Source organism: Pseudoalteromonas sp. DL2-H2.2 (genome assembly GCF_021532535.1).
Taxonomy (GTDB): Bacteria; Pseudomonadota; Gammaproteobacteria; order Enterobacterales; family Alteromonadaceae; genus Pseudoalteromonas; species Pseudoalteromonas rubra_A.
On record NZ_JAKGBD010000002.1, the window covers coordinates 1 to 57,671 of the forward strand.

At 49.2% G+C, this 57,671-nt stretch carries 52 protein-coding genes and 1 tRNA gene (1 of these 53 running past the window's edge); 12 read left to right on the top strand and 41 right to left on the bottom strand.

What is annotated here, in order from left to right; all coding sequences use genetic code 11:
* Positions 1-260: 260 nt before the first annotated feature.
* The 3 genes from L1285_RS02565 to L1285_RS02575 all read right to left on the bottom strand — a co-directional run bounded on the left by L1285_RS02565 (position 261) and on the right by L1285_RS02575 (position 6,060).
* The gene (locus tag L1285_RS02565) at positions 261-890 is read right to left on the bottom strand and encodes a cold-shock protein (protein WP_235410889.1); all 630 of its coding nucleotides are present in this window, start codon (positions 888-890) and stop codon (positions 261-263) included.
* A gap of 962 nt (positions 891-1,852) precedes the next feature.
* Entirely contained in the window at positions 1,853-4,942 is a 3,090-nt protein-coding gene (locus L1285_RS02570) for an efflux RND transporter permease subunit (RefSeq protein ID WP_235410890.1), read from the bottom strand.
* A complete protein-coding gene (locus tag L1285_RS02575; protein WP_235410891.1) occupies positions 4,939-6,060 on the bottom strand; it encodes an efflux RND transporter periplasmic adaptor subunit in 1,122 nt (373 codons plus the stop codon). Before L1285_RS02575 ends, L1285_RS02570 begins: the two co-directional genes overlap by 4 nt.
* Positions 6,061-6,503: 443 nt before the next feature.
* Here L1285_RS02575 and L1285_RS02580 point away from each other — a divergent pair, with 443 nt between their 5' ends.
* Positions 6,504-6,998: a MarR family winged helix-turn-helix transcriptional regulator gene (locus L1285_RS02580; protein ID WP_235410892.1), complete on the top strand. Its 495-nt coding sequence runs from the start codon at positions 6,504-6,506 to the stop codon at positions 6,996-6,998.
* Between the two features lie 133 nt (positions 6,999-7,131).
* Here the strand turns inward: L1285_RS02580 and L1285_RS02585 are convergent, their stop codons facing one another.
* From L1285_RS02585 to L1285_RS02615, 7 genes are all read right to left on the bottom strand, one after another.
* Positions 7,132-8,709, bottom strand: a complete 1,578-nt coding sequence (locus L1285_RS02585; RefSeq protein WP_235410893.1) for a S8 family serine peptidase — start codon at positions 8,707-8,709, stop codon at positions 7,132-7,134.
* A 606-nt stretch (positions 8,710-9,315) separates the two neighbouring features.
* Positions 9,316-10,710 carry a S41 family peptidase gene (locus L1285_RS02590; protein ID WP_235410894.1) on the bottom strand — a complete coding sequence of 465 codons (1,395 nt, stop codon included), beginning with the start codon at positions 10,708-10,710 and terminating at the stop codon, positions 9,316-9,318.
* A 496-nt stretch (positions 10,711-11,206) separates the two neighbouring features.
* Positions 11,207-12,076: an AraC family transcriptional regulator gene (locus L1285_RS23820; protein ID WP_235410895.1), complete on the bottom strand. Its 870-nt coding sequence runs from the start codon at positions 12,074-12,076 to the stop codon at positions 11,207-11,209.
* 387 nt (positions 12,077-12,463) lie between these two features.
* Complete coding sequence (locus tag L1285_RS02600; protein WP_235410896.1) at positions 12,464-12,709, bottom strand: hypothetical protein; 246 nt, start codon at positions 12,707-12,709, stop codon at positions 12,464-12,466.
* Positions 12,710-12,802: 93 nt separating this feature from the next.
* Positions 12,803-13,054, bottom strand: a complete 252-nt coding sequence (locus L1285_RS02605) for a hypothetical protein (RefSeq protein WP_235410897.1) — start codon at positions 13,052-13,054, stop codon at positions 12,803-12,805.
* A gap of 229 nt (positions 13,055-13,283) precedes the next feature.
* The gene (locus L1285_RS02610) at positions 13,284-14,117 is read right to left on the bottom strand and encodes a CheR family methyltransferase (protein ID WP_235410898.1); all 834 of its coding nucleotides are present in this window, start codon (positions 14,115-14,117) and stop codon (positions 13,284-13,286) included.
* A 17-nt stretch (positions 14,118-14,134) separates the two neighbouring features.
* Positions 14,135-15,067: a chemotaxis protein CheV gene (locus L1285_RS02615; RefSeq protein WP_010386777.1), complete on the bottom strand. Its 933-nt coding sequence runs from the start codon at positions 15,065-15,067 to the stop codon at positions 14,135-14,137.
* 139 nt (positions 15,068-15,206) lie between these two features.
* Between L1285_RS02615 and flgA the strand changes: the two genes are divergently transcribed.
* From flgA to flgN, 3 genes are all read left to right on the top strand, one after another.
* Positions 15,207-15,920, top strand: coding sequence for a flagellar basal body P-ring formation chaperone FlgA (flgA, locus tag L1285_RS02620; RefSeq protein ID WP_046003499.1), 714 nt, complete (start codon positions 15,207-15,209; stop codon positions 15,918-15,920).
* 71 nt (positions 15,921-15,991) lie between these two features.
* Entirely contained in the window at positions 15,992-16,315 is a 324-nt protein-coding gene (gene flgM, locus L1285_RS02625; RefSeq protein WP_235410899.1) for a flagellar biosynthesis anti-sigma factor FlgM, read from the top strand.
* A gap of 7 nt (positions 16,316-16,322) precedes the next feature.
* On the top strand, positions 16,323-16,751 hold the full coding sequence (gene flgN, locus L1285_RS02630; protein WP_235410900.1) for a flagellar export chaperone FlgN: 429 nt from the start codon (positions 16,323-16,325) through the stop codon (positions 16,749-16,751).
* Between the two features lie 15 nt (positions 16,752-16,766).
* On the opposite strand, the gene L1285_RS02635 is transcribed toward flgN, so the two are convergent.
* The 3 genes from L1285_RS02635 to L1285_RS02645 all read right to left on the bottom strand — a co-directional run bounded on the left by L1285_RS02635 (position 16,767) and on the right by L1285_RS02645 (position 18,227).
* On the bottom strand, positions 16,767-17,111 hold the full coding sequence (locus L1285_RS02635) for a hypothetical protein (RefSeq protein ID WP_052713011.1): 345 nt from the start codon (positions 17,109-17,111) through the stop codon (positions 16,767-16,769).
* A complete protein-coding gene (locus L1285_RS02640; RefSeq protein ID WP_235410901.1) occupies positions 17,111-17,602 on the bottom strand; it encodes an ImmA/IrrE family metallo-endopeptidase in 492 nt (163 codons plus the stop codon). Before L1285_RS02640 ends, L1285_RS02635 begins: the two co-directional genes overlap by 1 nt.
* Before the next feature lie 130 nt (positions 17,603-17,732).
* Positions 17,733-18,227 (bottom strand): LPP20 family lipoprotein, encoded by a 495-nt coding sequence (locus tag L1285_RS02645; protein ID WP_235410902.1) that lies wholly within the window; start codon positions 18,225-18,227, stop codon positions 17,733-17,735.
* A 134-nt stretch (positions 18,228-18,361) separates the two neighbouring features.
* Here L1285_RS02645 and L1285_RS02650 point away from each other — a divergent pair, with 134 nt between their 5' ends.
* Positions 18,362-19,552 (top strand): flagellar assembly protein T N-terminal domain-containing protein, encoded by a 1,191-nt coding sequence (locus tag L1285_RS02650; RefSeq protein WP_235410903.1) that lies wholly within the window; start codon positions 18,362-18,364, stop codon positions 19,550-19,552.
* A 129-nt stretch (positions 19,553-19,681) separates the two neighbouring features.
* Here L1285_RS02650 and L1285_RS02655 read toward each other — a convergent pair.
* The 15 genes from L1285_RS02655 to rppH all read right to left on the bottom strand — a co-directional run bounded on the left by L1285_RS02655 (position 19,682) and on the right by rppH (position 33,952).
* A tRNA-Arg gene (locus tag L1285_RS02655) sits at positions 19,682-19,756 on the bottom strand.
* Positions 19,757-19,885: 129 nt separating this feature from the next.
* Positions 19,886-20,545 carry a FlgO family outer membrane protein gene (locus L1285_RS02660; RefSeq protein ID WP_046003493.1) on the bottom strand — a complete coding sequence of 220 codons (660 nt, stop codon included), beginning with the start codon at positions 20,543-20,545 and terminating at the stop codon, positions 19,886-19,888.
* 2 nt (positions 20,546-20,547) lie between these two features.
* Entirely contained in the window at positions 20,548-21,201 is a 654-nt protein-coding gene (locus tag L1285_RS02665; protein ID WP_235410904.1) for a FlgO family outer membrane protein, read from the bottom strand.
* A gap of 11 nt (positions 21,202-21,212) precedes the next feature.
* Positions 21,213-21,809: a FlgO family outer membrane protein gene (locus L1285_RS02670; protein WP_235410905.1), complete on the bottom strand. Its 597-nt coding sequence runs from the start codon at positions 21,807-21,809 to the stop codon at positions 21,213-21,215.
* A gap of 67 nt (positions 21,810-21,876) precedes the next feature.
* Entirely contained in the window at positions 21,877-22,566 is a 690-nt protein-coding gene (locus tag L1285_RS02675; protein ID WP_235410906.1) for an SPOR domain-containing protein, read from the bottom strand.
* A 12-nt stretch (positions 22,567-22,578) separates the two neighbouring features.
* A complete protein-coding gene (locus L1285_RS02680) occupies positions 22,579-25,554 on the bottom strand; it encodes a carboxypeptidase-like regulatory domain-containing protein (protein ID WP_235410907.1) in 2,976 nt (991 codons plus the stop codon).
* Between the two features lie 14 nt (positions 25,555-25,568).
* Positions 25,569-26,381 (bottom strand): fimbrial biogenesis chaperone, encoded by an 813-nt coding sequence (locus L1285_RS02685; protein WP_235410908.1) that lies wholly within the window; start codon positions 26,379-26,381, stop codon positions 25,569-25,571.
* 51 nt (positions 26,382-26,432) lie between these two features.
* Positions 26,433-26,888 carry a DUF4402 domain-containing protein gene (locus L1285_RS02690; protein WP_235410909.1) on the bottom strand — a complete coding sequence of 152 codons (456 nt, stop codon included), beginning with the start codon at positions 26,886-26,888 and terminating at the stop codon, positions 26,433-26,435.
* 35 nt (positions 26,889-26,923) lie between these two features.
* Positions 26,924-27,496, bottom strand: coding sequence for a DUF4402 domain-containing protein (locus tag L1285_RS02695; protein ID WP_235410910.1), 573 nt, complete (start codon positions 27,494-27,496; stop codon positions 26,924-26,926).
* 235 nt (positions 27,497-27,731) lie between these two features.
* Entirely contained in the window at positions 27,732-28,286 is a 555-nt protein-coding gene (locus L1285_RS02700) for a hypothetical protein (RefSeq protein WP_235410911.1), read from the bottom strand.
* A gap of 116 nt (positions 28,287-28,402) precedes the next feature.
* Entirely contained in the window at positions 28,403-29,236 is an 834-nt protein-coding gene (locus L1285_RS02705) for a thymidylate synthase (RefSeq protein ID WP_235410912.1), read from the bottom strand.
* A 149-nt stretch (positions 29,237-29,385) separates the two neighbouring features.
* Positions 29,386-30,180, bottom strand: coding sequence for a prolipoprotein diacylglyceryl transferase (lgt, locus tag L1285_RS02710; protein WP_046003485.1), 795 nt, complete (start codon positions 30,178-30,180; stop codon positions 29,386-29,388).
* A 9-nt stretch (positions 30,181-30,189) separates the two neighbouring features.
* Positions 30,190-31,002: a sulfite exporter TauE/SafE family protein gene (locus L1285_RS02715; protein WP_235410913.1), complete on the bottom strand. Its 813-nt coding sequence runs from the start codon at positions 31,000-31,002 to the stop codon at positions 30,190-30,192.
* 66 nt (positions 31,003-31,068) lie between these two features.
* The gene (gene ptsP / locus L1285_RS02720) at positions 31,069-33,348 is read right to left on the bottom strand and encodes a phosphoenolpyruvate--protein phosphotransferase (RefSeq protein WP_235410914.1); all 2,280 of its coding nucleotides are present in this window, start codon (positions 33,346-33,348) and stop codon (positions 31,069-31,071) included.
* Between the two features lie 85 nt (positions 33,349-33,433).
* Positions 33,434-33,952: an RNA pyrophosphohydrolase gene (gene rppH, locus L1285_RS02725; protein WP_010386751.1), complete on the bottom strand. Its 519-nt coding sequence runs from the start codon at positions 33,950-33,952 to the stop codon at positions 33,434-33,436.
* 431 nt (positions 33,953-34,383) lie between these two features.
* Between rppH and mutH the strand changes: the two genes are divergently transcribed.
* Positions 34,384-35,058, top strand: coding sequence for a DNA mismatch repair endonuclease MutH (gene mutH / locus L1285_RS02730; RefSeq protein ID WP_209051136.1), 675 nt, complete (start codon positions 34,384-34,386; stop codon positions 35,056-35,058).
* A 69-nt stretch (positions 35,059-35,127) separates the two neighbouring features.
* On the opposite strand, the gene eno is transcribed toward mutH, so the two are convergent.
* From eno to rlmD, 5 genes are all read right to left on the bottom strand, one after another.
* Complete coding sequence (gene eno / locus L1285_RS02735; RefSeq protein WP_046003480.1) at positions 35,128-36,420, bottom strand: phosphopyruvate hydratase; 1,293 nt, start codon at positions 36,418-36,420, stop codon at positions 35,128-35,130.
* 154 nt (positions 36,421-36,574) lie between these two features.
* Positions 36,575-38,209 (bottom strand): CTP synthase, encoded by a 1,635-nt coding sequence (locus L1285_RS02740; protein WP_046003479.1) that lies wholly within the window; start codon positions 38,207-38,209, stop codon positions 36,575-36,577.
* Between the two features lie 103 nt (positions 38,210-38,312).
* Entirely contained in the window at positions 38,313-39,113 is an 801-nt protein-coding gene (gene mazG / locus L1285_RS02745) for a nucleoside triphosphate pyrophosphohydrolase (RefSeq protein ID WP_235410915.1), read from the bottom strand.
* Positions 39,114-39,115: 2 nt separating this feature from the next.
* Entirely contained in the window at positions 39,116-41,272 is a 2,157-nt protein-coding gene (gene relA / locus L1285_RS02750) for a GTP diphosphokinase (RefSeq protein ID WP_235410916.1), read from the bottom strand.
* 4 nt (positions 41,273-41,276) lie between these two features.
* Positions 41,277-42,602: a 23S rRNA (uracil(1939)-C(5))-methyltransferase RlmD gene (gene rlmD / locus L1285_RS02755; protein WP_235410917.1), complete on the bottom strand. Its 1,326-nt coding sequence runs from the start codon at positions 42,600-42,602 to the stop codon at positions 41,277-41,279.
* Between the two features lie 82 nt (positions 42,603-42,684).
* On the opposite strand from rlmD, the gene barA reads away from it, so the two are divergent.
* On the top strand, positions 42,685-45,465 hold the full coding sequence (gene barA, locus L1285_RS02760; RefSeq protein ID WP_235410918.1) for a two-component sensor histidine kinase BarA: 2,781 nt from the start codon (positions 42,685-42,687) through the stop codon (positions 45,463-45,465).
* Positions 45,466-45,558: 93 nt separating this feature from the next.
* On the opposite strand, the gene L1285_RS02765 is transcribed toward barA, so the two are convergent.
* From L1285_RS02765 to pspA, 8 genes are all read right to left on the bottom strand, one after another.
* Positions 45,559-45,903, bottom strand: a complete 345-nt coding sequence (locus L1285_RS02765) for a 4a-hydroxytetrahydrobiopterin dehydratase (RefSeq protein ID WP_010386740.1) — start codon at positions 45,901-45,903, stop codon at positions 45,559-45,561.
* A gap of 10 nt (positions 45,904-45,913) precedes the next feature.
* Entirely contained in the window at positions 45,914-46,711 is a 798-nt protein-coding gene (gene phhA / locus L1285_RS02770; protein ID WP_125721182.1) for a phenylalanine 4-monooxygenase, read from the bottom strand.
* Between the two features lie 213 nt (positions 46,712-46,924).
* Positions 46,925-48,103, bottom strand: a complete 1,179-nt coding sequence (locus L1285_RS02775) for a trans-sulfuration enzyme family protein (RefSeq protein ID WP_235410919.1) — start codon at positions 48,101-48,103, stop codon at positions 46,925-46,927.
* A 200-nt stretch (positions 48,104-48,303) separates the two neighbouring features.
* A complete protein-coding gene (locus L1285_RS02780) occupies positions 48,304-49,380 on the bottom strand; it encodes a TIGR01620 family protein (RefSeq protein WP_235410920.1) in 1,077 nt (358 codons plus the stop codon).
* A complete protein-coding gene (locus L1285_RS02785; protein WP_235410921.1) occupies positions 49,377-50,783 on the bottom strand; it encodes a YcjX family protein in 1,407 nt (468 codons plus the stop codon). Before L1285_RS02785 ends, L1285_RS02780 begins: the two co-directional genes overlap by 4 nt.
* A gap of 85 nt (positions 50,784-50,868) precedes the next feature.
* Entirely contained in the window at positions 50,869-51,285 is a 417-nt protein-coding gene (pspC, locus tag L1285_RS02790; RefSeq protein WP_235410922.1) for an envelope stress response membrane protein PspC, read from the bottom strand.
* Entirely contained in the window at positions 51,282-51,515 is a 234-nt protein-coding gene (pspB, locus tag L1285_RS02795) for an envelope stress response membrane protein PspB (protein WP_010386732.1), read from the bottom strand. The genes pspC and pspB overlap by 4 nt, the downstream gene beginning before the upstream one ends.
* A 75-nt stretch (positions 51,516-51,590) precedes the next feature.
* Entirely contained in the window at positions 51,591-52,250 is a 660-nt protein-coding gene (pspA, locus tag L1285_RS02800) for a phage shock protein PspA (protein ID WP_046003469.1), read from the bottom strand.
* A gap of 181 nt (positions 52,251-52,431) precedes the next feature.
* On the opposite strand from pspA, the gene pspF reads away from it, so the two are divergent.
* The 5 genes from pspF to L1285_RS02825 all read left to right on the top strand — a co-directional run.
* Positions 52,432-53,496, top strand: a complete 1,065-nt coding sequence (pspF, locus tag L1285_RS02805; RefSeq protein ID WP_235410923.1) for a phage shock protein operon transcriptional activator — start codon at positions 52,432-52,434, stop codon at positions 53,494-53,496.
* An 83-nt stretch (positions 53,497-53,579) separates the two neighbouring features.
* Positions 53,580-55,178: an ABC transporter substrate-binding protein gene (locus tag L1285_RS02810; protein WP_442960474.1), complete on the top strand. Its 1,599-nt coding sequence runs from the start codon at positions 53,580-53,582 to the stop codon at positions 55,176-55,178.
* 2 nt (positions 55,179-55,180) lie between these two features.
* Positions 55,181-56,215, top strand: a complete 1,035-nt coding sequence (locus tag L1285_RS02815) for an ABC transporter permease (protein ID WP_235410924.1) — start codon at positions 55,181-55,183, stop codon at positions 56,213-56,215.
* Positions 56,202-57,095 carry an ABC transporter permease subunit gene (locus L1285_RS02820; protein WP_046003466.1) on the top strand — a complete coding sequence of 298 codons (894 nt, stop codon included), beginning with the start codon at positions 56,202-56,204 and terminating at the stop codon, positions 57,093-57,095. Before L1285_RS02815 ends, L1285_RS02820 begins: the two co-directional genes overlap by 14 nt.
* Positions 57,095-57,671, top strand: partial view of a peptide ABC transporter ATP-binding protein gene (locus L1285_RS02825; RefSeq protein WP_046003465.1) — the 5' portion only. 431 nt of this gene lie beyond the right edge of the window; 577 of the gene's 1,008 nt are visible here — the first part of the coding sequence; its start codon is at positions 57,095-57,097; its stop codon lies beyond the right edge, outside the window. The genes L1285_RS02820 and L1285_RS02825 overlap by 1 nt, the downstream gene beginning before the upstream one ends.

Below are 57,671 nucleotides of genomic sequence, written 5' to 3' on the forward strand. Positions count from 1 at the left end.
AATTGTGAGCGCTTATTAGGTTAGTATTGCATTTTCCCTGGGGTCAGTGATGACTGTCTATCTCTGGCAGCACTTAACCGTGCCAAAAATATCAAATAACTACTGCTTCGACTGAAAATGCTCATCCGTAAAGCCCGATCTCTGAAACTTTTCGCTTCTTTATTTGCAGTAGCGCTTGTATTCATTTTTTATGGACCCGCAATAAGAACAAATAAGGCAGGGTGTCTTTCTTAATTGTTTATTCTTAATTGTTTATTTTATTAGAGGGACTCTTTACGCACCGCCTTATCAAGTTGCTTTTTTACCATATGAGATATTCGAGGTGATTTTTCAAGAAGAACTACAATCGATGGGGACACTTGATAGTACAATTTAATAAGTACTCTACCTAAGAAATTGGTTTTAAGTACATTGTCTCTGTAATGTCTATAAAACAATACTTCAGGAGCATCAAAGTCACCATAAACCGACGTAGCAATGAAACAACCTGAAAAATCCTTTACAGTAGCACCACATAAAGGACACAACGACTTTCGAGGCTTGGGGTCACCAAATGCACCTCGATCATGTATCAGCTTGGGAAATACTTTTTTCTGACATGAAGGGCAAACCACCCTGTCATCTCGTCGTTCTGAGTTTTCTGATGACTTAATTATTTTTAGCTTCGCTGCATATGGCCCTTTCTTTCCGTTACGTGATTCAAACTCTACTAAATCTCCATTGTTCGGTAAATCTGCACCAACGACCTCCCTTACTCCGAGGAAATGCTCTGTTCCATTATCGGCAACAACAAAACCAAAACCCTTTTCTTTAGAAAAAAACTTTATTTTTCCCTTCACTGAAACTCCACTCTTTAACTTTAATTGTCTTTCTAACGCTTTAGTATTCATGCGTACGCAGTACGCATAATCGCTTGTTGAACTAGACTGCTACCTGTACGCCGTATCCGGTTGGTATGGTTTATGCTATGGGAATTGCTTTTGATGAGAGACTTTTGTTTTGAACCGTTTATGGTTTAAACCGTTACAAACTGACTCATTCCCTGCCTGAACAACGTTATTTGTGCGTATTATTAGACCCACTTTTATCCTATTTGGCAAGGAGTTGTGATTTCAACACTACATGACTTACTCCCCCCTTGCATACTGCATTGGCAGAGTCGTTCCCCCCATATTCATTTGCCAGGCAAGTAAATCGGGTCGCTATGCCGTTCGGTTTGTCTCACCTTCTAATAGGTTTGCTTCTGAGTAGAACTTAAGCAGATCCCGGCTCGCACGCGTCCGGGATGACGGAGCTGTTTGTCGGGTTTGTCTTCATTGAACAACTGCTGCGTGGTGTTCAGATAGACTCCGGCTCGCACGCGTCCGGGATGACGGAGTTGTTGGTCAGGCTTGTCTTCGTTGATGAACTACTGCGTGGTGTTCAAGTAGCTCCCGGCTCGCATGCATTCGGGATGACGGAGTGTTTGTTAGGTTTATCCTCATTGATGAACTACTGCGGGGGTTCAAGTAGATCCCGGCTCGCACGCGTCCGGGATGACGGAGTGGTTTGTCGGGTTTGTCTCCGTTGAAGCACTGCTGCATGGTGCTTAAGTAGATCCCGGCTCGCCTACATCCAGGATGACGGAGCTGTTGGTCAGGTTTGTTTTCATTGAGGAACTACTGCATGGTATTTAAGTAGATCCCGGCTCGCACGCGTCCGGGATGACGGAGTGGTTGCCCGTTTTGGTTGCACCCTGAGCGAGTGTTTGCATAGTCAACCAACGCAAAAAAGCGCCAGGCGATGCTGGCGCTTTGCTGCAACTTGGAGCCTTAGAAGTTCGAATGCTGCGGCATATTAGATGGTTTACTTATTAGCTCATGGCAAGCGTTGGCGCTGCATTCACAGTCTCCTGGGTTTGAGCATTACGTGCCTCACGACGCGTTGCGAGCTTAACGTAGAAAGCCGGTAATACGAATAAGGTAAATAAGGTGCCTACCATCATGCCAGCAACCAGGATGATACCGATACTGTTGCGTGCCTCAGCACCGGCGCCTGTTACCAGCATCAGTGGGAAGTGGCCAAGCACGGTTGCTGCGGTGGTCATCAGGATAGGACGTAAGCGGGTGGCTGCTGATTCAACCACAGCATCCAGCTTATTGCACCCTTCCTCTTGTAAATGATTGGCAAACTCCACAATCAAGATACCGTTTTTCGCAATCAGGCCTATCAAAGTAATTAAACCAATCTGCGAGTAAATATTCATCGTGGTCAGCTCAAAGTAAGACAGTGCCAGTGCGCCCATCATGGCCAGTGGTACGCTGCCCAGCAAGACCACCAGCGGATCTCTGAAACTATTGAACTGAATGCTCAGTAGCAGATAAACAATCACCAAAGACACCGCCATAACACCCAGCAGGCTGTTGCCTTGCTGTCTGATCTGTCTTGATTCACCGGCATAATCAATCATGTAAGAAGGAGGCAGTACTTCTTTAGCGGCTTCTTCGAGCGCCGTTAAAGCCGCTTCTTTGGTTGAGCTTGGCAGCACACCACCGAAGATACGAAACGCATTTTGTTGACCAAAGCTGCTCAGCTGACGCGGTACTGTGGTCCAGTTGATCTCGGCAATGGCAGACAAAGGAACCCGAGTGCCGTCGTGCGCTTTGATTTGCAGGCTCAGTAATTTCGACGGATCCGTTTTAATCTGGCTGTCGACCACAGGGATGACCTGGTAGGCCTTACCTCGGGCGTCAAAGCGGTTCACATAGTTGTTAGAGAGCAAAATACCCAGCTGACGACTGACATGGGCAAGATCCATCCCTAAATCCGCGATTTGTTCGCGTTTCAGGGTTACCTCAATTTGTGGTAAGTCAATTTTCAGGTCCGTGTCGGCATACAAAAAATGGCCACTGCCAAAGGCTTTGCCTATCAGCTGATCGGCATACTGTTTCATTTCTTCATAACTGGCTGAGGATTTGACCACCATTTCCACATCAAACTGGCCCGCTGTGGGTAAAGGCGAAGGCAGAATGGGCAGCGGGTTGATACCCGGTAGTTGTGCCAGGCGCCCATACACCTCAGGGATCAATGACATTGTGGTATAGTCACGCTTGGATGCGCTGATGAACTCTACCCCACCAAATGCACTGTTGGTGAAGATGTTTTGCCACATCTGCGTGGTGCCCGGCATGTCCAGTAAGGTATCAACCACACCATGCATGTTGTCTTCGTTATAAGTCAGTGATGACTCAGGCGGAGACTGTACCAGTACAAAAATCTGGCTTTGATCTTCAACCGGGGCTAACTCTTTTTTCGAGCCGGTGAAAAACGGTACGACCATCAGGCTTAACACCATGGCGCCCAGCAAGATTTGATTGCGCCAGTTTAATGAAGCACTCAGCAGCGCTTTATACTTTCTACGTAACCAGTCGAATCCGGCGTTTACTTTGCGTGTCAGCTTAGTTTCTTTACCCCCCGGCGGCGTCACATACGCACTCATGATGGGCGATAAGGTCACAGCAACAAATCCGGAAATCACCACGGCAATCGCCAGTGTAAAGGCAAACTCTTTAAATAACACGCCGGTCAGTCCGGACAGGAAGCCAATTGGCAGGTATACCATCGCCAGTGTCAGCGTCATCGACACAATGGGCACAAACAGTTGCCTTGAGCTTTGCAGTGCAGCCTGTAACTTAGGCTTACCTTCGCGGATGTAGCGTGAGACGTTTTCGACCACCACTATGGCATCGTCCACCACCAGGCCAACTGATAACACAATGGCCAGTACCGTCAGCAGGTTCATAGAGAAACCGACCACATACATGGCAGCAACCGCACCCAGAATGGAGATTGGAATGGTCACCAGCGGTACAGCGGCACTTCTGAATGAGCCCATCATGAACAGCACCACAGCGCCCACCAACACAACGGTTTCAACCAGCGTTTTGAAAATTTCATTCAGTGCATCACGCATATATAAAGTGCCGTCGTAGGCATAGTTAATGCGAATACCATCAGGCAGGGTTTCATTGATTTCATCGGTCATCGCATATAAGGCATCACCAATGGCAATTTCATTCGCACCAGGCAGCGGCCAGACCGAAATATATACCGTATCTTGCTGACTTAAACGGGCACTGATGGTGGGCTGCTCAGAGCCCAGCCTGACCGTTGCAACATCACGCAGATAAATGGTTTCGTTGTTTGCCTGTCTGATCACCATGCGCTTGAAATCATTCAAATCTTTCAGCTGGGTGTTGGCCACCAGGTCAATGCGTTGCTTGCTGGTCTCGGTAAAGCCCAGGGTGGCAATGGTGTTGTTTGCAGCCAGTGCGCTGTAAACTTCGTCGGCGCTCAGGCCAAACGCATCCAGTTTCGCTGAGTCCAGGTCTACTCGCAGTGCCGGAGTACGGCTACCCTCTATCGCCACACGCTGCACCCCTTCAATGCCATTAAGCACGGGTGTAACCTGACGTGACAAGTAGTCCGTTAACTGAATAAGCGACACGCCTTGATTTTCAATGTTCAGATAGAACAAAGCGTGTGGTCTGTCGGCACGTTGCACAGTCACCACCGGATCTTCGGATTCTGACGGCAACATGTAGCTGACCTGGCCCAGCCGTGCGGTCAGCTCAGCCAGTGCCTTGGAGCTGTCTTCATTCAGATTTAGATACGCAGTCACTGTACTGACCCCAGCCGTTGTGGTGGATTCCACATAGTCAATCCCGGGGACCGTGGCTGTTACACGCTCTATCGGCTCGGTCACAAACCCTTTTACCGTATCGGCCGATGCGCCGGTATAAGTGGTCGAGACCACCAAAGACGAACTTTCAATCTTGGGAAATTGCAGCACTGTGATCTTCAATACGGACCACAGTCCGCCGATGCAGATCATGGCGGATAACACCACGGCCAGCACCGGCATAGTGACAAATCTATCCATAAAGTGGGCTGCATTTTTCATAGCGACACTCCTTCTTTGCGAGTATCTTCCATCGCCACAGCCTGCTGTGATTGCTGAGGTTCAGAAACAAAGGTCTTCAGACCACTGCGCAGTTTAAAAGCCCCGCTGCTTGCAATCAGCCGGTCTTCCTCCAGGCCATCGGTGATCATCACCCTATCGCCCAAGCGCTCGCCCAGCTCGACCTGCTGGCGTGTTGCTCTGAGTGTGCCCTGCTCGTCCTTTTCCAGCAGGTAAACATAGTCGCCTAGCTGGTCCTTCACGATGGCCAGATAAGGGACGGCAATCACTTGCTGATGTGCGCCAACAGGCAGGCTGATCTTGACCAGCTGGTTTGCATTCAGCTGCTCCGTACGCTCGATGCGGGCACGATACTTTAGTTGTCTGGATGTGGCGCTCATACCTGGCTCTACCGATTCAACATACGCGACTTGTGGGGCTGCCTTGTCACCCACAACAGACACACGAATAGGCGTATTGATTGCCAGCGCTTTATAGGTTTGTGGTACGGAGAAATCCACCCACATGTGCGCCTGAAGACCAACCATGTTAGTCAGGACAGTATTCGCTGCCAGGTATTGACCGACTTGCAGATCGTGAATGCCAACCCGGGCGGTAAACGGTGCCTTAATGACTTTTTTCTCGATGCGAGCAGTCAGTAAGTCGACCTGTGCGCGGTACTCAGCCAGCTGAGTGATGGCTTCTTCCAGTTGCTGATCGCTGAACTTGTTGCGCTCGTGCAGGTTGCGATAGCGCAACAGCGTGCTTTCCTGCTGCGAGACGCGCGCCCTGGCCGCGGCCAGTTGTGCCAGCTCTTCTGCATGATCAATCTCTAACAGGGGCTCACCCGCTTTGACTAAGTCGCCCGATTTAAAATACAGCTGGGTGATTTTGCCCGCAACTTCATTCACCAAATTAATGGTCTGGGGCGCTTTAATCACACCACTGATATCTATGTATGACTGATACGGCACCGTCTCTACACGCATTGCTTCTACCGTGGCGGTCTGCTCTGAAAACTCGGTATTACGTGCTTCGATCATGCGCCCCTTAAGGGCAATACTGCCTACCACCAAAGTGGCAACAACGCTCGCTGTTGAAATCCAGGGATTAATATTCACGACTTTCTCCTTATTCCTTTACCTTAGGGCAGTCCAAAGACTGCACCTGAATCAAACTTCACAAAAAGACACATCAACTAAAGAATCTTTATATAAAGATATATATTCAAATAATTTTGTCAATGCCTTTGTTGTCCTTTCCAACTGCTGCACTGTTTCTGGTTTGCGTATGCCACAGCCAAATACCCGCCACACTGCCGACAAGAACCAATCTGTGAACAGCATGCTTCCGGTATAAAAAGAAGACGACACGTCTTTGCCTCAGCTGTTTGTTCGCCGTCAAAGATCCAGTTGTTGCGCTGTGCGGCATAAGCCCCATGCGAAGACAAATTTATCTTAACCGCCACATACTTCTCTTGAAGATATTTGATGCTATAACTCTTTTCTTCAAATTTATTATGCAGTATCTTTAAGCCATCAAAGAAAACAGAGAAGTCATTGTTATGCAAAAAGAGGATCTGGTAGATACGGTCATTGCTCAATGGGAAAAAGAAAGGCCCGACATCGACCCCTCGCCTATGGCCGTCATGGGCCGCCTGGTCAGAACGAGTGCGGTATTCAGTAAAGAATTACATGGTGTATTCAGCCGGTTCGGCCTTAACGGCGGTGAGTTCGACGTTCTGGCAACACTGCGTCGTTCAGGCAAGCCATATACATTAACGCCAAACCAGTTGTTACAGACATTAATGCTGACTTCCGGCTCTATGACCAACCGCATTGATAAACTTGAAGCGAAAGATCTGGTTAAGCGTAGCCCGGACCCCAATGATCGCCGGGGCGTACTGGTCTCATTGACTGAACAAGGCCTGCAACTGATTGATGAAGTGATCTGTGAGCATGTGGCTAAAGGCAGTGATTTACTGTCCCCACTGGAGGAGGCAGAACAGCAGCAGCTGGCAAACTTGCTAAAGAAACTACTGGTTAATTTGCATCACTAAGTGCGCTTAGCACCTGATATCAAAGTTAATATAAAAACGCTCCCCTGGGGAACTATCCCAAGTGCGAGCATTGAGTTTGTAAAAGGCGCTCCCGGAGCGCCTTTATTTTTGGGTAATCCCGGCAAACTGCCGATTATTTATACGAGTAGTTTAATGTCACACCATTGTAGCTGTTGTAACCATACAAACTGATGTGCCACACGCCCGCGCTTGGGTTAGTGAAGACGCACTGCTCTTCATTGCCGTCCTTCCAGGGGCGACAGGTGTAGTTATTTGCATCAGGCTGGGCATTATATCTGACGTACAAATCGGCATCTCCTGTGCCACCTGTGATGGTCAGGCTCATCTCTTTCACGCCCTGTGGAATATCCCAGGTGTAGTGCGTCCAGGCATTTTGGCTGCCCTGCAGATTTGGCAAAGAGCCATTGACAGGCGTCACACCACCCGGATTGTCATCACCCTGACATCCGTTCGCAGCAATGTGATCCGATGCAGCTTTGGCCTGAACAATACCATGTCCGTAATAGTTATCGCGCCCAGCTGCGCCTTTGTCTTTGGCAGTTGCATTGAGCGCCGCCCTGATCTGCTGGTTGTTACACTGGCTGTTGTGGCTCCATACCAATGCCGCCACACCGGCAACATGCGGTGACGCCATAGACGTACCACTTAAGCTGCGATAAGTATTGGTTGGATAAGTAGAGTTAACACTGGAGCCCGGGCCCGCCAGTTCAACCTGATCATTGTACTGAGAGAACGACGAGCGGTTCTCGCTTGAGGTAACAGATGCCACAGAGATAACCGAGTTATACGAAGCCGGATAAGACTTGGAGCTGTTACCATCGTTACCCGCTGCGGCCACCAAAATCATGCCACCGTCAACAAAGTTCTGCATCGCAGTATTTTCACTGTTAGAGTAATTGCCGCCACCCAGACTCATGTTGACGACCTGAGCACCGCCATCTTTACACTGCTGAATGGCATTCACCAGGTTAGAAGCAAAGGTCCACTGCCCGTTATCATCAAAAATTTTGACTATGTGTAAATCAACGCCCGGGTAAACGCCTACCACCCCTTGGTTATTGTCCTCTGCCGCAATGGTACCTGCTACATGAGTACCATGACCATTGCCGTCGTTGTTCCACTGACCAACTGCGCTGTTGTTTGCAACCCCGGTGACGTTGCCATAGGGTAAATCTGGGTGGCCGAGGTTATAACCCGTATCAATCACACAGACTTTTCTGGCGGAGGTATTAGACTGGGGCAGTAAGTGACCTTGCACCATAGTAATGCCGTAGGGTGTGCTCTGCGCAAAAGGCACGATTTGACTCGCGGACTTTGCCAGCGGCAACACGTAGCGTTTGGGGTCTATTTCAATTGACTCAACAGACGAGAAGCTGCGCAGTGTTTCCAGGCTATATTCGTCCAGTTCCGCCACCATAGCTTGCTGGCCATTCAGTGCAAACAGTGGCTCGGCGCCCGCTGTAAACAAATAGTTGAGCGCAATAAAATTATTAAAACTGTTTTTGCCACCAGACAACTCTTCTTTAAAGCGAATAATGTAGCGATTACTGTCGCTTTTTTTAGACTTAATCTGCAACTTAGCGTCTTCTGTATGACCTTGAAAAACAGGCGCTTGTGCCAAAGCAGGCAAGCTCATCGCAGTCAGCATTAGGGTAGATAGCGTTGTTAGTTTGAAGCGTTTGGTACTCATGTCTTCTCCTTGTTGTATTATCACTTTTTTCTAACTGACAATGCACTCAAATACCTGCCCTGAAAGGCGAGGCGAGCAAGTGGTTTAACTACTTGTACCGATACAACAAGGCCATCTACCGCGATAAACATGTCAGTTTTGTGTTGTAAAACTGTTAATAAAGGTAGCAACTGAAAAGTTCAAAAAGCAACATACAAACGCAAAAACTGTTATAACATTTCCTTTGGTCAACTGTTAAAAATGACATAAATATTGATCTTTAATGTAAAAATAATGATCAAAACGTAATTCCGCTTGACAGAAATTGATGGAAAATTACAACTCAAACAGCACATAGGTGATGAAATTCAGGGAACTAAGATTAAAGTATGAAGAATATTCAGTGTAGAAATTGATGGGCCCCACTGAGCCCACCTCATTTTGAGGGAGGTCATTTTTAATGATAATTAGTGGCTTCAGGATAGCGCCAAGCAATCTGAGCAATCCAGCAAAGCTGCTACGATGTACTTCCACAGCCCTGTAAACCAATTAATTTTGGGTGGGTGTCCATGCAACTCTCTTATGCAACTCTCCATGTAACCCACCCCGCAGGGTGTAACCTCGCAGTTAAAGCTTAACTGCAGATTTTTCCAGCTCAGCCAAAGTACTCAGTAGCATTTGTTCGTCTTCCTTATCAGCTGCCAGTTTCAATCCCTGCTTGAGTACACTTATTGCCTGCGGCATATTGTCAAGCTTGGCAAGCGCTCTGGCCCAGTAAGCGAAAAAGTACATATTTTGATTATTCAGCCGCACCGCTACATCAAAAAGAAACACAGCATATTTTGACTCTTTATCCCAATACTCATAGGCCAGTTCGGCAATCACCCGATCTGGCGCAGGTAATCTCTTTACCAGTTCTGAGACCTTACCTGCATAGGCAGATTTAATGTCAGCGATGGGTTTATCGCTCAGCCTTACTTGTTGCAATAAAGCAAGCAGCCGATCTATCTCAATTTCCCGTCGGGACTGCTCGGCCAACCAGTTTTTCTCAACCACTTCATTGGCCATTTCAATGGCTTTATCCAGCGCGTCGTCTGCACCAATTTCCACATTCGGTTTCACGCCAACCGTTTCCCAGTTTGATTGGGTAACAGGGTTAATGGCTGTACCTGTCGCAATAAACATACGCAGCTCATCATTTATCGTGAACATCCCTCCAGGGTTGGCGGCCCCACCGGTCGTTTCACCGACTAGTGTCGCCCGCTTTCTCGTCAACATGTTATAGCTAAATTCTTCTGCACCGGAATAGGTCTTGCGACTGGTCAAAACGTAAAGAGGCACATCAGGCATCTTCTTGCCACCGACTTCATCTAACACATAGTAATCCGTTGTTTCATTACCCTCGCGAAAATAAAGGCTGTTCAGCAGAAGCTTTTCGTCAAAAAAATAGCTACACAAGTACTGGACCGTTCGTGGCGACCCTCCTCCGTTTTTTCGCAGATCGATGATGACGGCATCGGTTTTTGCCATCATCTTCATCGCTGCATCAATATAGGGTTTGCTGTCGGCTAAGCGATAAAATGAGCGTAACTCTATATAGCCAATATTGTTTTCTAATACATTTGCACTGAGTACACCATAATTTAGGAACTTATGGCGTGTGGGTTTGAGTAAGTCATCGCGTATTGAAGACTCTATCCCGGTGATCTGTTCACCTACGGGATTGGCACGTACTCTTAAATGCCCGTCTTTTGCCGTTGCTCTTAACCACTCGGTCAAAGCCTTGGAAAATGATGCATGATCTTGCATAGACGCGAAATGACCGGCTTGAAAAGCCTTGTGCAGCTTACGATTAGTTTGTGCTGCAACCTCTGGAAAGACATAATGCTCACTCATCAACTGTGTTATCTTTTCAATCGCAGCTGCTTTTTCACCTTGTGTTATCGCATTTGCATATGACGGTGCACCAATCAGTCCCACCACCAATACAACCGCGGTTGTTGTTAGATGTTTTAATTTCATAGGTAAAACTCACTGTTTTGTTTGTTTTTCCTATTCTTAGCTATTTCGCAGAAAATGAATTGTAAAAAAGTAAAGGGCTCAGAAAGGGTCATAGTGGCCAATAAAACGACTGTACACAACCTGAGATGACTGATGCTTATCATAGCCGTCATTTTAAGCCGTTAAATAAGCTTTGGGTGTCAGGCCAATCATTTCGCAGAAAATGAATTGTAAAAAAGTAAAGGGCTCAGAAAGGGTCATAGTGGCCAATAAAACGACTATACACAACCTGAGATGACTGATGCTTATCATAGCCGTCATTTTGAGCCGTTAAATAAGCTTTGGGTATCAGGCCAATCACAGCCGTAAAAAAGTAAAGAACTCAGAAAGGGTCATAGTGGCCAATAAAACGACTGTACACAACCTGAGATGACTGATGCTTATCATAGCCGTCATTTTAAGCCGTTAAATAAGCTTTGGGTGTCAGGCCAATCACAGCCGTAAAAAAGTAAAGGACTCAGAAAGGGTCGTAGTGGCCAATAAAACGACTATACACAACCTGAGATGACTGATGCTTATCATAGACATTTTGGCCCGCTAAATAAGCTTTGGGTGTCAGTCCAATCACAGCCTTAAACTCTCTGTTTAAGTGTGCCTGATCAAAGTATCCGGATGCCAAAGCAGCGCCAGTCAGGTCACCCGGATTGTGCGAGGCATTGAGTAAAAAGCTGTTCATCCGCCACACTTTGCATAACTCCTTAGGTGACAAGCCAATTTTTGACACAAAATGATTACGCAAGGTCACTTTACTAACCTCAAATTGTTCGCAAATATCTGCAATCAGAATATTGCCTCGCGCATCAAGAATGGTGTTAGTTTTCGCCCTCAACAGCTCTGGAAAGGCAAAATCAGGACTGTAAAATAGTCTTTTTAGCCAGAGCATTAACGTTGCCATGATGCGCTGAAACTGGATTTCAGGTAGCTGCTCCGGGCAAGCCTTTAACCACTCGAATAATGTTTCTAACTCCAGACTATTAGCAAACACATGCTGCATACTTTCAATGGTATTTTTAACTTCTGATGCAGCTAACTGCTGGGGCTGAAAGTATGCAAAAGGTTTAAGCCTCACCCCTGCTACCCATTGTGGCTGCGCACTCGAAATTTTATATGCTGTTAACTGCTGTCCAACGAGACTGACACCGGCAGGCACGGTTTTTGGTTCATGAATCACGGACGAGTATGTCAATGGCATACTATGAAACAGGAGTTCAAATACACCTTGTGGAAAAAATGAGGCGCAGCCAGTCACTCTGTGGATCCAAAACGGCTCCACATAAGAAGATAGCCAGCCGGGTGGCAAGATTTCTTTGTAGTCTAACTGTTCCACTGTTATATCGCGTCAATGCGTTTCTATTGCCTGTTATAGTAATTGACTAACGCGCATATACGCCAGCCTGTTTTTTTGTGTAGGTGAAGGGCGACTACTCTGACTCGAGTTTAGTGGAATTAGGTTCGATGCGCTTCAGTTTAAAGTATTCCGCGTTGCTGGTTATAACAACGAATATGAAAAACGCGGTTAGAGTTGAAATAACACCTTTCAACAGACAACCTATTTTTATGCTTCTTTCTCCCCAAAAGCCAATGAAGAACCGAAACAAGCAATTTGCACCATACGAAAAAGCGGCAACTGCAACAATTAAGAGAACAACCCCCACAGGGTTTCCCATATTACCTCCTAACACAAGCCCTACTTTACGATGCGACTTAAAGTAGCTCAGTTTCGCCACTTAGAGAACATTAAAAAAAGATTAAATACAGTGAGTAAGAACCCAATACACCCCAGGGTAAAATGTGCATCGCTACCACTTAGGAAACGTTCAGCAACAGAAAAACTAGTAAAAAACGCACCAAACTGGAGCATATAAACATAGCGATAGCTTTTAACCCAGTCGAAAAACCTGACGGCAACGTGGCCTACCGTTAAAATTACTGACAAAGAAACAGCTAAAAGCACACTCACATCAACCACCTTTACTCGAACAAACTATTTGTTTTTGTTGTTCTGTACCTTTTTATTAAACTCATGGAAAAATGGCACAAATAAGTGCAGGGCTTATTTGCAAAACACTTTACCACCAATCATTTTAAAGGCGGGTGTGCCACGCACCAGCGTATCTCGGGCAAACACGGTGTCACAACCCGGACACACACCGTCAAGCTTAGTGCGATCCGTCACAATCCGTTCTTTAAAGCACTTAACCAGTGCGCCTTTTCCACCCTTTCGGTATTTGTACAGCGGAGCCTTACAGTTGGCACAAAAAATATCGACGGTTCTGGTAGGGCCTTTTTTATTGGGTTTCGCCATGAGTCACGGTAAAAATTTAATACTGAATAAAGTGAAGTATATCTGGGAACACTTTGGCTGGACATAACAGGATGGCCTGGATGTAACTGCCTTGGCTAACTGTGCCATCATCGTCAGTGTATAAAGATTCGCTCTAAGGGGTTATGTCTGCGAGGTTGATTCTATGAAGAGACCGCTGAAAGACACCTAGCAGGAATAAGCGGGCCGCACACAGCGGCCGACAAAAAAGTTAGGTTTTTTTCTGGTAAATGATACCCGGGTTACAGCGCAGCATATCAAAGTCGTTATTCAGACCTGCCATAGATTCAGACGCACCAAGGAACAAATACCCTTTAGGGTTAAGCGCCTGCGCAAACTGGCTGATGATCTTCGCTTTAACATCCGGCGAGAAGTAAATCAGTACATTACGACAGAAAATTACGTCAAACTTGCCCAGCAATGCATAAGAGTCGAGCAAATTTAAATGTCTGAAGTTAACCATGCGGCGAATGGGCTCATTCACTTTCGCCATCCCGTTACCACTGTCTGAAAAGAACTTCTTTTTACGTTCCGGCGATAAACCGCGTGCCAATGCCAGCGCATCGTACTCGGCATTTTTACACATATCCAGCATGGTATTTGAGATATCTGTACCAACTATCTGAACACCCATTTTCAACGCGCCAGGGTTTGATGTCTGAAATTCATTGGCCGACATGGCAATAGAATAAGGCTCCTGCCCGGATGAACTGGCCGCAGACCAGATCTTAACAGGGCGACGCAGATCTTTAAATTCAGAGAAGATCTTCGTTTTAAGTAGCTCAAAAGGATATTGATCACGAAACCACAGGGTTTCGTTAGTGGTCATCGCATCCACCACAGCGGCACGCAATTGCCGCTCGTGCGGGCTGAGCGTTTTACTAACCAGAGCTGACAGAGAGTCAACGCTAAAACGAGACATTAAGGGCGCCAGTCGGCTTTTTACTAAATAAAGTTTATTGTCGCCCAGTACAATCCCACACTGTTGTTCTAAAAAAGTGCGAAACTGGTCATACTCGCTTTGTTCTAAGTGTTTATTTTCCAAAGTATTACCGCCACTAATTAATCGCAATGAACCCATTTCTTCACGGCTGTTGCCAATTCATCGGGGTTAAATTTAGCAATAAAGTCATCAGCACCGACCTTTTCGATCATTGCGTGGTTAAATACGCCACTCAATGAAGTATGTAAAATAACATGCAAAGGCGCCAGTTTAGGATCCGCTTTTATCTCTGCGGTCAGGGTGTAGCCATCCATTTCAGGCATTTCAACGTCTGAGATCAATAAGCCCACGCGTTCAGTGACATCGTTCTGGCAATCCATCTCCGCAATTTCCTTCAAGCGGATCAGGGCTTCTTTACCATTTTTGGCCAGCTCAGTCTGCACACCTAATGGCTCCAGTGCGCGCTTGACCTGATTACGTGCTACCGCAGAATCGTCGGCAATAAAGACAATACGCTCACCCAGGTCTCGTTGCATTTCACCGTCGGCGACAATTTCTTGACTCACTTCAGTGTTAATTGGGCAGATCTCGTTAAGGATCTTTTCTACATCGAGGATCTCAACCAGCTCATTTTCAATTTCGGTGACCGCAGTCAGATAGGAATAACGCCCTGCGCCTGAAGGCGGTGGCATTATTTTTTCCCAGTTCATATTTACAATGCGCTCAACCGCACCCACCAAAAACCCCTGCACAGAGCGGTTATACTCAGCAATAATGATGAAGCAGTCTTTGATATTTTCGATAGGTGGCCCGCCGACAGCCAACGACATGTCGATCACGGAAATGGTTTGCCCCCGAATGTGTGCAACGCCTCTGATAAACGCATTGGACTTGGGCATTGCCGTCAGGGGTGGGCACTGTAGTACCTCTCTCACTTTGAATACATTGATCCCAAAGCGTTGGCGCCCTCTGAGGCGAAATAGTAAAAGTTCAAGTCGGTTTTGACCCACCAACTGCGTTCGTTGGTTTACTGAGTCCAAAATACCTGCCATGTCATTCTCCTGCTATAAAACTGCTTATCGGAACAATGTTTGCTTGTACTCTACCATTCAAAGTCGCCCTTGAAGCGGTGAGGCAAATCACGCAAAATCTTTATACCTTGTTTCACCCCATAAGCATAGTCGAAACATCATGAGTTTGTTAAAAATTACATTATCCGCTTATTTCTTTCCCATAGTGGCATATTTTTTAGCCACGTCATTTGCTTATGGTCAAACCTATGAGTCAAAAGACATTGAGAAATTAGCAATAGATTTTATTGCAACGCAGACCCCTGCGCCCACTCAGGCAGAAGAAGAGCAGCACGTTACGGCGTTACCACTGGATACCCGCATTCCTGAACGTCAATGCCTGCAACCACTGCAAGTTAGCAGCAAATCCAGCCCGCCTTTTAATCGTCAGGTGACGGTTATGGTGCGCTGTGACGACCTGGAGTCGTGGGTCCAGTTTGTTCATGTAAAAATCGAAACACTGCTCCCTGTGATTGTCAGCACCCGTATGCTTGATAAAGGCGTACTGTTAACTGCAGAGGATTTAACAATCGAGATGCGACCCAAGCACTTTGTTCGTGCGGCCAATATTGACGATATGGCACTGCTTGTGGGCAGCAAAACCAAACGCCGCATCCAACAGGGTAAACCGCTTAGCATGTTTCAGATTTGCATGATTTGCAAAGGCGATAACGTGACAATTCTGGCCAGTGATGGCACACTTATGATTAAAACCAATGGTATTGCCTTGCAGGATGGGAACTTAGGAGAGCAGATCCGGGTCAAAAATGCGAGGTCAGGAAAAACGGTGCTTGCACGGGTGAAAGATGTTGATTCAGTAGCAGTCAAAATCTGATTTTTTTGCTAAAGTAAGCGAAAGGCTTGCCGATATAAAGGCTGAAGCAATTTAACTAACGGGTCATCATCATGGTAAACAACATTAACGGTCAAAATCAGCCGAACAATGTTGCAACGAATGCAAAGCAACAACGTGCTGAATTACAAAGAAATGAAGCAAGCAACACGACAGCCAAGCCACAAGCGCAAGCTAAAACCGCTGCCGACTCAGTGAGTCTGACGCCGCAAGCTCAGCAACTGAAAGGGTTGCAGGAAAAAGCGCAACAGGCACCGTCTTTCGACAGTAAAAAAGTCGATGAACTGAAAAAAGCCATTGCCGAGGGCAAGTATCAGGTAGACAGCGAAAAGCTGGCTAAGAACATTGCCGCCTTTGAGTTCGATTTATTTGGATAGAGTATAAGTGGACGACCAAACGGCACTGTGTGCCCATCAGCTAACAGCGCAAATTAATCTTCTGGAAGCTCTGACCCAGCTTCTGGATGATGAACTGGACGCGCTTGCTTCTCGCAACGGCGACAACCTCAAAGAAATCGCCCGCACTAAGCTTACGACCCTTAATCAGTTGCAAAAGCTGGATAAAGATCTGTCTAAATACCCGCAGGCCACGTTCAGCCACGAAGAAATCACCCCGTTAACCGAGCAGGTTAAAGACTTACTGTATCGCTGCAAAAGACAAAATGACGTTAACGCCCAGGCTGCGCACCAGGCACAGCTAACCGTTCGTGAGCTGAAAGACATTTTGATCGGCGCGCCCACCTCGATGACCTATGGGCAAGATGGCAGTGTGGTCTCTAATATGGGTGAGTTGGTTAAAAATCTTAAAGCCTGAGTGCTCAGGCTAAATCTACTCGGCTTTGGTGGGAAACAGGTTTTTGGTGATCACCAGAATCACGCCGAACACCTCGGCCAGCGTTCCCGCCATGTACAAATTCAGTGTCCATTCTTCAAAATGCAACTTATCCATACCCACCAGTACGAGCACTAAGTTCATAATCAAAAGTTGTACGGCAAGAATAACGATAAACCACAAAGCATAACGCTGTTTCAGGCCACGGTCAGACTCGGCATCTTTGACCTTCTGCGCCTGCATAGGGTCAACATTGGTGAATTTGTTCTCTTTGACGTTGTGTTTAATTTGCGCAACAAACGATGACTGCTCGGCCTTACTATCTTCCCTGTTTTGCGTCATTACAACAGCTCCAGCGCATTGAGCTTATATTTGAGGGCTTCAACGGACACACCAAAATGCAGCGCCATTTCAAAGTGGGCCATTTTCTTACGATGCAGCTTTTTCACTTCTTCATTGGGCATTAATAAGTTGGCAGCAAACTGGTTGGCGAACACTTCTTCCTCGTCTTCGCCGGTAGACGCGCTGGGGCCTCTGAGGTCAATATATTCGTATTCTTTGTCTGTATTGTCAGACTCAATACGGGAAATATAATGGCCAAGCTCATGGGCACAGCTAAAACGCTTGCGATTTAGGTGGTCGTCCTGATGTAACACGATAACCGGATCGGCACCCGCCTCTTTGATCAACGCACCCGACACCTTATCTGGTAGCGCCATTTCTACAACGTCCAGACCAAGCGACTTACAAATGGTCACAGGGTCAACCGGAAACTGACAGTCACACCACAAACGTTTAAGCACCTTTTGCGCTTCATTTCTCGGATCAAGCACCGACAAATCTCCCATTAACCTTACTATGCACCTCAGCATCGCTGAGGTGATGTGTATATTTAAACAGTATAAATTGAAGGCACAATGAAAGCAAAGGACATAATTTACCGCCCTAACCCGTCAGGCTCGCTCAGTAATACGTGACGCGCTCGACTTTGCGTGGTTTAACTTCACCGATATACAAATCGTGAACCCGCTTCATATCCAGCTCCAGCTCTGTGGTATAAATATCGCCAACCGCATAGCTTTTCATTACCTTAGCACCGCGGATCAAGCCCTGTACCTGGCTGCGTAACCCGTCGTTTTGTGCAATTGCGCCCTGTACCGTGGTACTGGCACTTAATCTGTGACCATATACCTGCTCAGCCAGCTCACGATAGGCTTCAAGCTTAGATACCTTAATGGCCATCAGCATTTTTTCTGTGTCGCTGCTGCCGGGCTGTGAACTCAGTGGCGCATAGCCAACCGCCTTAAGCACAGGGTAAGAATCGGGTTTTACATAACTGTATTCAACATGCTTATCTATAATAGAGCTACATCCCGCCAGGCTTAGTCCTGTTGCAACAACACAGAATTTAACCAGGCTGACTATCCGTTGATGCCAAAGCGCTCTAAACTGATTCATAGGGTAACTCCTCTGTGTGGCCCGTTGGCCATATCATCAAGTAAGGTTTCTGTATGCACAAACCTTGCCAACACCATTGGCACGAGACTTGCTGATTCAGTATAGAGATTTGCTTAGAGTTCGGTAATAAAGTCATGAAATTGTCGCGTATTATGAGTGTGTTACTGGCTACCGCCAGTTTTGGGGCCAGTGCAGAGTGGTTTGAAGTAACGGGCTATGCCAATGCGCACACCGAAGATCTGGCCGAAGCACGCCAGGAGGCGGTGCAGGATGCCATCACTCAGGCGCTGATCTTCTCCGGTGCGACCGTATCCAGCGTTCAGACCCTGGCGGATGGCGTGCTCACGCAAGATCAGATCAAGATAAAAAGTCATGGCGAGATCCAACAGATCAACCTGGTTTCTGAACAAAAGCAAGATGGGGTCGTCAGTGTTACTTTGCACCTTGACATCTTCCCCAAACTGGAGCAGTGCGCACAAGCGGCGGTGGCAAAACAGGTGACCATCACACAAAGTCAGCTTATTCAGCCGCATCAGGCACGCCTGGGTCAAATTTTTGACATTGCTAAAGCCACCAGTGAACGCCTTTACCATACACTGGCACAACGCAATCTCACCGTTAAGCCGATCCCCTATCTGGATCATGCGATCAATGCCCGTCCGTTTTTTACCCAACGCTTTGAATACGATGGACAGCTGATCGATTCGCTGACCACCCTAAGTAATAGCCAGTACGTGCTAATGAGCCAGATCACGGACGTTGCTGCGGGAGATAAAACCAACGATGACTACGCATTCTGGCAGGATGAAGAATACGTGCGCAGCTTTAAAATCGACTTTGTTGCATTTGATGCCCTGACCCGAGACAAGGTCTGGCAAAAACACTATGCCGTCAGTGGCGTCTGGCCTTTCGAAAAGACCAAAATTGTTGATGTCTACAGTGATACCTTTTGGCGTACCAACTACGCCAAACAGATCCAGAGCGTTTTTAACAGCGTAGCGCAGGATCTGGACTCGGCACTGTCATGCCTGCCCAGCAAAGGCAAGATCCTGCACCGGGAACAGGGCAAGCTGGTGATCAACCTGGGCCGCAATCATGGTATTGAAATTGGCCAGGTGCTAACAATCTCTCACCGCCGCGACATGCAGGGCTCGACCAACCAGTTTTTTCCGCAAAGTATTAAGACCCTCAATCAGGTGCGTATTACTCAAGTAAATGCACAAAATGCGATTGCCGAGAACATATCAAAGCGCCCGCTGAATAACATTCAGATCAACGATCTGGTGGAAGTCATGGTACAAACCCAGGAAGACTTTGCGCTTTAGCCGCACAACATCAAAAGTACGCTCGATAAAATTAGTCACCCTCTCATGATGAGGATCACTTATCCGAGTTCAGGTCGTTCAGAATGAGGTTTGCTTGCTGTATCGGGGTTGATTTAAAAGAAAAGTAGCTGGCGGCCCCTGCAGGAATCGAACCTGCAACTACCCCTTAGGAGGGGGCTGTTATATCCATTTAACTAAGAGGCCGTGTCGCTGCGAAAAATACTAAGCGTTTTCGCTTAATTGGTCAACCATTTGATTCTTAATACAATAAATGATGTTTTTACGGTGGGTGAGCTGCGGCAAAGGAAAAATCAGCGCTTTGCCGCTAAATGGCTATCTGGCCGCGGTTGCGCCGGAATCTAACACAAAGTAGGGAATAGTCACCATACAGCTGGCAACCACCAGCCGGCTTTCAAAATCGAGCAGCCGCGCATTGACTTCTACGCCCCGGTCGCGATAAATCATAGTACCCGACAGCACGTGGCTGGGCTCGGGTTTACCCGGTAAGGCTCTGCTATCGCGGGAAAACAAAAAATCGCCACTGCGGGTGACCTGGATCTGTTGCTGTGACTTGAAATCCAGCGCAGCATAACCCAGCTTTTGGAAAGCATGGATCAGGTTCTCGGCCAGCTGATTACCCAGCTGATTGCTGCTTCTGAGCGTATCATCAAAGCTCACAAAGCTTGTGACCGCCACGGAATGAGGGTGCACGCCTAATAAAGAGTCGGACAGCTCAAGCGCTATCTGAGATGCATAGTTGGCCACCTGTTTACGGTGTCGTTCGCTGATAAAGCCTGGGTCAATCGGCTGCTCGGCCTCTGGCGCTTGTTCCTCCAGAGCTTCATAAAGCACTTCTATCTCTCTAAACTTGGCCACTTTGGGCGTCATGGGGGTGGTTTCCACTGCCTGTGGCGCCGGCTGTGTCCCCATCATCTGACAGCCACTCAACATGACTATCGACAGCGTTAAGCCACTCAGAATGCGTGTTTTCATGATCACTCACCCGCTCGTTGTAACCGGATCCCTTCGTGGATAGCACCGTCTCTTAGCGCATTCACCACTGACTGAGGTAAAAACCCTTGGGCAGTACCTACTACCACTTTGCTTTGCATACCCACGATCCGGGCATTCACTAAGATCCCCCCCTGATGATGGGTCAAGGTGCCTGCCAGTACGTATTTAAATGGCAGCTCATCAGAGAGCTCTAAAAAGTCACGACTGAAGATAAAATCCCCGTGCTTGGTGACACGCATAAAGTCCGTGGTTTTAAAGTCGATCACCGGAACGCCAAAGTTATGCAACTCATGAATAAAGCTTTCGGCAATCTGGTTGCCAAGCAAGGTCGCATGATTAAAGTCTTCGTCTAAAAAGACAAAACTCGATACCGCCACCGGCGTCTGGTCATTAATGTATTTCACATTACTCACCATGTCCTGCATCAGCTTCTGTACATAGTGCGTCACATTTTTGGCCGCCATGCGTTGTGATACAGACATTTGTTGCACGCCCCTGGGATGAGCCTGAAATTGTTCAGCCGCACTGAATTTGCCCGGTGACGTGGCGGTTTCCTGGTGTTTTGTCATACCCAGTTGTGCGCACCCAAATAAAGTCAGGGTGGGTAACACAAGTGCTATCACAGATTTTTTCATCTTTGTCTCCACTAATACTGGCCGCGATGTAGTTTGCCATCTCGCATCTGGGCTTTTTCATTGCCCCACAGCACCGCCTTGGGCACGGATATGGTCGCCGCGGATGCCGTGCGACTATCAAGCATAGTGATCAATCGCGCATTGATCGTGTAATGCTCGTGGCTTTCACTGATGGTGCCTGTCAGGGCAAGGTCAAATTTATGACGTTCGCGCAGCAGGGCAATATCACGGTTTAATAAGTTATCGGCACTGTCCGACAAAGTTAAAGTGCGTTGTAGCCGAAACTCCACCACTTCCAGGCCCATCTGCGTCACATAGCTGATCAGACTTTCCTGAACCTGGGTGCTTAGGCCACTGCCCTGATTGCTGGCAACGGCATTACCCAGCTGATCAGCCAGATAAAAGCTCGTCACCGCGACAGTCGCGCCCGGTTTAAGCGGACGGCTGTGTTCGCCCAAGGCGGCAGCAAGTTGCCCCATGTATTGATGCAATGTCGGCAAGGGGGGCGCTTGCTCCACCTCTTTTTGTTGCTGCGCTTTTAGCATGCCAGCGCAGCCACTGAGCAGCACCGACAGGGCCAGTGCGACTATCACAGCAGGAAGTTGCATAATGATCACCTCTTTCTATTTGACCAATCAAATGCAAAAAGCGATCCACAATGTATTATAGTCAGTGCTAGAGTGTGACAGGATTGTCTGTGTAATGACTCAACAGACACTGAGGATGAAACGGTTTAAGTTCGGCGCACAACGCCTTACCCTGCTCTTTGCGCTCAAACGCACCGAGTTTAAGCCGAAAATACCTTTGCCCTTTGACCTCTACTTGCTCAACATTGACGGGGTGTTTGCGCAACGCTGGATAATCCTGCAGCAGACGCCGGTGGACCATTTTTAGCTGGCTTTGCTTTCTGGTGGCAGCCAGTTGCACTGCAAACTCCGCTTTGTTGTGATCCTCGACTACAGCCACAGCTTCTTTTTTAGGTGCAGCGGGTATCGGCTGGCTGGGTTGCGCATTCGCAGCCTGTTGCTCTGCACCCGCCTTTGTCGTGTTACTGTCTTGCTCAACAATTCCCGGTGGCTTGCTGATTTGTGCCACCATCACCTCGCTTTGCGGTTGTGCAGGTGCCAGCGCAAGCTGTAACTGGGTACTGAGCAAATTCAAATCCTGCTCAATACTCAATAGTTCATTGACCTGCGGCGCAACTTGCTGCCACTGCGCGATACTGCTCTTCATCTGCTCGACTTGCGTGTTTAACGCCGTCAATTGCTGCTCCAGCTCTGCCAGCCGCTGGTTATCCTGACCAGTGCTGGCACAGCCGCTAAGCAAACTGAGCAAAGGCCATACCAGATAAGGAAATAACTTCATCGCTTGCTCCTTTTATCGTTTTAATTCGGTTTGTTCCAGCTGACACATCACGCCGGCCGTTTTCAAGGTTTCACAACGTTGTGTCAGTTGCGTCGTATCGTCAGCATTTTGGGTAAACTCTATACCCAGCACATAGGTTTCAGCCTTTTCATCAAAAAGATAAAATGGCGGTTCAGGTATCAAATTCGGGTGACGCTTGCGCAAGAGCAAGGCATAGGTTTTTAATACTGCCAGTGAGGTAAAGCGCCCGGCGGCGAGCACTGTGATATCCTGGCTTGACATGGGTTCCAGCTGCAAGTCGACCTCCACCAGCACATCTCCCTGTTGCGATAAAGCCACTTCTACTTGCTCGCTATGTGTCAGACCACGCCGGGTGGCATTAGCAACCTGAGTTCGATAACGACCAGGCTTAATGTCTGTAAATACGTAATATCCATCATATGCAGCCTGAGTGCGTGCAACCTGCTCTCCGTGTTCATCCAGCAAAGTCACATCAGCGTAGGGCATGGGCACATTTTCGGTCTCGGTTTGCTGATAAACGACCCCTTCAATTTCACTGGTGTTAACCAAAGGGAGCTCTAAATACTCAACATAGCCCCGCCGTGGCGTTATCGCCCGCCCTTCAATCGCAGGGACAACAAAAGGCATCGCAAGGCTCTGTGTATCAATCACGATATCGGTTTTTTGATTCACCGGCATACCACTAAGCAGTACCAGTCCCTGCTCATCGGTGCTGCCCCGCATATAATTTTGTAAAGCCCGCACCCTGACTTGCGGTACTACTTCATCTGACTCGTCAAATATACCATTGGCGTTATTATCCAGATAAACCTTGACCAGCACCGCGCCATTGCTGGCCAATCGTCGCTGGCTAAACAACAGCCGATCGCTTTGATGGTGATAACCAAAGCTGAATTGCCCGTTGATGCCCAACTCCCATTCGTCGTTACTGTCGTAACTGAATTGACTGTTCAAACGCATTTTATCGCCCAACCAGTTAAAGCCCAGCTCGCTTTTGTGGTAGTCAGTTTCAAGGGTCTCTCTGAAACTCAACTCGACATTGAACTGCTCGCTTAGACTACGATAAAAACGCGTTTCATAAGCAACCAGTTCGCTGTCGGGGTGCAAATCATAATCTAAGATCAGACGACCAAAAATGCGTCCAAAACGGGTTTGAAACCTCAGCTGACCCGACGTTGAGTGATCATCAGCATTATTAGTTGATTCCCATTGCAACTGATTACTGATATTCACACGACCCAGAGAGAGGCTTAGTCGGTTCGTCAGCAAAGTAGATTCAGCATCCTGATCCGTGCGATTCCATTGCATCTGATTTTGGTAGGACAACTGCTTATTCAGGACATTAAACATGCCCGACATACGCAGATACAAACCTCGGGTATCACGGTAATCACCGTTCGCTAGTGAAGTATTGAGCAATCGCCGCTGTGTCTGCCAGCCAGTACTGATAGCTTGCCCCGACCATTCAGTTCTGGCACCGAGCCTGGCCTGATGCTGGGACTCGCTGTCGTGGGATAAATCCAGGTTGAGCAGTATTTTTTTCCACAGACTTAAGGTACCACCGGTGGTAACTGTGCGCTCAATCAGCGCTTCATTTGACAGCGCCTGAGCGATACCGGTATAGACCGACATAGTGTCGGAGATCCCCAGATCATAACGTCCATGAAAATGCCAGCCAGACTGTGTTGTCGGGGCAAAATCGTTGTTTAATATTGAACTGCCGCTGTCAATGACGGACACATCAAAGTAGCCCTGACCCGTTGTCAGTCCGGTCCCCTCTACAAAATAGCTGCGCTGCTCACGCTCTACCTGTCCTTGTGGCCCATACTTGACCAATTCAAACTGATTACTTCCAAAATATAACGGGATACGGTCAAAATCGTAACGGCCTGTTTGGATCTGGAGTTGCTGCGCTACCAACAAACCATTGTGATACAGTTCAACGTCCCAGCCTGCCTGCACTAAACCATTGATCTGAACACTCTGCTCCTGAATTTCATTATGTAACGGCTTATCCGATATCCGCATACCGACCCCTTGCCCGGTAGGCCGCCCGGCACCGATATGAGTTGCCTGAATATCACCAACCTCTAACTGGGTGGCCTGGATCTGACCAAGTAATTGCCCCTGCGCATCCTCTCGCTTACCTTTGAAGCGACCCTGATCCAGCACATTCCCTTGTGCACCTGCAACAAAATACTCTACATTCCAAAAAGCCAAATCATGTGCACCGAGTGCCGAATAGTAAAAAGCATCGTCATCATTATCGCGGCGATAGCCAAATTGCATATCCATTAAAGGAGAAGAAAGCATTAGATAAGGATTTGGCTTCCAGGCCAGTTTGGAAACTGAGCTCGTATTATGCTTAGCAACCTGACGATTAGCGCGTGCCCGGCGTTCCAATGCAGGCAGCGGCAGGGGAGACTGTACAAGCAACCTTTGGTCTGTATAGTTAAACTGGAGGTCTAACCCGAACCAGTTTGCAACCAGCGCTGACTCAACAAAGACCTCACCTTGTGCATGGGAGATATCCTGATCCGAGAGCCGATATTCCTGCTCATTGACCAGCGCTCGCTTTTGCTCGCTATCGAGCAAAAAAGTGCGCTCCGGGCTGAGATACCAGCCTGTAAAGTAGTCTGGCTGTTCGTCATCGCTAATGGCAAAGTCCAGCACAGCAAACAAGCTGCGCAATTCCACCTGTGCATCGCGCTTACTTTTGACCGCGAACACCTCACCCAAATAAACGCCATCAGCATAAACAGACAAGAACAGATCTTCACCTTCGGGGATCCCCGCCTGCTCAGGCTGATTCTTCACCTTCAGACTAGCTTGAGACTGAGACAGTTTTGCCTGTATGCGTTGCAGTGTACTGAATGCCTCGGAGAACCCCTGCTGCGGGGCTCCATGTGCTTGCTTAGCACTAGCGCAAATCAAGGTAAGCACTAAAAGTGGCGCGATTCTAGCCATTAGCAAGTCTGTTTTCAGGGCACAGTGACGGAGAAAATACGCTCAGCAAACGACTGCCCTTTATATTCGCCACTGCCTGTATAAACCACTTTGAGCTCTCCTGAGCGTGCTCCCTGAAATAGGTCCCCATCCAGTAATGTAAGTTGCAATTGTGCCTGACTAAGTTCAGGGTAAATACTGTAGCTATTAACCAGGGCGGCCTCTTTCCAGCTTGCTCCTTTTTGCTTACGCCAAAACACACTGATCCGACCAAATGGGCTAGCATCGCCCGCTCGTGACAGGGATAGATTAACCGTTTCTATTCGACCACTTTTTCCTCGACTCAGAGTAGCCTCATCAATCGTCACCTGAGGAGAAGACGCCGACTGACGATATATCAGCGGAATACTGTAGCTCATGATCATGTTGAGCCTGATCCCCACCCCTTCGTTGTCCAGATCTTGTTTTTCAGGTAATGCCTGAAAAAACAGGTGTGAGCGATACTCTCCCGCTGCCATATTTCTTTGACGACGCAGCGCCAGCTTAACAACCTGACGTTCGCCCGGTGCAAGACGCACTTGTTTTGGTGTCATCCTGAGCAAACCACTCAGGCGCATGGGATTTTCCTGCTCAGAGACATCTGTGTAGCCACCTTCAGGCAATGCCATTTTTTCTTTAAAGCTCAGACGATACGTTTTATATTCCTGACTGCTGTTGATCAGAAACACCTTGGCACTGCGCTGACGCTCGTCAAAGACCACACGAGTGGGGGAAATCAATAAGTTCGCGTACGTTTGTGCTGTACAAAACAGCAAGACGAACAGTAGGATGCGGGTAATATACTTCATTGAATTTTGCCTATTTTACTACTCACGAAGGCGAGTATCTGTGTGTACCGGCTAATAGCTTACTTCGACACTGACTGTGGTTGCGTATTGACCGTCAACATAAAGCGCTGCAGAAGCCTGACTTTGCAACGTACCGCCAACGAGCAGGCGAGCACGGCCATCCCGGTCGGTAAATACCCGGGCAGGATAATGCAGATTAGTCACTCTCAGTTCCCCTTTTGTGATCAGGTTACTATGTGCTAATTGGTCATTGAGCAGAACAGCCGATATATTCAGATAAACACCCGCAGGAAAAGACTCCAGCAGAAGCTCAGCCGGGTGCCCTTTTTTGATCACATGAATGCTGCCCGATGAACTTGTACCACCGCTTGGTGATACAACAACGCTGCTCGCAACGCTGGGGTCCGCCACAATAATGGTGCCGAAATTTAGATCCGCATTAAGTAAAATATTGGCCTGACAGCACCAGCTGTAGAACAAGCCCATGAGCACAAACAGCGCTTTCATAGGAAGCCGGCGGGCTCCTTGCCCGCCTCTGTACATTAGTAGTTTAGCTCTACGCTAAACGTACCTTCGTACAGACCATCAAGGTAATTGCCCTTATCTGCGCTTTCTGTGGTGAGCGTTGCGCCCACATTAAACGCAATTTTGCCGTCAGCATCGGCCACAACTGTGGTCGTTGCAGCAGCCGGTGTAGTACCGGAAGTCACGAAATACGTGAATGCGCTCAGCTTGAAACCCGGTGTACCAGGTGGCAAGCTTTGTGGTAATACATCTGTTTCAGTCGGATTAGTAATAGTCAGGGTTGCATACGGTGCAACACCATCAACGGTGAACTTCGCAGGCGTACCTGGCTCCAGGATAGCAATTTCGGCCTTTGTCACGTCCGTAGAGTCAGCTCGTGGTGCCGTATTTGGATTAGCAGCCACAATCAGAGTAGCTGTTTCTACACCACCAGCGTCACCACTGGCTCGGATCGTACCAAAGCTGAGCGGCTCCGTATTTTCAAAGGTGAATACATTTTTAACTGTTACTGACGCTTTGAACTCAGCAGGCTGTGCAACAGCCAGTGCCGGCATAACAGCCAGAATTGAGAGTAGAGAGTACTTTTTCATTAACTTTTCCATCAGTCGGTCCTTTTTTTCAAATAGCCGCGTCCATCGCGTGCCAAAAAACGTAAGTGCAGAAAATTGCTCCTGAGCACTTAAACCAAGACTTTATAGTGAATTTTTATTGCGTTCCGCGTTCCCTTGGGTAAAAAGGTACACATTTCGAATAAAAACACTAGTCAGACTTCTAATATATCGTACCTAAATACAAAATCTTTAATTTAATTTCAATATTTTTTAGCTAGTTAACTAACTTACATGGTTGACCACTTGCTTTAATCAAGCGGCAAAACAAGACACTTTCCTGCTCAGAAACGAATCCAGAAGCCTGCGTAAGGTAGAACTGAGTCCGGCTCTGCGCGGGCGATTGTGAATAAATTGAAACAGTACTGAACATATCAGGATAATAACTTTGTATGAGTGACATGGATGCGTTAATACGTTGCTGCTGCGCTTGCGCGCGCGTCCCCAGCAAATGTCTACCAAATTGCACCACAAACGCACTTTGGCTCGCCGCTGCATAACTATTGCTGACAGCGCTTGGCTCTGCCCGATGGACGGTGACGGTTTTTTCCGGCTGGGCCAGCTTCTCGTTCAGGGGTTTAATATCACTGGGTTCTGATAGTAGAGCCAGCAATTGAGTCAGATCTTGCTCCATTAGGGCAACACGTTCTATCTTGGCTTTATGCTGATTATAAGTTTTAATTAGCTCGGCTCGGGCAAGCGCTTCGGCCTCTTCATCCACTGATGGTTTTGAGCTACAAGCAGATAAAAGCATTGTGACAGCGAGCAACATAGCCCCCGCTCTGGCACGTCGGCAGCCGCTCCTGGAGTTATTCAACATTGTGTCGTGCTCCTTATAAAACAAGCGGCCTTCACTGGCCGCCTACAACATATTAGGTCGAAAGTCCCCTAGATTGCAACAGGTGCCTTAATGTTAGGGTCGGCGTTATAGCCTTCAATGGCAAAATCCTCAAAGCGATAGTCATAAATAGACTCGGGCTTGCGCAAAATGTTTAACGTGGGCAGGCCCTTAGGCTCTCGTTGTAACTGCTGCTCAATCTGTTCCATGTGGTTTGAGTAAGCATGTAAATCACCAAAACTGACAATGACTTCGCCAGGTTCAAGGTCGCATTGTTGCGCCAGCATATGCACCAGCAAAGACAAACTGGCGATGTTATACGGCAGCCCCAGGAAAATATCTGAGCTACGAATATACAGCTGCCCGGATAATTTACCGTCTGCCACGTAGAACTGATAAAGCAGGTGACAAGGCGGTAAGGCCATACGACCGGCCTGGACATTTTCCTGCGGGCTCATCGACTCATCGGGCAGATACTCCACATTCCAGCCATGGAATAAAATACGACGGCTGTTCGGATTATTTTTGAGCGTATCGACCACATAGTCTATTTGATTAATTTCTCCGCCGTCTTTGATCGGCCAGGCTGTCCACTGCTTGCCATAAATTGGGCCAAGGTCGCCGTTTTCCAGTGCCCACTCATCCCAGATTTTCACCCCGTTTTCGTTTAACCAGGATTTGTTGGTATCGCCTTTAAGAAACCAGATCAGCTCATTGGCAATGCTCTTGAAGTGCAGCTTTTTGGTGGTCAGCAGCGGAAAACCATCCTGGAGGTTGTGACGAATTTGACGGCCAAATACGGAGCGCGTACCAGTACCAGTGCGGTCCCCTTTCTGGGTGCCGTTCTCTAATACATCTCGCAACAACTCCAAATACACTTTCATGCTTTACTCCTCAAATGATCTCACTAATGACCCGACTCAGGGCTTATCTGGCACGAAAGTATACTACGTTCGCAAGCTGGGGTAACTAATTCAAGACGGGATTTATTGGCAGATAATGTGGGCCCCTGAGATCTGGGGCCCACCGGCATTTATGCGCGGGCAGTTGCAGTGCGCTTGTGGCTCCAGAGCATCAGGCCCAGGCCACCGATCACCATAGGTAAAGACAAGATCTGGCCCTGAGAAATCATACCGGCATACAAACCGATATGGGCGTCCGGTTCACGGAAATACTCAACGATGAAACGGAAAGTACCATATCCAAGCAGGAACAAACCTGCCACGCTGCCAGCCGGACGTGGCTGTTTTCTGTACCAGATCAGCATAATGAACAATACCAGCCCTTCCAGGAACGCCTCGTAAAGCTGCGACGGATGACGCGCAACAGGGCCTCCCGTAGGGAAAACGACGGCCCAGGGAACATCTGTAGCACGGCCCCAAAGCTCACCATTGATAAAGTTACCAATACGTCCTGCCAGCAGGCCTACCGGCACCATGGGAACCACAAAGTCGCCAACCGCCAGCGGAGATTTCTTGAATCGCCAGGCAAAAATAAAGATACCCGCTATCACGCCCAGTGCACCACCGTGGAAGGACATGCCACCCTGGTCAATGCGCAGCAGGTACATTGGGTTTTCAAGGAAGTGGCTGAACTGGTAAAACAACACATAGCCGATGCGTCCGCCCAGGATCACCCCAAGCATGCCGTAAAACAGCAGATCACTGACTTCATCTTTGGTCCAGCCCGAGTTGGGCTTGTCGGCTTCTTTATTTGCCCACCACATGGCAAAGGCAAAGCCAATCAGATACATCACGCCATACCAGCGTACACTTAGGGGTCCAATCGAAAAAATAATTGGATCGATTTCTGGAAACTGCAAAGCCATCGCTTTCCCTCAATAAAATAACATTTTTCCCGCAATCACCACGAGCAGTAACGCGAACACTTTCTTAATCACTGGCACCGGCAGAGTGTGTGTTGCTTTGGCCCCAATTGGAGCGACAAACCAGGATGTCAGCACAATACCAAATAATGCCGGTAAATACACAAAACCGGCAAAACCGTCGGTTAATTTCAATGCCTGCCCACCCGATACGACGTAACCAATAGAGCCAAACAAAGCAATCACAATACCGCTCACTGCCGCGCAGCCTATCGCTTTGCGCATGTCCACACCAAAATAGCTCAGCAGCGGCACAATCAGCACGCCACCGCCTATACCTATCATGGCAGACAAGGCCCCCATTAACGAAGTGATACCTGTCAGCACAGGGCCTGATGGCAGATCTCGCGTTTTTTTCGCCTTGCCAGGGCGAGTACTGAAGACCATTTTAGCGGCAATAAGCAACACCGAAATGACAAACGTCCACTTGACCCAGTGCACAGGAATGAGCGCGACCATAAAACCACTGACCAAGGCACCCACGGCCACCCCCGCCATTACCCAGGGGGCAATCTCCCAGGGCACATTATGATTTCGATGGTGAGCCAGCGCAGAGGAGGTGGACGTAAACAAAATCGACGCCAAAGAGGTGGCAATGGCAACCACTATCACATACTCATCGGCCAATACCTCAAAGTACAATAAGATTGCCGACAGCACAGGCACAATGATCAAACCACCGCCAATACCGAGTAACCCGGCCAGAAAACCGACAATACAGCCAAGCAAGGCGCAGCTTAAAATGAGTAACACACTGATTGTCATAAAGACACTCTTATTATTTTGGGCGCGTTATAGTAGCGTATCTGTGCGCACGCCTCCAGTCGCGGTTCAGGCCGTATCACTTTTGGCGTACAGCAACTCACTGAGGCCCTGGGCTATCAAAAATTCGCGCAGCAGTCTGTGCACCTGCTTGGCGCTGGATGCCACCAGACACTGGGCCAGCAAGGCCTCCATGTCTTTGACGGCAAGCCTGCGTAGCGTCCACTTTATTTTATTTAACGAAGAGATGTTCATGCTGAGGCGACGAAACCCCATGGCAACGAGTAAAATCGCGCCTTCGGGTTCACCACCCAGCTCTCCGCACAGACTAAACGGCAACTCGAGCTGCTGACAATCATCCGCTATTTTTTTCAGCACTCGCAGCACACTGGGATGATAAGGTTCAAATAACTCAGCGACCTGCGCATTGGCCCTGTCTACCGCGAGCAGGTACTGCGTCAAGTCGTTGCTACCCACAGAGCAAAAATCAACCTTGTCGGCCCACTCGGGCAATAAAAAGATACTCGATGGCACTTCCAGCATCACGCCGATATCGGGCTTATCTATGGTGTAAAATTGATCGGCCCACTCTTCTTGCAGCTCAAAGTATGCCTGCTCCAGCAGTGCCAGCGCTTCGTCTACTTCCTCTGTATGACTGACCATAGGCAACATGATCCGCAAGTTACCCAGCCCGGCATTGGCTTTGAGCATGGCCTTGAGTTGATCTAAAAACAGCTCAGGATGGTCGAGCGTAACCCGGATCCCACGCCAGCCAAGAAAAGGGTTATCTTCACTGATGTTAAAATAATCCAGGACTTTATCGCCGCCAATATCCAGGGTGCGCATAATAACGGGCTCAGGGTGATAACGCGCCAACACCTCGCGATACCAGTTTTCCTGCTCAGCCTGTGACGGAAACTGGCCGCGCTGCATAAACCAGGCTTCGGTGCGATACAAACCCACACCATCGCAGTATTTGGCACTAAGATGCTCTGTAGACAAGTCCAGACCCGCATTGAGTAACAGGCTGATCCGCTCACCATCAGCGGTGACAGACGCCAAATGATGCTCGGCCTCAAATTTATCGTGCAGCTGACCTTCTTTCAGTTTCAGAGCTGAGTATTCATTACGCAAGACCTCGGAGGGCGAAATATACACCCGCCCGGCATAGGCATCGAGGATCATATCTTTGCCGTCGAACTGCAACAGCGGAATGTCCTCAATCCCCCAGATTGCAGGGATCCCCATTGCCCGAGTCAGGATCGAGGCATGGGAGTTCGCCGAACCATGAACGCTTATCACCCCTTTGAGCTTATCTTTGGGTACTTCGGCCAGCATCGCCGGGGTCAGCTCATTGGCAATTAAAATGGTATTGTCCGGATAGCTTTTCACCATGCTTTCTGTGCTGACCAGATGGTGTAATACCCTCAGCCCCAGATCTCTGACATCGACCGCCCGCTCTTTGATATAGGGATCGGACATCGCTTCAAACTGTGTCACCAGCTCGATAATCACATGCTTTAACGCAGATTTAGCATTCCAGCCTTGCTCCAGCTGTTGCTCAACGCGCTGACCCAGGCTGCGCGCATCTAACAGCTGCTGATAAACCTCAAATACAGCCAGCGCTTCTTTGGGTAAGGAGTCACTGAGGGTGTTTTTTAAGACATGAAATTCTTGTCGGGTCGCGGCCACCGCTTGCTGGAATAACTGGCGCTGCTGATGGATTTGCTCACATTGCTGAGATTCAATGCTGGCAAAGTCGAGCTTAGGGATCACCACAAAGGCTTCACCCAGCGCTATGCCGGGGGCACTGGCAACACCTTTAAGCACCGAGGTTTTGTGGCTGGATGCATCCTGTTTGAGCGCGGATTGTAACTCCACCTGCGCAAGCTGTGAGGCCAGTTGCGCAGACAGTGTAATAAGAAAGGACTCTTCATCGTGACTAAACACCCGCTCATCACGTTGCTGAACCACAATGACGCCCAGCACTTTGCGTTGATGCACCACGGGAACCGACAAGAAGGCGTTGTAGCCTTCTTCATGTACTTCGGTGTGTAGTTTGAATCTGGGATGGCTCTGCGCGTGGGCTATGTTGATCGGTTCTTCCCGCTGAGCAACCAGCCCGACCAGGCCTTCAGTAAAGCCAATCCGAAACCGCCCGACTGCATCAGGGTTAAGACCATCGCTGGCCATCAGTACAAAATTGTCCTGACTATAATCGGCAAAGTAAACCGAGCAACACTCTGTGTGCATTGCCTCCTTAACCATCATCACAAAGCGAGATAAGGCCGTTTCGAGGTTATCCTGCTGAGAGACAACCTCCGCGATGGTTCGTAATGTTGCTAACACACCTGACTCCTAAATTGGTAGAAATCGCTCTGTACTGCTCATTTACTCTTTCTAATAACCCTGATCTGACCAACGCCTGTGCTGATTAACGGCGTCGCCAGTGATCTTTATGCGCATGCTCTTTGCGATTAAAGGGCATCGCAAAAGGCGCAAACTCTTTCATTACCCGGCGGTATACATCACGCTTAAACGACACAACCTGACGCACCGGATACCAGTAACTCACCCAGCGCCAGTCATCAAATTCGGGATGATGGGTGCGCATCAAGTCTACATCTTCATCTTTGCACTTGAGTTTCAGCAAAAACCATTTTTGTTTCTGGCCAATACACACGGGACTGGAGTCTTTGCGGATCAGTCGCTTTGGCAATTTATAGCGTAACCAATGTTTTGAGCTGGCAACGATCTCGACATCTTCCGGTCGTAACCCCACTTCTTCATGCAGTTCACGGTACATGGTCTGTTCGGGTGTCTCGCCTTCATCCACACCCCCTTGCGGAAACTGCCATGAATGCTGGCCATAGCGCCGCGCCCAAAATACCTGCCCCTGATTGTTACAAATAACAATTCCTACATTGGCACGAAATCCTTCGGCATCAATCACCTTAAGTGCCTCGTATATTTGTTTGATATGATTTTGATTGTTCCACAACTCAGGGCACTGGGCAAATTTAATTCCTGCTTTTACGCAACTTACCCACAACTTGTGCATAAGTTTAATTATTCATGATGATTTTACAGACAAATCCACAATAACAAGATGAAATCTGCATTTTCTCCACAGAATCTGTGGATAATTATGTTTATATACTTGTATTTATCCAAAAACAGGTTAATTTCGCCTCTTATTGATGTGGAGTAAAATTTAAAAAGATCATATAAATCATAAAATTAAACCTAAAGAGTGAGAAAGTCACAGCTTAAAGAATAACCCACAACGAAGCAGTTCAAAAAACACACAAAGCGGTTTTCATCCACATTGGCGAATTATTTTTGTTACCATACGAGGCCAAGCAAAAAAAGACGAGCCAGATTGTGTCAAAGCCAACACCTCCCCATTCCATTGCCGAACTTATGACCCGCGTAGACGCCATCGCCGGGCAAACACTCGGAGAGCTTGCGGCGCAATTCCATTTTAAAACCCCGCAGGATCTGAACCGTGAAAAAGGCTGGCCGGGACAGCTGATTGAATATGTGCTCGGCGCCAGCGCAGGCTCTAAACCTGTACCCGACTTTGAATTTATCGGTGTCGAGCTAAAAACCTTGCCCATTGGTTATAACGGCAAGCCACTCGAAACCACCTATGTGTCTGTGGTGCCTCTGACCAACCTGACTGGGTTGCGCTGGCAGGACAGCACAGTGAAAAAGAAACTGGCTCATGTATTGTGGCTACCGATTTTGGCAGAGCGAGATATAGCACCGGTGGACCGGACCATAGGCAGCGGCTTTTTATGGCAACCAAACGCCGTGCAGGAACAGCAGCTACAACGGGACTGGGAAGAGCAAATTGAACTGATTGCGCTGGGGCGGGTCGATGAGATCAGTGGCAAGCTAGGCGAGGTCATGCAGATCCGACCAAAAGCGGCCAACAGTAAAGCCCTGACCGATGCGATTGGTCCTCAGGGCAAATTAATCAAAACCCTGCCCCGCGGGTTTTACCTGAAAATGCAGTTTACTCAGGGTATCTTGGCCGAGCAGTTTGTCGGGTAAATAAACCGACAATAGCAGGCACAAAAAAGCCGCGTTAGTTACGCGGCTTTTTCAGTCAGATAATTTAGATTACTGACCTTTGATCTCGCTGCGACCTTTGTAGATAGCCTTGTCGCCCAGCGCTTCTTCGATACGTAGCAACTGGTTGTACTTAGCAACACGGTCAGAGCGGCACAGTGAGCCAGTCTTGATTTGGCCAGCCGCAGTACCCACTGCTAAATCGGCGATGGTTGCGTCTTCTGTTTCGCCTGAACGGTGAGAGATAACCGCAGTGAAGCCTGCATCCTGTGCCATCTTGATTGCGTCCAGAGTTTCAGACAGTGAACCAATTTGGTTGAACTTGATCAGGATAGAGTTACCGATCTGCTCATCGATACCACGCTTAAGGATCTTAGTGTTAGTAACAAACAGGTCATCACCCACCAGCTGTACTTTGTCGCCGATCTTATCTGTCAGGATCTTCCAGCCAGCCCAGTCGCTTTCGTCCAGACCATCTTCGATAGACACGATTGGGTAACGTGCAGCCAAATCTGCCAGGAAGCCAGCAAAGCCTTCAGAATCGAACGCTTTACCTTCGCCCTGTAGGTCGTATTTGCCGTCTTTGTAGAACTCAGACGCCGCACAATCCAGTGCCAGTGTCACGTCTTTGTTCATTTCATAGCCCGCTGCTGCAACCGCTTCAACGATCACTTCCAGCGCTTCTTCGTTTGACTTAAGATCTGGTGCAAAACCACCTTCATCACCTACTGCGGTGTTCAGGCCACGTGATTTCAATACTTTCTTCAGGCTGTGGAAGATTTCTGCACCCATGCGCAGTGCTTCACGGAAGCTTTTCGCGCCCACAGGCTGAACCATGAACTCCTGGATATCAACGTTGTTGTCAGCGTGCTCGCCGCCGTTCAGGATGTTCATCATAGGTACTGGCATAGAATACTGGCCAGCTGTACCGTTGATGTCTGCAATGTGCTCGTACAGCGCCACGCCTTTTTCTTGTGCTGCCGCTTTAGCCGTTGCTAAAGACACAGCCAGGATAGCGTTGGCACCCAGCTTTTCTTTGTTTTCAGTGCCATCCAGGTCCAGCATTAGCTGGTCAATTGCACGTTGTTCAAGGGCATTGTGTCCGTTCAGGGCTGCTGCGATTTCGTTGTTAACATAGTTTACCGCGGTCAGTACACCTTTACCCAGGTAACGAGCTTTATCTCCGTCACGTAATTCAAGTGCTTCGCGAGTTCCTGTTGATGCACCAGATGGTGCACACGCGCGACCCCATGCGCCCGACTCTAAATGAACATCGGCTTCAACGGTAGGGTTACCACGTGAGTCCATAACTTCACGGCCAATCACTTTTACGATTTTTGACATCTTGATTCCTCTTTTCCCAAAGTGGTGAGTGTGTTGTGTGTCTGCTTTCGCATTGCTATATACCCGCTTGTTGCAGTTACATAGCAATACGGTGTTATACCAATTTTACTTAGGCGATTAAAAAAGCCGTGCACTGAGGCACGGCTTTTCATCATTAAGAATCAGCTTTTTGGTAGCTGAACGCAGCTGCAACGAACCCTTCGAACAGCGGGTGGCCGTCGCGTGGCGTTGACGTAAACTCAGGGTGGAACTGAGCCGCAATAAACCAGGGGTGATCTTTGTTTTCGATGATCTCAACCAGTTTCTTGTCTTCCGACAGACCCGTGAAGGCAAGACCTGCCTGCTCAAGACGCTCAACGTAGTGGTTGTTTACCTCGTAGCGGTGGCGGTGACGCTCAGTGATCTCGGCATTGCCGTATACGTCGCGTACTTTTGAGCCTTCTTTAAGATGACACAACTGAGCACCCAGGCGCATCGTACCACCCAGGTCTGACTCTTCAGTACGGGTTTCAACGTTACCATCGGCATCTAACCACTCAGTGATCAGACCAACAACCGGGTGAGGCGATTTAGCATCGAACTCAGTTGAGTTAGCACCTTCAAGGCCCGCCACGTTGCGCGCGTATTCAATTAGCGCAACCTGCATGCCTAAACAGATACCTAAGTAAGGCACTTTGTTTTCACGCGCATATTTGGCTGCCAAAATCTTACCTTCAACACCTCGGTTACCAAAGCCGCCCGGTACCAAAATGGCGTCCAGGTGGTCCAGCAATTCAGTGCCTTTACTCTCGATGTCCTGTGAATCAACATATTCGATATTCACGGTTACTCGATTCTTCAGGCCAGCGTGCTTAAGCGCTTCGTTTACTGACTTGTAGGCGTCTGGCAATTCAATGTATTTGCCAACCATACCAATGGTCACTTCACCTGTTGGGTTTGATTCCTGATATAACACCTGTTCCCACTCAGCCAAGTCTGCTTCTGGTACATCCAGGTAGAAACGACGACAAACCAGGTCATCCAGTTCTTGTGATTTAAGCAGTGCCGGGATTTTGTAGATGCTGTCTACATCTTGCAATGAGATCACGGCTTTTTCTTCTACGTTGGTGAACAGTGCAATCTTGGCACGCTCGTTAGCTGGCAGTTTGCAGTTTGAACGACACACCAGGATATCCGGCTGAATACCAATTGAGCGCAGCTCTTTTACCGAGTGCTGAGTTGGTTTGGTTTTTACTTCGCCCGCAGCGCCCAGGAACGGCACTAAGGTCAGGTGCATAAACAAAGCGTGCTCGCGGCCCAGCTCTGTACCCAGCTGACGGATGGCTTCAAGGAAAGGTTGTGACTCAATATCACCCACAGTACCGCCGATTTCAACAATCGCGATATCATGGCCTTCTGCCCCTTCCAGAACACGACGCTTGATGTCGTTAGTGATGTGTGGGATCACCTGAATGGTCGCGCCCAGGTATTCACCTTTACGCTCGCGACGCAGTACATCTTCAAAAACACGACCCTGCGTGAAGTTGTTGCGGCTGGTCATTTTGGTGCGAATGAAACGCTCATAGTGACCTAAGTCCAGGTCAGTTTCTGCGCCGTCTTCTGTCACAAAGACTTCACCATGTTGGATCGGGCTCATTGTGCCAGGGTCAACATTGATATAAGGATCCAGCTTAAGGATAGTGACGTTTAAACCACGCGCTTCTAATATCGCAGCCAATGAAGCAGCTGCAATACCTTTACCCAAGGAGGAAACAACTCCGCCCGTTACGAAGATAAATTTTGTACTCATGCGAACCCTAGAATATCAGGAAAAATGGAATTTAAATAAGAATCAAGACGGGGCAATAGTATAGCAAAAGCGCAGGGGGCAATCCAGCGAAAAATCACCCCCTTTAATTATTCTCACCTGAACGCTGGCGTCGTTTGACTTCTTCCCAGGCCTCATCCATTTGCGCCAGGCTGGCGTCCGACAAGGCGATTTCCCGCTGTGCCAGAATGCCCTCGATGGCACTAAAGCGAGCGATAAATTTGTCACTGGCACGACGCAAAAGCTGCTCAGGGTCGCGTTTGATATGGCGTGCCACATTTACCGTAGCAAACAGCAGATCGCCGAGCTCCTCCGCACTGTGCTCAGAGTCAGGGTCGTGACTGAGTGCCTCACTGACTTCTGTCACTTCCTCGGCCACTTTGTCCAGCGCGCCCTGATAGGTCGGCCAGTCAAACCCCAAAGACGCAGCGCGCTTTTGAATTTTCGCAGCGCGCGATAAGGCGGGTAAATTCAGTGGGACATCGTCGCCAAAGCGGACCGGCTTGGCACTGCGCTCCTTATCTTTGATGGCCTGCCACTGCGCGTTTAATTCAGCCTCGCTCAACGTGCTATTAGGAGTGTCAAAAACATGAGGGTGACGACGCACCAGCTTATCATTCAGCCCTTTCACTATGTCTTCAAACTCAAAGAGCCCGGCTTCTTTGCCCAACTGAGCATAAAAAATCACCTGAAACAGTAAATCGCCCAATTCATCTTTGAGCCCGACAAAGTCTTGCTGCTCTATGCTGTCGGCCACTTCGTAGGCTTCTTCAAGGGTGTGGGGCACTATGGTTTCAAAGCTTTGCTGTTGATCCCAGGCGCAACCCTTTTGCGGGTCACGCAGGGTTGCCATAATCTCCAGTAATTGCTGTAACGAGGCGCTCATAGTCAGTGTTGTCTCCGGGCTTCAAATACGCCTTCTATTTGCATCAGCTTGGTCAGTAAGCGGTTCATCGCGGATAAGTCGCCCACTTCGAGTTTCATGGTGAAAATGGCAATGTGCTTATCATCCTGCGTGTTAACGTTCATATTCATTACATTGAGTTTTTCATTGGCCAGCACCGAGCTGATATCGCGGATCAGGCCGTGGCGGTCATTAGCTTCAATACGTAAGGTCACGGCATAGCAAGCGCGCACATCGTCTGACCAACTGACGGCAATTTCCCGCTCCGGATGCTGCTCACAAATATGCGCAAAGGAGTCACAATCGGCACGATGCACGGCAATGCCCCGCCCTTGGGTGATATAGCCGACAATCTCATCCCCCGGAACCGGCTGACAACACTTGGCAACATGGCTCATCAGATTGCCAACGCCTTCAACCACAATGCCATTGCTATCGCCTTTGTGCTTTTTCGGCGTGCTCATTTTGAGCTTAGGCATCGGCTCTGGCTTGTCCTGAACATAATTCAGGAACTGGTTGATGCGAATATCACCGGCCCCAATGGCCACCATTAAATCGTCGAGCTCCTTAAAGTTAAAACGCTCAATGGCGGAGTCGAGATCTTTGTAGGTCAGGTCGAGCTTTTGCAAATGACCGTCGAGAATTTCTTTACCCGCCTGCAGGTTTTTATCTCTGTCCTGCTGCTTAAACCAGTGATGGATCTTGCTGCGCGCTCTGGATGAGTGCACATAGCCCAGCGACGGGCTGAGCCAGTCACGACTTGGCGACGGATTTTTCTGGGTCAGGATCTCAACCTGATCGCCGGTCGATAGCTTATGAGTAAAGGGCACGATTTTGCCAAATACCTTGGCACCAATGCAGCGGTGGCCAACGTTAGAGTGAATGTAGTAGGCGAAATCCAGTGGCGTCGCGCCTAATGGCAAGTCAAAAATATCGCCTTTGGGAGTAAAGACATACACTCTGTCTTCTACAACCTGGTTTTTCAGCTCTTCGGCCAGCTCGCTGCCATCGACCACTTCTTCTTGCCATTGCAGCAGCTTTCTCAGCCAGCTGATCTTTTGCTCATACCCTGAACCACGGCCCGGCAGCGCCCCTTCTTTGTACATCCAGTGCGCCGCCACGCCCAGTTCAGCATCCTGATGCATAGCCTGGGTGCGAATTTGGATCTCCACGGTTTTGCCCTCAGGGCCAAACACCACAGTATGGATGGACTGATAACCGTTTTGCTTTGGTGTGGCAACATAGTCGTCGAACTCTTTGTGCAGATGACGCCAGTTGGTGTGTACTATGCCCAGCGCCCCGTAACAGTCCTGAATTTCATTGACCACCACCCGCATCGCGCGGATATCAAAGAGCTGATCAAACTCGTAATTCTTTTGCACCATTTTTTTGTAGATGCTGTAAATGTGCTTAGGTCGGCCATACACTTCGGCCTCAATGCCCGCCTCTTTGAGCTTGCTCTGCACCAGCTCAACCATATTGGCCATATAGGCCTCACGGTCCAGGCGTTTATCCGACAACTGCTTGGCAATGCTCTTGTAGGTTTTTGGGTGCAAATAGCGAAATGAAAGGTCTTCGAGCTCCCATTTGAGCTGCCCGATCCCCAGCCGATTGGCCAGTGGCGCAAAAATATTGGCCGTGGCTTTGGCTGCCACCACCCGCTCTTCCTCAGAGGCGTTTTTAACAGCGCGTAAATAGCAGATCTGCTCCGCCAGCTTGATCACCACGGCACGGACATCTTCCACCATGGCCAGTAACATGCGCCGAATTTTGTCTATCTGCAAGCTGCCCTTGCCCTGATGGGCCAATGTACTGATGGACGCCATTTGCTCCACGCCTTTGAGCAGCAGGGCAACATTTTCGCCCTGTGCCTGTTCAATGGCGTCGATCTCAATTTGTCCGGACAGGAAGTAAGGAGTCAAAAAAGCCCCGGCCAGCGACTCTGAATCGAAGTTCAGCTCTGCCAGGATCTCAACCATTTCAATGGCTTTGGCCAAAGTGGTGGTCGCCTCATCTTGCGGACATAAAGCATACACCTGATCCAGCCGGTCGCGCTTTTCCTGCGATAAATTCAGTAACCCAAGCCGGGCATGAAAGTCAGCCGGAAGACCGGATTGATGAGACTGGCGAGTCGCAACCATATGACTACCTCCTTTGGAACAACGCCATGGTTTCTATATGTCCTGTGTGCGGGAACATATTCATTAAACACACTTTATCGACCACAAAGCCCGCTTCGAGTAGCAATGCCGCATCTCTGGCCATAGTCACCGGATCGCAGGACACATATAAAACCTGTTTAAATTGCGTCAACGGCAACTGGCGTAAAATCTCGTACGCCCCGGTGCGTGAAGGGTCTAACACCAGCACATCCAGCGCCGCATGAAACCAGTTCGCCGTCGCCAGGGGCTGAGTGAGGTCAAACTGGTGAAAACTGACCGTGTCGATGTGGTTAGTGTGCGCATTTTGCCGTGCCATTGCAACCGACTCGGCCACCCCTTCTACTGCAACCACCTTGTTTGCGTGTTTTGCCAGCAATAAGGAGAAGTTACCAATTCCACAAAACAGATCCAAAACCTGCTCTTTGCCCGTCAAAGCCAGCCACTCAAGTGCCCTTTGCAGCATTTGTTCATTGATATCGCGATTAACCTGAATAAAGTTGTCGAGCTTAAACGCAAACGTTACACCGGCGCTTTCATAGGCAGGCAACAACGCATATTCTGGCTGCGACTTGCCATCATCCCAGATAAACTGCCAGTTTTGCCCCGCAAGACGCTCTGCAACCTGTGCTTTAACCTTTGAGCTAATTGCCCGGGTATGACGCAGTAGTACAAACGCACCATTATCCGCTGCACAGAACTGGATATGGCTGACGCTGCGCAGCTCAGGGTGGGCATTTAAAGCTTGGCGCAGCGCCTCAAAGCCACCAGCAAAGGCATCAACCATGACCGCACAGTGATCAATTTCAATAATTTTCTTAGACCCGGCAGAGCGAAATCCCAGTTTGAGCTGGTTAGTTTGTTTGTCATAGATGCAGGCAATGCGCCCGGCGCGGCGATAATAGCGCTCAGGCCCAGTCAGTGGTAGCAGCCAGGGCAACTCCGTTGCTTTGGCGAATTTGTCAAATAAGGCCGACACCGCCTGCAGCTTGTGCACCAGCTGCGCATCGGCATCCAGGTGCTGTAACGCGCAGCCACCACATTGTTGATAGTATTCGCAAAACGGCGTAACCCGCTCTTCACTTGCCTCCAGCACCTTGACGGTTTGCGCTTCGAAAACACGACTTTTTTGTGCCTTTATACGTGCTTTCACCCGCTCTGAACTGAGTGCGCCATCCACAAAGCCGACTTTTCCCTGGTGTCTGCACACACCGCGCCCCTGATGATCCAGCGAGTCAATCGTCAGCTCAACTGTCTCAACTTGCTTACTACGTTGTTTAGAAGATTTTCCAGCACGAAATATTTGTGCCATATTGCCGCCCCTATAAGATTGCTAAACACCTGTTAACTCGATACTCTAGGGCTCAGACTACTTACTGTTTTACATCCAATTTATGTCTAAATTGAGTTTGCGCGACAGCGTATTATTGTTGACCCTGATCCCAACGGTGTTAATCGGCCTGGTACTTGGCGGTTATTTTACTATAAATCGTTACGTTGAGCTTGAACAAATCCTCAAGCAACAAGGCACCAGTCTGGCCAATACTTTGGCAATGACGGTGGAACAACCGCTGGCTGAGCGAGATAAAGCCAGGTTACATCGGGTGATCACCACTACCCACAACCAGCATGGCAGTTTCGTCAATAGCATCGCGCTGTTCAATGAAGACAATCAGTTGCTGTTAACCAGTAACTATCATAATGAATTTAATCAGCTGCATTATCGTGGCAATGTCACAGAATTACATGCCACTGAAATCGTTCAATACCTCGACAGATACATTATCTTTGCGCCCGTAAAACAGCCGCAACAGCAAGGGACTTCGGACTGGCAAAATGCACATACCCGCACCACCGCCGTGTTGATGATAGAACTCAGTAAAGATCAGGCCATTATTGGCCAGCAACAAGCACTGCTGTTCAGTGGTGCCATCATTATGGTGGCCTTGTTGCTGAGTGCCTTTGTCTCGACCCGACTCAGCCGGATGTTTTCAACCCCGCTGTCTCACCTGCTGTTGGCCACGGATAAGCTGCTTGAGGGCAAAACCAAAATTGGCGTCGAACAGCCGATGCAGGGCGAATTTGACTTACTTCGTGAGGGCCTGATCACCATCAGCGAAAAAATGGTGCTACAGCGCGACGAAATGCAAAAGCACATAGATCAGGCCACCAGCGATTACCGGGAAACCCTGGAGCAGTACGAAACCCAGAATATCCAGCTGAATATTGCGAAAAAAGAAGCCCAGGTCGCCAACCGGGTTAAATCCGACTTTCTCGCCAAGATGAGTCATGAACTTAGAACCCCGCTGAACGGCGTAATTGGCTTTACCCGCCAGCTCTATAAAACGCCCCTTAATAAGCACCAAAAAGACTATTTAGATACCATAGAGCTGTCGGCCAACAGCCTGCTGACCATCATCAGTGATATTCTCGACTTTTCGAAGCTTGAAGCCGGTGCCATGGACCTGGAAAGCATTCAGTTCCAGCTCAGGGATGCGGTGAATGAAGTGATGACGCTGCTTGCCCCGAGCGCCTATGAAAAACAACTGGAACTGTCGATTGCTATCAATCGCCAGGTGCCGGATAACCTGGTGGGCGACCCGACGCGCTTTAAGCAGGTACTGATCAATCTGATCAGCAATGCCATCAAGTTTACCGAAAAAGGCTCAGTGAAAGTCGATATCAGCCATCGACTCAAGGGCGACAGCCAGACCTCGCTGCTGATCTCAGTCAGCGATACAGGGCTGGGTATAGCACAGGAAAAACAAGACACCCTGTTTACCCCATTCGCTCAGGCCGACTCCAGTATTACCCGCAAATTCGGTGGCACAGGTCTTGGCTTAATCATCACCAAACATATTGTCGAAGCCATGAGTGGGCGCATCACGCTTAACTCTGCGCCTGGCAGTGGCTCTTGCTTTACCTTTAATGCCATTTTTAATCTGCCAAGCCGTTTATTTGATGACGACCTGCCGACCAAGCCGCTTGAAAACAAGCGCGTGCTGTACTTCGAGCCACAGGAGCATACCCGCAATGCCGTTAAAGCTCAGCTTGAAGATTGGGCGATGCAAGTAACCTGCTGTAAAAATGAAGAGACCTTCTTCGGCGCGCTGGAGCAGGAATTTAAATATGACATCTGCCTGATCGGTAACATGGCAACGGTAGACGATATGCAAACCGTGAAGGCCTATATTACCCAGGCCAGGGAAATGGCGGATTATCTGTACCTGATGGTCAACACCATTTCTCACAATATGCGTGAATCATTAATTGGCAGTGGTGCCGATGCCTGTATCAGCAAACCCATGCACCACAGAAAACTGTGCGACATGCTGGCAGCGCCTTACCGCTTAGATCATCCCAGCGTATCAATTGATGACACAGACTTAGCGCACCTGCCGCTCAAAGTGCTGATAGCCGATGATAATGACGCCAATTTAAAGCTGCTTTACACTTTGCTGGAAGAGCAGGTCGATACCATAGATACCGCCCACAATGGTGCGCAGGCGGTGAGTTTATGTAAATCACAAAAGTACGACCTGATCTTTATGGATATCCAGATGCCGATCATGGATGGCATCACTGCGTGCAGAACCATTAAAGAATCTTCACTGAATGATGATACACCTATCATTGCAGTGACGGCGCATGCATTAACGGGTGAAAAAGAGCAGCTGATCAAAGATGGCTTTAACGGCTACATGACAAAGCCAATCGATGAAGACATGCTGCGGCAGATCATTTGCGACCACAGCCCGTCATTACCGCCGGAAAAACAAAAAGCGCAACAGCCTCAGGTGGCCAGCATTGCTCCGTTTGAAAGCCACTTGCTGGACTGGGAGCTGGCCCTGCAACGCGCAGGCAATAAACCAGAGCTGGCCCTGGAGATGTTGGATATGTTGTTGCAAAGTGTCCCCGAAACCCTCAGCCAGCTGAGTGAGTCGGCGCAACAGGAAGATACCCAAACGCTGCTGACGGTGATCCACAAGTTTCATGGCGCCTGCTGTTATACCGGTGTGCCTACGCTCAAGAACCTGGCCGAAACGCTGGAAACGGCCTTAAAACAATCCCGTGACTTTGATTATATTGAGCCGGAGTTGCTGGAGCTGATTGATGAGCTGCAACATTTAGAGCGAGATTCACAAGCCGTATCGGGACCGACGCTGACGCATTAGCAAATGTAAAGAGGTTGTCCGCTATGGCTCGACAATCCTACTGGCATTAAAAAAGGCGCTGATGCGCCTTTTTTAATTTAATTTGCCCAACACTTATAGTGCGGCAAAGATCTCGTCGGTTTTCGCCGCGCAGATAAAGTCGTTTTTGTGCAGGCCTTTGATAGAGTGGCTCCACCAGGTTACTGTCACTTTGCCCCACTCGGTCAACAGACCCGGGTGGTGACCTTCATCTTCCGCCATGTCGCCCACTTTGTTGGTGAATGCAATGGCTTGCTTAAAGTTCTTAAACTTATAAACACGCTCAAGCTGCATAATGCCGTCACGTACTTCTGGCACCCAATCCGGGATCAGCTTGATCAGTTCAGCTAATTCGGCATCTGACACTTTAGGCGCATCCGCACGACACGCTTCACATTTTTGTGCACTTAAATCAGACATCAATAAATCCTTAACTTGCTAGTTTGTTTTTAGGTGGGAACTTAGGCTCAAACAGACCCAGTTCTTTGGCCTTACGTACCTGCGCCATAATATCCATTTGTGAGATATCAAACAAATCGTCAATGGCGTTAATGGTGTAGTACAAAGGCTGCATAATATCAATTCGATACGGTGTGCGAAGCACGTCAAGTACTTCTAACGGGTTGATCTCTGGCTCGTTGCTGTAAACGTACTGAGTTTCACCCGGGCTTGATAAGATCCCGCCGCCATAAATGCGCAGGCCATCTTTGGTTTGCATCAAGCCAAACTCAACGGTAAACCAGTACAAACGGGCCAGGTAAACGCGGTCTTTTTTCTCTGCGGCATAGCCCAGCTGGCCGTACTTGTGCGTAAACTCCGCAAATGCCGGGTTAGTCAGCATGGCACAGTGACCAAAAATTTCGTGGAAAATATCCGGCTCCTGCAGGTAATCAAACTCCTCGCGACTGCGGATAAAAGTGGCAACCGGGAACTGCTTGTTCGCAAGCAGGCGGAAAAACTCATCAAAGTCGATCAACGCCGGTACTGGCGCGACCTGCCAGCCCGTTTCACGCTCCAGTACCTCGTTCAGCTCGTGTAGCTGCGGGATACGGTCGTGGGGTAAATTGATTTTTTGCAGGCCTTCGAGATATTCATCACACGCTTTGCCTTTGATGCATTCAAGCTGTCTGGCAACCAGTTCAGACCAGATCTGATTTTCTTCTTCTGTCCATTCGATCAGGCCCTGCTCGTTGGGCTGTTTAGACGTGTATTTACTCGATTTAGCCATAGTAACCTTCTTGGTAATGCGTCGCATCTGAACAAAAACAACGCGTCAAAGTGTTACCCGGATACTATGTAAAAGTGAGGAAAAGTTTAATAGCCAGGCCTTAAATCGGCCCGGCCAGAAAGGCCAATTTTGTACACCTCAACTTACACAACTGACCACCAAAAAACACACCCCTTTATTTATAGGGCTTGCAAAGCAATTTGATGTAAACATTTATATACACAAAAACGCTTTTCCCAGGTCTTCGATGATATCTTCGACGGCCTCAAGCCCAACGGAAATACGGATCAGACCATCCGAGATCCCGGCTGCCTGACGCTCTTCAGGCGTGTAAGGAGAGTGTGTCATGGATGCCGGATGCTGGATCAGCGTTTCCGGGTCGCCCAGACTCACTGCCAGGGTGCACAGCTCTGTCGCATTAATAAATTTCTCGCCTTCACTGACGCCACCTTTGATCTCAAATGCAATCACGCCACCGGCGCCTTTCATCTGCTCACCGAGGAATCGATAGCCCGGATGCGATGGCAAACCCGGATAGTAAACGGTATCTACCTTAGGGTGGCTATCCAGAAACTCCGCCACTTTTTGCGCACTTTCACAATGCCTTGCAACACGCAAGTGCAACGTTTTAAGGCCGCGATTGATTAACCAGGCGTCGTGTGGGCTGATGGTTGCACCGATGTCTTTCAGTACAGTGAGTTTAATGGTTTCAATGTGCTCTGCGCTGCCACAGACAATACCGGCGACGACATCGCCGTGGCCGTTAAGGTATTTGGTTGCACTGTGGATCACGATATTTATGCCAAAATGCTTGGGCTTTTGTAGTAACGGGGTCATAAAGGTGTTGTCGATAACGCTGATCAGCTTGTGTTGCTGGGCAAACTGTCCCAGCATGGCCAGGTCCAGTACCGTCATGTTGGGGTTGATCGGCGTTTCGGCAAATAGCATTTTGCTGTTTGGCTGCAACGCGTCGACCAGCGCCTGCTCGTCTGTCATATCGACAAAGGTGACCTCAATGCCAAACTTGGGCAGCATGTGGGCAAATAAGGCAAAGCTGCACCCATACAGTGCTTTAGAGGCAATTAGATGATCGCCCTGCTGTAAAAAACTCAGCACAGAGGCAGAGACTGCGCCCATACCCGTGGCCGTGGCCGCCGCATCTTCCATCTCTTCGAGCTGAGCCAGTTTTTCTTCCAGCTCTCGGGTCGTCGGGTTGCCAAGGCGGGTATAAATATAGCCGGCCTCTTCACCAGCAAAGCGCGCAGCCCCCTGTGCCGCATCTTTAAACTTAAACGTCGAACTCTGATACAAAGGGGCCGTCAGGGCACCATGCGGGTCATCAAAGTGGTGTGGACCGTGAATACAATTGGTCTGATCATGTAACTTCTTCATTGCTTGCCTATTTTTGTTATTCGAACGAATACCAATTAGATATTCCATGGCACAAAAATGTACAAGCGTGCCGGACGCGCAGATGGCTAACCCGGGCCGGTTAAATTAGCCCGGGTGTACACATAAGTTGTCATAACAAAGGGAGGAAAACAAAAAATACAAATAAATAAACACATTTAAAAATAGTGTGTACTTACACACTATTTTTTACCAGTCTCATCCGACCTGTTAGTGGATTGGCGAATTAACAGGTTCGCCAGTTTCCGGGCCGTCTGCGATAAGTAGCCTGCGGCAGGCTTGCTGACGGGGATAGGCCGACATAAAGCCATGGCTTTATAGCCCAGCCGAGCGGTAAACACGCCAGCACTGAGCCCTTGTGCAGAGCGTGCCGACAGTTTGCCCAATAACTCAGCGCCCAAGCTGGTGGCTGCCAGGTCGCTCAGCAACTCACTGGCCCCGACAAAAATGATCTGTTTGAGCAGTAAGCGGTAAAGCTCAATGCGGCTGCGATAACCCAGTTTAATCCCGTACAGCTGGCTTATCTTTTCTATCAGCACAACTCCGCGCCACAACACGGCCAGCATATCGGTAATGGCCATGGGGCTTATCGCCACCATCAGTGCGGAAGTGCTGGCAAACTGCGCGATGAGCGAGCGGGCGCGCTCATCCACATCCTGAAGTAAGGTATTGTCGTACAGCGTCAGTACTTCCTGATCGGTAAAGTGGGGTTGTATGGTCGCCATAAACTGACTGACCTGCGCCTTGTCATGCTGCTTCAGAAGCGGCTTTAACCAAGTTTGAGCTTCGCCAATTTGGTTGCTATTTAACAACCTTTGTGCCCCGGCCCGCTGCTGCTCAAGCTTTTTCAACCTGCCAAGGGCACGTACTTCTGACCAGCAGAATTTTGCCAACACAACCAGTGCGCTGACAATCACCAGTCCATATAACCCGGCCAGAACCCAGCTGCGGTTAAGCGCATCGAGCAGTGTCAGCGTCATCTCGACCGGGATCAGCACGGCCAGGCCCAGCAGCAATAACTTACGCCAGGTCAGCCCAGAGCGGGCCGGTTGTACAACAGGCTCCAAGGGGATCGCTTGCAACTCAGTATCAAGCGCTTGCTCGCGCTCATCAGACGTGCTCATATCAGCCTGCTCTGCGCCTTGTTCAACGCGCCGCGCCTGTTGTTCGGCCTCCGGTGCTATCGTTGACTGTGGCGCCTCGGGGGCCGCTTCAACCTGAACTCGTCGTCCGCGATGTGACTGGGATGGTTCACTCATTGAAGTTTATCTCCCAATAAAAACTGTAATACATGATCGAGCCGGATATGTTCGATTTGCCCCTGATAAGCCGGGTAAGGCTCAAAAGATAAGAACTCATACCCCTGAGCGGGCCATTGCTGTGCGCTGGGCAAATGCTCGGGCGGGATCGGTGGAAGATAACTGATATAATTTGACTCCCCCACCGGCTTGCCATAAATACAGGACAAGGTTTTACCCTGCTCGGTCAACTGTTTCGGCTGTGTACTCTTTACCGATGAAATTGCCATGGTATCGATTTCCACGCCTGAGAACTTTAATTCGTTTTCGCTGGGCAACAGCAGAGCATGTAATAAACGCGTCAGTTTATCCTGATCGGCCAGTGCCACACTGTCACACTTATTGGCCGCAAACAACACCTTGTCTATGCTGGGACGAAACAGCCGCGACAGAAACCCGCTTTTACCATGGCGGAACATCGCCAGCGTATCACTTAAAGCGGATTGCGTTTCTGTCAGCGTGGTGTGGCCGTCGTTGAGTGCACTGAGCAGGTCCACCAGCACCAGCTGACGGTCAAAGCGGCAAAAATGCTCACGATAAAAAGGCGTGATCACTTGCTTTTTATAGGCCTCAAAACGCTGTTCAAGATGATGATACTGGCTCTGCTCGGGCACGGCATCCAATCCGGATACCGGGAAAAACTGTAAAATAGGCGCCCCTTCAAGCTCACCGGGGATCAACATACGGCCCGGCTGCAACCGCGCCAAACGGGTTTGTGCCTTGAGCTGCTTAAGTACATCCGCATAGCTATTAGCCAGCGCCGCCAGCGCACTTTCATCCACTGCGTGCGTCGCATCAAATTTGGCAAGCTGCTGCAAAAAAGGCGCACTGATGTGCGCATAATCCGGCTGAGCCAGGCGCTTAAGCTGTTGCTCGCTCCAGCGGGCAAAATCCTGGTTCAGCATCGGCAAGTCCATCAACCATTCACCCGGATAATCTATCAGCTCCAGATAAACGGTGTGCGTGTCGCTCAGGTGCTGTCTCACCCCCTGCGTAGAGCGAAACTTTAGCGCCAGTGTCAGGGTGTTGATCCGCTGGGTGGACGGTGGCCAGCTGGGTGGATCGGCCAGTAAATGTTGCACCGCGTTTTGGTATTCAAAACTGGGAATATCCAGTGCGCTTTGTGGCACCTGTTTGCAGGCGACCAGTCGCTGCTCACGCACTACTTCAAAAAAAGGCAGGTTTTGCGCTGTCGCCTGAGTGGTTAAATGTTTAACCAGGGCAGTAATAAAGGCCGTTTTACCGCTGCCGCTGAATCCGGTTACAGCCAGCTTAACATGCCTGTCGAGACTTCGGTTGAGGGTTTTGTGGGTGGTTTGCTGTAGCTTTTGCAGCGCCCTGGCAGTCAGGCCGGATACACTCATAAAGGCATCTATTCCTTATTATATCGGCAAAGGTGGCATGGCTGCCATCGCTCGGGCAGCGCCCCCTTTGCATCTAATCATTCACTCAGAGCTTGTTGATCTCTCGCTTTACAGTGTATTCGCTCGAAGTAACGTACGTTTCCATGTGCTGGATACGGCCATCCAGGCGCGTTAAACGTTCTTTCAGGTCAAACAGTGCCTGACGTGGCGGCTCGCCTTTTTGCCAGACTTTAAACTTCACCGAGACAGGATCTTCGTCTTTGCTGGCATAGGTGCTGTTCGTGCCTGGGGCTTGTGGTGTTTCAGCTTTCTTATCCAGAATAAACCAACAGGCGATATAAACAACAATAAACAGCGGGCCTCCGGATAACAACACCGCAGTGACAAACAGGATCCGAACCAGCCACAGCTCCATGTCAAAGTAATCGCTCAGTCCCGCACACACTCCCGCCAATTTACCCCTTTTCGGGTCGCGGTATAATTCTCGTCTACGTTTACTCATACTTTGCGTCTCCATTCTGGTGACTCTTGATCAAGCAGGGCCTCCAGCGTTTCAACGCGTTGCGCCATTTTCTCTGCTTTGTGTGCCAGCTCTACCAGCTGGCGGTGTTCGTGTTCGCTCAGCCCCTGACTGACCTGCTTTTTGCTACGATAGTGCAGGATCAACCATAGCGGTGCCACTACAATCATAAAGATGATGATCGGGGCGACTAAAATCTCTGCATCAAACATATTCCTCTCCTGTCTAACCTGGGCACGTTGTTCTTTTCATTATTGCACCTACCTTAACAGCAGGTGCAGTCAAATTCACTTATCGGCTAATTTTTTCTTCAGTGCCGCAAGCTCGTCGTCGACTTTCTCATTCTTTTGCAGATCGGCAATTTCATCGGCCAGTGATTTCTTGCCTAAATCGTAAGACTCAACCTGAGATTCCAGTCCATCGATTTTGCTCTCGTAACGCTCAAAGCGATTCAGTGCATCTTCGACTTTACTGCTATCCAGTGCCTTTTTAACATCCAGACGAGATTCAGCTGAACGCTGACGCAACACAATGGCTTTTTGGCGCGCTTTGGCATCGGCCAGCTTTTCTTGCAACGTGGTGACTTCCTGTTGCAGCTTCTCAATGTGCGACTCAACATGTGCCAGCTCTTGCGTCACACTGTCTGCGGCATCGGTGGCTTTTTGCTTTTCAAGCAGCGCCGCCCGGGCCAGATCTTCACGGTCTTTGGTCAGCGCCAGCTCGGCTTTTTGCTGCCAGTCGTGGGCCTGAGTACGTAACTGCTCAACACGACGCTCCAGCTCCTTTTTCTCAGCCAGCGTTTTTGCCGACGTTGAACGGACTTCCACTAAGGTGTCTTCCATTTCCTGAATGATCAAACGGACCATTTTTTCTGGATCTTCCGCTTTATCCAGAATCGCATTGATATTAGAATTAACAATATCAGCAAAACGTGAAAAGATTCCCATAATCTATTACCTCTTTGGTTAGTAATTTAGTTTGCTGATTAGATGTATCAATTAGCTTGCCAACTTTTCAATAAAATTAATTTATTAAAATCAACAAGTTATAATAATAGAAAAACACTTTCGCTTCATCACTTTTTAAAATACACTAGATGTTAGTCAAAAATACTAAGAGTTAGGCAATATGAGTCAGTTTCGCCAACAGGATAATTTACTCGGCCAGTCGGATAGCTTTCTTGCTGTATTGGATCAGGTCTCGCAGCTTGCTCCACTGGAGAAACCGGTGCTGATCATCGGTGAGCGTGGTACCGGTAAAGAGCTGATTGCGGCCCGTCTGCACTACTTATCCGAGCGCTGGGATCAGAACTATGTCAAACTCAACTGCGCGGCGTTAAACGAAAACTTACTAGAAAGTGAGCTGTTTGGTCACGAAAGTGGTGCCTTCACCGGCGCCAGTAAACGACACGAGGGCCGCTTTGAGCGCGCCAATGGCGGTACGCTGTTTCTTGATGAGCTGGCGAATACCTCAGCCATGGTGCAGGAAAAACTCCTGCGGGTGATCGAGTATGGTGAATTTGAACGGGTTGGCGGTAAGCAAACGGTCAAGGTCGATACCCGACTTGTCTGCGCTACCAACGAAGACTTACCCACCCTTGCGGATAATGGTGAGTTTCGTCATGACTTGCTCGACCGTTTAGCCTTTGACGTCATCACACTTCCTCCTCTGCGTGAGCGCAAAGAAGATATTCTGCTGCTGGCGGAACATTTTGCCATTAACATGGCTCGCGACTTAGGCTGGTCTTTATTCAGTGGCTTTACCCGCAGTGCCACAGAGTTGCTGCTTGAATATCCCTGGCCGGGCAACATTCGGGAGCTAAAAAATGTGGTGGAGCGGAGTTTGTATCGCCACGGCAGTGAACAGCTGGCGGTGCATCAGATTGTTTTTGACCCGTTTGCCAGTCCCTATCGACCTACTCAAAGAATTAAAAAAGCCACAGAGGCGCCAACTCAGGCAGCGGCCGCTCCTGTGGTCAAGGCGCAAACGCCGCAGACAAAACCGTCGGTTGCCTCATTCCCGTGCGATCTAAAGTCGCTCTCCAATGAATTTGAAATCGATCTGCTGCGCAATGCCCTGGAGCATAGCCAGTTTAACCAGAAAAAAACCGCCCAGAACCTTGGCCTGACTTATCATCAGTTACGGGGCTATCTGAAAAAATACAATCTCCTGGACTCGCAACAAGAGGCTTAGCCGTGGCTAACAGAGCAACTGATAAACCACCGACCCAGACTCCCTGTCTGGTGACATTGTGTCAGCATCTGGGCAAAGGCTGGCTGCTACCTATCAGTGCGTTTATCGCACTGCTGCTCAGTGGCTGCAGTGATAACAAAGCGCAGGCACAGCGCAAGATCCAGGGGATCGTCTATTGCGCCGAAGCCAACCCGGTGTCGTTTAATCCGCAGGTCACCACAACGGGTTCAACCATAGACATTATTGCCAACCAGTTATACAACACTCTGATCAGCATAGATCCGCTCACTGCGGAGTTTCGCCCTGAACTGGCAACCAATTGGGAGATCAGCGAAGACGGTAAGCAAATCACCTTTACGCTACGTAAAGACGTCTCTTTTCATAGTACAGACTATTTTACCCCCACCCGCACTATGACTGCCGATGACGTGGTGTTTTCGTTTAGCCGCCTGTTCGATGTGTACAATCCGTTTCACTTTGTCGGCGATGCCAATTACCCCTATTTCCAGAGTGTTGGCATGGATCAGTTGATCCGCCAGATAGTCAAAGTAGACGACTACACAGTAAGGTTTGAGCTATTCAGTAGTGAAAGTAGCTTTTTATCCAACATTGCCACCGACTTTGCCGTGATCCTGTCACAGGAGTACGCCATGCAACTGGTCGCGCAAGAGCGCAAGCAAGATTTCGACATGCTGCCCGTGGGCACTGGCCCCTACAAATACAAGGGCTTTTTGCGCGATAACCTGATCCGTTACCACAAACATCCGGATTACTGGAAGCATGACCTGGCGATGGATCAGCTGGTGTATGACATCACCACCAACAATACCAGCCGCATTGCAAAGATGCTGACCAAAGAGTGCGACATTACCGCGCACCCCAGCGCCACTCAGCTGGAAACTCTGGCGGCGCGCAAAGATATCCGGGTTGATAAGGCCGTCAACCTGAATGTTGGCTACTGGGCCTTTAATACCGAAAAGCCGCCCTTTGATAACGTCCTGGTGCGTAAAGCGCTGGCGCACAGTATCGACTTTCAGAAAATCATGAAGGCGGTGTTTTACGGCAATGGGATCCAGGCCCGCTCCATTTTACCGCCTTCTTCCTGGGCCTTTCAGACTCAGGCCATGCCCAGCTATGACCCGGAGCGTGCCCGGGAGTTTCTGGCACAAGCCGGTTATCCGGATGGCTTTGAGATGGATTTATGGGCCATGCCCGTGTCGCGTATTTATAACCCCAATGCCCGTAAAATGGCCGAGCTAATTCAGAGTGACCTGCGTGAAATAGGGATCCGGGCAACCATAGTTGAATACGAGTGGAACACCTTTTTGGAGCGCGTCGGTCGCCATGAGCACGACAGCGTATTACTCGGCTGGGCCGCCGATACGCCAGATCCGGACAACTTTTTCAGCCCCTTATTAAGCTGCACCGCTACCTTCAGTGGTAAAAACCCGGCAAACTGGTGTAACCCGGAGTTTGACTTATTGCTGACTCAGGCGCTGGATACAACCGACCTACAGCAGCGTAAGCAGTATTATCAGCAGGCGCAACAAATGTTGATTGCCGAACTACCGGTTGTGCCGATTGCCCATGGCATGCGCTTTCAGGCCAGCAATACCAGCGTGATGGGCATCGAGTTGCGCCCCTTTGGCGGTATTTCTTTGGCGAACGCGAGGAAGAACTAACTATGTTTGCTGACTTTTTATTTCGTCGCCTCAGTTTGCTGCTGTTTATGCTATTTGCACTGACAGCCTTCACCTTTGCGCTGAACTATATGTTTCCCGGCGATCTGCTGACCAATTTCAGCGGTGAGCTGAACGCCAATTTCAGCCAGACACAAATCCTGGAACAAAAGTATCACATAGACGATAACTTGCTGATCCAGTACCAGGCCTTTCTGGTCCGGCTCTTTGAGGGTGACTGGGGACTGTCTTTGTCTTCCGGTCAGGCGGTGTTCGGTCATGTAAAGCAGCTCTTTCCCGCCACCATAGAGTTGTGCGTTTATGCGCTGATTATGGCACTGTGCTTGGGGATCCCGGCCGGTGTTATCGCCAGTGCTTACCACAACAAATGGCCAGACAAAATGATCAGCTCGCTGACCTTACTGGGGTTCTCCATTCCCGTGTTCTGGCTGGCCCTGCTGCTGATTATGATTTTCTGTCTCAGCCTTGGCTGGTTTCCTATGTCGGGCCGCATTGGCCTGCTTTATGAAATCCCCCCGGTCACCAACTTTATTCTGCTGGATATCTGGTTGCATGATTTTCCGTATGGCGGTCAGGCCTTTGCAGATGCGCTGCATCATCTGAGCCTGCCCACCGTGGTATTAGCCATGTATCCTACAACCGTGCTTGTTCGCTTCACTCGGGACTCCATGCTAACCGTACTGGAACAAAACTACATTAAAACTGCCCGGGCCAAAGGTCTTAACCGCCGTCAGTTGATCCTTGACCATGCTCTGCGCAATGCCCTGCTACCGGTGATAAAACAAATCGGCCTGCAATTTAGTACGCTGATCACGCTGGCCATGGTAACCGAAGTAATTTTTTCCTGGCCGGGAATTGGCCGCTGGATGATTGAAAGTATCTATCAGCGAGACTATCCGGCCATTCAGGGGGGGCTGCTTGCGGTCTCCTTTTTCGTCATTTTCGCCAATATGCTGGCCGATGTGATCCACACGCTCCTTGACCCGATAGCCAGGAATCAGGCCCATGGCAAAGTTTAATCTCTTTACAGAAGAGTCGAACCGCTCTCCGCTATCCCGGCTGTGGCGGAAATTTAAAGCCAATCACCCGGCGCTGGTTGGTCTGTGGTTGTTTATTGCGCTGACCTTGCTTGCGGTGCTGGCACCTTTGCTGGCACCCTACGGCATTGATCAGCAGCATGCCGATGCCTTATTACTGCCCCCGTCCTGGCACGATGAAGGCAATGTTAATTTCATCCTTGGCACCGACGACTTGGGCCGTGATGTATTGTCTCGCCTGATGCGCGGCGCCACTTACACCTTTGGTTTGTCCATTGTCGCGGCACTATTAACCACTTTGCTGGGCGTTGTGCTGGGCACTTTAGCCGGATGCAGCCAGGGCTTTAAATCAAGCCTGCTCAATCACCTGCTGGATATTACCCTTGCCATTCCCTCGCTGCTGCTGGCCATCATCATTATTGCCATTCTCGGCCCGGGCTTATTCAATACCGTGTGGGCAATTATTTTCGCGCTGCTGCCACAGTACATTCATTCAATCCGTAACCTGGTGGTGGAAGAGCTTAACAAAGATTATATCAGTGCCTTCAGGCTGGATGGTGCTAACCGCTGGCAGTTGATAGTGCGCGGTGTACTGCCCAATATTTACGAGCATATCGTGGTGATATTCACGCTCGCTTTGTCTACCGCCATCCTGGACATTGCAGCTCTGGGCTTTTTGAAACTCGGGGCTCAGCCGCCCACCACCGAGTGGGGGGCTATGCTGGCGGAAAATCTGGGCCTCATTTACCTTGCCCCCTGGACCGTGGGCCTGCCCGGGGCGCTGTTGTTTTTATCGGTGCTTGCGACTAACCTTGTCGGTGACGGGTTACGTGACGCATTGCAGGCGAGAAAGGCGGATTAATGCAATTACTTGATATCAAAAACCTCACCATCGAGTTACCCACAGACAATGGCGTGATACGTGCCGTTGATCGGGTCAGCATGAGCCTTAAAGAAGGTGAAGTACACGCGCTGGTTGGTGAATCCGGTTCTGGTAAAAGTCTGATAGCCAAGGCCATAGTCGGGGTTCTGAACAACCGCTGGCGCATCACGGCAGATCGGATGCACTGGCAAGGGGTGGATCTGATGCGCCTGAGCCCGGAAAAACGCCGTAAACTGGTGAGCCGGGATATCGCCATGATCTACCAGGAGCCAAGTCGTAGCCTGGATCCGACTGCCAAGATTTTTGAACAAGTTGCTGAATCTTTGCCTGATAACTGTTTTAAAGGCGGCTTTTTCAGCCGTCGTAATGAGCGCAAAGAAAAGGTGAAAGCGCTATTGCATAAAGTAGGGATCCGGGATCACCGCCGGGTTTCGAGCAGCTACCCTCATGAGCTCTCAGAAGGCGTGTGCCAGAAGGTAATGATAGCCATGGCCATTGCCCGAAGCCCCAAACTTCTGATTGCAGATGAGCCAACCACAGCACTCGAAACCACCA

Excerpts from the sequence above, each read along its gene's own strand:
- L1285_RS02565 (WP_235410889.1), bottom strand. The coding sequence starts at position 890 with ATGAATACTAAAGCGTTAGAAAGACAATTAAAGTTAAAGAGTGGAGTT.
- L1285_RS02570 (WP_235410890.1), bottom strand. The coding sequence starts at position 4,942 with ATGAAAAATGCAGCCCACTTTATGGATAGATTTGTCACTATGCCGGTG.
- L1285_RS02580 (WP_235410892.1), top strand. The coding sequence starts at position 6,504 with ATGCAAAAAGAGGATCTGGTAGATACGGTCATTGCTCAATGGGAAAAA.
- L1285_RS02585 (WP_235410893.1), bottom strand. The coding sequence starts at position 8,709 with ATGAGTACCAAACGCTTCAAACTAACAACGCTATCTACCCTAATGCTG.
- L1285_RS02590 (WP_235410894.1), bottom strand. The coding sequence starts at position 10,710 with ATGAAATTAAAACATCTAACAACAACCGCGGTTGTATTGGTGGTGGGA.
- L1285_RS02605 (WP_235410897.1), bottom strand. The coding sequence starts at position 13,054 with ATGGCGAAACCCAATAAAAAAGGCCCTACCAGAACCGTCGATATTTTT.
- L1285_RS02615 (WP_010386777.1), bottom strand. The coding sequence starts at position 15,067 with ATGGCAGGTATTTTGGACTCAGTAAACCAACGAACGCAGTTGGTGGGT.
- flgA (WP_046003499.1), top strand. The coding sequence starts at position 15,207 with ATGAGTTTGTTAAAAATTACATTATCCGCTTATTTCTTTCCCATAGTG.
- flgM (WP_235410899.1), top strand. The coding sequence starts at position 15,992 with ATGGTAAACAACATTAACGGTCAAAATCAGCCGAACAATGTTGCAACG.
- L1285_RS02635 (WP_052713011.1), bottom strand. The coding sequence starts at position 17,111 with ATGACGCAAAACAGGGAAGATAGTAAGGCCGAGCAGTCATCGTTTGTT.
- L1285_RS02645 (WP_235410902.1), bottom strand. The coding sequence starts at position 18,227 with ATGAATCAGTTTAGAGCGCTTTGGCATCAACGGATAGTCAGCCTGGTT.
- L1285_RS02650 (WP_235410903.1), top strand. The coding sequence starts at position 18,362 with ATGAAATTGTCGCGTATTATGAGTGTGTTACTGGCTACCGCCAGTTTT.
- L1285_RS02660 (WP_046003493.1), bottom strand. The coding sequence starts at position 20,545 with ATGAAAACACGCATTCTGAGTGGCTTAACGCTGTCGATAGTCATGTTG.
- L1285_RS02665 (WP_235410904.1), bottom strand. The coding sequence starts at position 21,201 with ATGAAAAAATCTGTGATAGCACTTGTGTTACCCACCCTGACTTTATTT.
- L1285_RS02670 (WP_235410905.1), bottom strand. The coding sequence starts at position 21,809 with ATGCAACTTCCTGCTGTGATAGTCGCACTGGCCCTGTCGGTGCTGCTC.
- L1285_RS02675 (WP_235410906.1), bottom strand. The coding sequence starts at position 22,566 with ATGAAGTTATTTCCTTATCTGGTATGGCCTTTGCTCAGTTTGCTTAGC.
- L1285_RS02680 (WP_235410907.1), bottom strand. The coding sequence starts at position 25,554 with ATGGCTAGAATCGCGCCACTTTTAGTGCTTACCTTGATTTGCGCTAGT.
- L1285_RS02685 (WP_235410908.1), bottom strand. The coding sequence starts at position 26,381 with ATGAAGTATATTACCCGCATCCTACTGTTCGTCTTGCTGTTTTGTACA.
- L1285_RS02690 (WP_235410909.1), bottom strand. The coding sequence starts at position 26,888 with ATGAAAGCGCTGTTTGTGCTCATGGGCTTGTTCTACAGCTGGTGCTGT.
- L1285_RS02695 (WP_235410910.1), bottom strand. The coding sequence starts at position 27,496 with ATGAAAAAGTACTCTCTACTCTCAATTCTGGCTGTTATGCCGGCACTG.
- L1285_RS02700 (WP_235410911.1), bottom strand. The coding sequence starts at position 28,286 with ATGTTGCTCGCTGTCACAATGCTTTTATCTGCTTGTAGCTCAAAACCA.
- L1285_RS02705 (WP_235410912.1), bottom strand. The coding sequence starts at position 29,236 with ATGAAAGTGTATTTGGAGTTGTTGCGAGATGTATTAGAGAACGGCACC.
- lgt (WP_046003485.1), bottom strand. The coding sequence starts at position 30,180 with ATGGCTTTGCAGTTTCCAGAAATCGATCCAATTATTTTTTCGATTGGA.
- L1285_RS02715 (WP_235410913.1), bottom strand. The coding sequence starts at position 31,002 with ATGACAATCAGTGTGTTACTCATTTTAAGCTGCGCCTTGCTTGGCTGT.
- eno (WP_046003480.1), bottom strand. The coding sequence starts at position 36,420 with ATGTCAAAAATCGTAAAAGTGATTGGCCGTGAAGTTATGGACTCACGT.
- L1285_RS02740 (WP_046003479.1), bottom strand. The coding sequence starts at position 38,209 with ATGAGTACAAAATTTATCTTCGTAACGGGCGGAGTTGTTTCCTCCTTG.
- mazG (WP_235410915.1), bottom strand. The coding sequence starts at position 39,113 with ATGAGCGCCTCGTTACAGCAATTACTGGAGATTATGGCAACCCTGCGT.
- relA (WP_235410916.1), bottom strand. The coding sequence starts at position 41,272 with ATGGTTGCGACTCGCCAGTCTCATCAATCCGGTCTTCCGGCTGACTTT.
- rlmD (WP_235410917.1), bottom strand. The coding sequence starts at position 42,602 with ATGGCACAAATATTTCGTGCTGGAAAATCTTCTAAACAACGTAGTAAG.
- barA (WP_235410918.1), top strand. The coding sequence starts at position 42,685 with ATGTCTAAATTGAGTTTGCGCGACAGCGTATTATTGTTGACCCTGATC.
- L1285_RS02765 (WP_010386740.1), bottom strand. The coding sequence starts at position 45,903 with ATGTCTGATTTAAGTGCACAAAAATGTGAAGCGTGTCGTGCGGATGCG.
- phhA (WP_125721182.1), bottom strand. The coding sequence starts at position 46,711 with ATGGCTAAATCGAGTAAATACACGTCTAAACAGCCCAACGAGCAGGGC.
- L1285_RS02775 (WP_235410919.1), bottom strand. The coding sequence starts at position 48,103 with ATGAAGAAGTTACATGATCAGACCAATTGTATTCACGGTCCACACCAC.
- L1285_RS02780 (WP_235410920.1), bottom strand. The coding sequence starts at position 49,380 with ATGAGTGAACCATCCCAGTCACATCGCGGACGACGAGTTCAGGTTGAA.
- L1285_RS02785 (WP_235410921.1), bottom strand. The coding sequence starts at position 50,783 with ATGAGTGTATCCGGCCTGACTGCCAGGGCGCTGCAAAAGCTACAGCAA.
- pspC (WP_235410922.1), bottom strand. The coding sequence starts at position 51,285 with ATGAGTAAACGTAGACGAGAATTATACCGCGACCCGAAAAGGGGTAAA.
- pspB (WP_010386732.1), bottom strand. The coding sequence starts at position 51,515 with ATGTTTGATGCAGAGATTTTAGTCGCCCCGATCATCATCTTTATGATT.
- pspA (WP_046003469.1), bottom strand. The coding sequence starts at position 52,250 with ATGGGAATCTTTTCACGTTTTGCTGATATTGTTAATTCTAATATCAAT.
- pspF (WP_235410923.1), top strand. The coding sequence starts at position 52,432 with ATGAGTCAGTTTCGCCAACAGGATAATTTACTCGGCCAGTCGGATAGC.
- L1285_RS02815 (WP_235410924.1), top strand. The coding sequence starts at position 55,181 with ATGTTTGCTGACTTTTTATTTCGTCGCCTCAGTTTGCTGCTGTTTATG.
- L1285_RS02820 (WP_046003466.1), top strand. The coding sequence starts at position 56,202 with ATGGCAAAGTTTAATCTCTTTACAGAAGAGTCGAACCGCTCTCCGCTA.